At 63.9% G+C, this 48771-nt stretch carries 44 protein-coding genes and 1 pseudogene; 27 read left to right on the forward strand and 18 right to left on the reverse strand.

Going from position 1 to position 48771, the window contains the following annotated elements; all coding sequences use genetic code 11:
- Positions 1-272: 272 nt before the first annotated feature.
- Positions 273-725 (reverse strand): carboxymuconolactone decarboxylase family protein, encoded by a 453-nt coding sequence (locus K7G81_RS17030; protein ID WP_223032033.1) that lies wholly within the window; start codon positions 723-725, stop codon positions 273-275.
- Between the two features lie 183 nt (positions 726-908).
- Here K7G81_RS17030 and K7G81_RS17035 point away from each other — a divergent pair, with 183 nt between their 5' ends.
- On the forward strand, positions 909-1130 hold the full coding sequence (locus K7G81_RS17035; protein ID WP_223032034.1) for a sigma-70 family RNA polymerase sigma factor family protein: 222 nt from the start codon (positions 909-911) through the stop codon (positions 1128-1130).
- Positions 1131-1324: 194 nt separating this feature from the next.
- Here K7G81_RS17035 and K7G81_RS17040 read toward each other — a convergent pair whose 3' ends face one another.
- The 4 genes from K7G81_RS17040 to K7G81_RS17055 all read right to left on the reverse strand — a co-directional run bounded on the left by K7G81_RS17040 (position 1325) and on the right by K7G81_RS17055 (position 6388).
- Positions 1325-2476: an efflux RND transporter periplasmic adaptor subunit gene (locus K7G81_RS17040; RefSeq protein WP_223032035.1), complete on the reverse strand. Its 1152-nt coding sequence runs from the start codon at positions 2474-2476 to the stop codon at positions 1325-1327.
- Positions 2476-4839 carry an ABC transporter permease gene (locus K7G81_RS17045; RefSeq protein ID WP_223032036.1) on the reverse strand — a complete coding sequence of 788 codons (2364 nt, stop codon included), beginning with the start codon at positions 4837-4839 and terminating at the stop codon, positions 2476-2478. Before K7G81_RS17045 ends, K7G81_RS17040 begins: the two co-directional genes overlap by 1 nt.
- The gene (locus K7G81_RS17050; RefSeq protein ID WP_223032037.1) at positions 4836-5573 is read right to left on the reverse strand and encodes an ABC transporter ATP-binding protein; all 738 of its coding nucleotides are present in this window, start codon (positions 5571-5573) and stop codon (positions 4836-4838) included. The genes K7G81_RS17045 and K7G81_RS17050 overlap by 4 nt, the downstream gene beginning before the upstream one ends.
- 428 nt (positions 5574-6001) lie before the next feature.
- Entirely contained in the window at positions 6002-6388 is a 387-nt protein-coding gene (locus K7G81_RS17055; protein ID WP_223032038.1) for a DUF302 domain-containing protein, read from the reverse strand.
- 239 nt (positions 6389-6627) lie between these two features.
- Here K7G81_RS17055 and K7G81_RS17060 point away from each other — a divergent pair, with 239 nt between their 5' ends.
- The 4 genes from K7G81_RS17060 to K7G81_RS17075 all read left to right on the forward strand — a co-directional run bounded on the left by K7G81_RS17060 (position 6628) and on the right by K7G81_RS17075 (position 10115).
- Positions 6628-7215, forward strand: a complete 588-nt coding sequence (locus tag K7G81_RS17060) for a CC0125/CC1285 family lipoprotein (protein WP_223032039.1) — start codon at positions 6628-6630, stop codon at positions 7213-7215.
- 266 nt (positions 7216-7481) lie between these two features.
- The gene (locus K7G81_RS17065; RefSeq protein ID WP_255587261.1) at positions 7482-8855 is read left to right on the forward strand and encodes an MBL fold metallo-hydrolase RNA specificity domain-containing protein; all 1374 of its coding nucleotides are present in this window, start codon (positions 7482-7484) and stop codon (positions 8853-8855) included.
- A 177-nt stretch (positions 8856-9032) separates the two neighbouring features.
- Positions 9033-9371 (forward strand): TraR/DksA family transcriptional regulator, encoded by a 339-nt coding sequence (locus K7G81_RS17070; protein ID WP_223032040.1) that lies wholly within the window; start codon positions 9033-9035, stop codon positions 9369-9371.
- A gap of 12 nt (positions 9372-9383) precedes the next feature.
- Entirely contained in the window at positions 9384-10115 is a 732-nt protein-coding gene (locus tag K7G81_RS17075) for a universal stress protein (RefSeq protein WP_223032041.1), read from the forward strand.
- 7 nt (positions 10116-10122) lie between these two features.
- On the opposite strand, the gene K7G81_RS17080 is transcribed toward K7G81_RS17075, so the two are convergent.
- A complete protein-coding gene (locus tag K7G81_RS17080) occupies positions 10123-11118 on the reverse strand; it encodes a sodium:calcium antiporter (protein WP_255587253.1) in 996 nt (331 codons plus the stop codon).
- 168 nt (positions 11119-11286) lie between these two features.
- On the opposite strand from K7G81_RS17080, the gene K7G81_RS17085 reads away from it, so the two are divergent.
- A complete protein-coding gene (locus tag K7G81_RS17085) occupies positions 11287-12408 on the forward strand; it encodes a site-2 protease family protein (RefSeq protein WP_255587262.1) in 1122 nt (373 codons plus the stop codon).
- Positions 12408-13232: a universal stress protein gene (locus K7G81_RS17090; protein WP_223032044.1), complete on the forward strand. Its 825-nt coding sequence runs from the start codon at positions 12408-12410 to the stop codon at positions 13230-13232. The genes K7G81_RS17085 and K7G81_RS17090 overlap by 1 nt, the downstream gene beginning before the upstream one ends.
- A 22-nt stretch (positions 13233-13254) precedes the next feature.
- On the opposite strand, the gene K7G81_RS17095 is transcribed toward K7G81_RS17090, so the two are convergent.
- The gene (locus K7G81_RS17095) at positions 13255-15066 is read right to left on the reverse strand and encodes a diguanylate cyclase (RefSeq protein ID WP_223032045.1); all 1812 of its coding nucleotides are present in this window, start codon (positions 15064-15066) and stop codon (positions 13255-13257) included.
- 110 nt (positions 15067-15176) lie between these two features.
- Between K7G81_RS17095 and K7G81_RS17100 the strand changes: the two genes are divergently transcribed.
- The gene (locus tag K7G81_RS17100; RefSeq protein ID WP_223032046.1) at positions 15177-15317 is read left to right on the forward strand and encodes a hypothetical protein; all 141 of its coding nucleotides are present in this window, start codon (positions 15177-15179) and stop codon (positions 15315-15317) included.
- A 664-nt stretch (positions 15318-15981) separates the two neighbouring features.
- On the opposite strand, the gene K7G81_RS17915 is transcribed toward K7G81_RS17100, so the two are convergent.
- Entirely contained in the window at positions 15982-16647 is a 666-nt protein-coding gene (locus K7G81_RS17915) for an NmrA family NAD(P)-binding protein (protein ID WP_255587254.1), read from the reverse strand.
- Positions 16648-16731: 84 nt separating this feature from the next.
- Between K7G81_RS17915 and K7G81_RS17110 the strand changes: the two genes are divergently transcribed.
- Entirely contained in the window at positions 16732-17658 is a 927-nt protein-coding gene (locus tag K7G81_RS17110) for a LysR family transcriptional regulator (RefSeq protein WP_255587256.1), read from the forward strand.
- Between the two features lie 208 nt (positions 17659-17866).
- Here the strand turns inward: K7G81_RS17110 and K7G81_RS17115 are convergent, their stop codons facing one another.
- Together K7G81_RS17115 and K7G81_RS17120 are read right to left on the reverse strand one after the other, a co-directional pair.
- The gene (locus K7G81_RS17115) at positions 17867-18343 is read right to left on the reverse strand and encodes a retropepsin-like aspartic protease (protein ID WP_223032047.1); all 477 of its coding nucleotides are present in this window, start codon (positions 18341-18343) and stop codon (positions 17867-17869) included.
- A gap of 195 nt (positions 18344-18538) precedes the next feature.
- Positions 18539-19462, reverse strand: coding sequence for an SDR family oxidoreductase (locus K7G81_RS17120; protein WP_223032048.1), 924 nt, complete (start codon positions 19460-19462; stop codon positions 18539-18541).
- 111 nt (positions 19463-19573) lie between these two features.
- Here K7G81_RS17120 and K7G81_RS17125 point away from each other — a divergent pair, with 111 nt between their 5' ends.
- The gene (locus K7G81_RS17125) at positions 19574-20530 is read left to right on the forward strand and encodes an AraC family transcriptional regulator (RefSeq protein ID WP_255587257.1); all 957 of its coding nucleotides are present in this window, start codon (positions 19574-19576) and stop codon (positions 20528-20530) included.
- A 4-nt stretch (positions 20531-20534) separates the two neighbouring features.
- Here K7G81_RS17125 and K7G81_RS17130 read toward each other — a convergent pair whose 3' ends face one another.
- Positions 20535-21440 carry an alpha/beta fold hydrolase gene (locus K7G81_RS17130; RefSeq protein ID WP_223032049.1) on the reverse strand — a complete coding sequence of 302 codons (906 nt, stop codon included), beginning with the start codon at positions 21438-21440 and terminating at the stop codon, positions 20535-20537.
- A gap of 65 nt (positions 21441-21505) precedes the next feature.
- Positions 21506-22372, reverse strand: a complete 867-nt coding sequence (locus K7G81_RS17135; RefSeq protein WP_223032050.1) for an alpha/beta fold hydrolase — start codon at positions 22370-22372, stop codon at positions 21506-21508.
- A 140-nt stretch (positions 22373-22512) separates the two neighbouring features.
- Here K7G81_RS17135 and K7G81_RS17140 point away from each other — a divergent pair, with 140 nt between their 5' ends.
- Positions 22513-23433: a LysR family transcriptional regulator gene (locus K7G81_RS17140; protein ID WP_223032051.1), complete on the forward strand. Its 921-nt coding sequence runs from the start codon at positions 22513-22515 to the stop codon at positions 23431-23433.
- Between the two features lie 55 nt (positions 23434-23488).
- Here the strand turns inward: K7G81_RS17140 and K7G81_RS17145 are convergent, their stop codons facing one another.
- The gene (locus tag K7G81_RS17145; protein WP_369412143.1) at positions 23489-23863 is read right to left on the reverse strand and encodes a winged helix-turn-helix transcriptional regulator; all 375 of its coding nucleotides are present in this window, start codon (positions 23861-23863) and stop codon (positions 23489-23491) included.
- 159 nt (positions 23864-24022) lie between these two features.
- Between K7G81_RS17145 and K7G81_RS17150 the strand changes: the two genes are divergently transcribed.
- The 6 genes from K7G81_RS17150 to K7G81_RS17175 all read left to right on the forward strand — a co-directional run bounded on the left by K7G81_RS17150 (position 24023) and on the right by K7G81_RS17175 (position 29503).
- Complete coding sequence (locus K7G81_RS17150; RefSeq protein ID WP_223032052.1) at positions 24023-24982, forward strand: hypothetical protein; 960 nt, start codon at positions 24023-24025, stop codon at positions 24980-24982.
- Between the two features lie 248 nt (positions 24983-25230).
- Entirely contained in the window at positions 25231-26121 is an 891-nt protein-coding gene (locus K7G81_RS17155; protein WP_223032053.1) for an alpha/beta fold hydrolase, read from the forward strand.
- A gap of 27 nt (positions 26122-26148) precedes the next feature.
- The gene (locus K7G81_RS17160) at positions 26149-27534 is read left to right on the forward strand and encodes an MFS transporter (protein WP_223032054.1); all 1386 of its coding nucleotides are present in this window, start codon (positions 26149-26151) and stop codon (positions 27532-27534) included.
- A gap of 69 nt (positions 27535-27603) precedes the next feature.
- On the forward strand, positions 27604-28512 hold the full coding sequence (locus tag K7G81_RS17165) for a CPBP family intramembrane glutamic endopeptidase (protein ID WP_223032055.1): 909 nt from the start codon (positions 27604-27606) through the stop codon (positions 28510-28512).
- A gap of 44 nt (positions 28513-28556) precedes the next feature.
- Complete coding sequence (locus tag K7G81_RS17170) at positions 28557-29336, forward strand: pepsin/retropepsin-like aspartic protease family protein (protein ID WP_223032056.1); 780 nt, start codon at positions 28557-28559, stop codon at positions 29334-29336.
- A gap of 2 nt (positions 29337-29338) precedes the next feature.
- Positions 29339-29503, forward strand: a complete 165-nt coding sequence (locus tag K7G81_RS17175) for a hypothetical protein (protein ID WP_223032057.1) — start codon at positions 29339-29341, stop codon at positions 29501-29503.
- On the opposite strand, the pseudogene K7G81_RS17180 reads toward K7G81_RS17175, so the two are convergent.
- Positions 29500-30472, reverse strand: a pseudogene (locus K7G81_RS17180) (IS481 family transposase). The gene K7G81_RS17175 and the pseudogene K7G81_RS17180 sit on opposite strands and share 4 nt — an antisense overlap.
- 187 nt (positions 30473-30659) lie before the next feature.
- Here K7G81_RS17180 and K7G81_RS17185 point away from each other — a divergent pair.
- Positions 30660-33638: a TonB-dependent receptor domain-containing protein gene (locus tag K7G81_RS17185; RefSeq protein WP_223032058.1), complete on the forward strand. Its 2979-nt coding sequence runs from the start codon at positions 30660-30662 to the stop codon at positions 33636-33638.
- Positions 33639-33681: 43 nt separating this feature from the next.
- Here the strand turns inward: K7G81_RS17185 and K7G81_RS17190 are convergent, their stop codons facing one another.
- A complete protein-coding gene (locus tag K7G81_RS17190) occupies positions 33682-34593 on the reverse strand; it encodes a LysR family transcriptional regulator (protein WP_255587259.1) in 912 nt (303 codons plus the stop codon).
- A 198-nt stretch (positions 34594-34791) separates the two neighbouring features.
- On the opposite strand from K7G81_RS17190, the gene K7G81_RS17195 reads away from it, so the two are divergent.
- The 6 genes from K7G81_RS17195 (at position 34792) to K7G81_RS17220 (ending at position 43302) form a co-directional block, all read left to right on the forward strand.
- A complete protein-coding gene (locus K7G81_RS17195) occupies positions 34792-36441 on the forward strand; it encodes a hydantoinase B/oxoprolinase family protein (protein ID WP_223032060.1) in 1650 nt (549 codons plus the stop codon).
- Positions 36438-38525, forward strand: coding sequence for a hydantoinase/oxoprolinase family protein (locus tag K7G81_RS17200; protein ID WP_223032061.1), 2088 nt, complete (start codon positions 36438-36440; stop codon positions 38523-38525). Before K7G81_RS17195 ends, K7G81_RS17200 begins: the two co-directional genes overlap by 4 nt.
- Before the next feature lie 63 nt (positions 38526-38588).
- Positions 38589-39584: a phosphoglycerate dehydrogenase gene (locus tag K7G81_RS17205; RefSeq protein WP_223032062.1), complete on the forward strand. Its 996-nt coding sequence runs from the start codon at positions 38589-38591 to the stop codon at positions 39582-39584.
- Between the two features lie 44 nt (positions 39585-39628).
- On the forward strand, positions 39629-40705 hold the full coding sequence (locus K7G81_RS17210) for a tartrate dehydrogenase (RefSeq protein WP_223032063.1): 1077 nt from the start codon (positions 39629-39631) through the stop codon (positions 40703-40705).
- Between the two features lie 15 nt (positions 40706-40720).
- Complete coding sequence (locus K7G81_RS17215; protein WP_223032064.1) at positions 40721-42007, forward strand: glycerate kinase type-2 family protein; 1287 nt, start codon at positions 40721-40723, stop codon at positions 42005-42007.
- Entirely contained in the window at positions 42004-43302 is a 1299-nt protein-coding gene (locus K7G81_RS17220) for a CitMHS family transporter (RefSeq protein ID WP_223032065.1), read from the forward strand. Before K7G81_RS17215 ends, K7G81_RS17220 begins: the two co-directional genes overlap by 4 nt.
- A 57-nt stretch (positions 43303-43359) precedes the next feature.
- Here K7G81_RS17220 and K7G81_RS17225 read toward each other — a convergent pair whose 3' ends face one another.
- Genes K7G81_RS17225 through K7G81_RS17235 form a run of 3 tightly spaced genes read right to left on the reverse strand, consistent with a single transcriptional unit; the run spans position 43360 to position 46438 of the window.
- Positions 43360-44781 carry an MFS transporter gene (locus K7G81_RS17225; RefSeq protein WP_223032066.1) on the reverse strand — a complete coding sequence of 474 codons (1422 nt, stop codon included), beginning with the start codon at positions 44779-44781 and terminating at the stop codon, positions 43360-43362.
- Positions 44724-45044 (reverse strand): DUF4387 domain-containing protein, encoded by a 321-nt coding sequence (locus K7G81_RS17230; protein WP_255587265.1) that lies wholly within the window; start codon positions 45042-45044, stop codon positions 44724-44726. Before K7G81_RS17230 ends, K7G81_RS17225 begins: the two co-directional genes overlap by 58 nt.
- Positions 45044-46438 (reverse strand): acyclic terpene utilization AtuA family protein, encoded by a 1395-nt coding sequence (locus tag K7G81_RS17235; protein ID WP_223032068.1) that lies wholly within the window; start codon positions 46436-46438, stop codon positions 45044-45046. Before K7G81_RS17235 ends, K7G81_RS17230 begins: the two co-directional genes overlap by 1 nt.
- Before the next feature lie 139 nt (positions 46439-46577).
- Between K7G81_RS17235 and K7G81_RS17240 the strand changes: the two genes are divergently transcribed.
- The 3 genes from K7G81_RS17240 to K7G81_RS18135 all read left to right on the forward strand — a co-directional run.
- Positions 46578-47249, forward strand: a complete 672-nt coding sequence (locus K7G81_RS17240) for a Crp/Fnr family transcriptional regulator (RefSeq protein ID WP_223032069.1) — start codon at positions 46578-46580, stop codon at positions 47247-47249.
- A gap of 247 nt (positions 47250-47496) precedes the next feature.
- Positions 47497-48609, forward strand: coding sequence for a CaiB/BaiF CoA transferase family protein (locus tag K7G81_RS17245; protein WP_223032070.1), 1113 nt, complete (start codon positions 47497-47499; stop codon positions 48607-48609).
- Positions 48610-48642: 33 nt separating this feature from the next.
- A partial coding sequence (locus K7G81_RS18135; RefSeq protein ID WP_500796430.1) for an acyl-CoA dehydrogenase family protein occupies positions 48643-48771 on the forward strand: 129 nt, incomplete at its 3' end.

The raw sequence follows: 48771 nt of genomic DNA on the forward strand, positions 1-48771 counted from the left end.
GACCGATTATGATAACCTGCGACACGGACGCCTCCCTCAGTGGTGTTTCAACACCTCCACTCTGGCACATCGATGCCGTCGGGGGGCGTCCACCCCATCAGCTTTCGAAGCATTATGAGTCAGCCGAACAAGCGACCGCTTTGAGGGATGCAGCGAAACGGGGCAAACGGCCGGATTTAGGGTGCCTTCCTGACGGTCTGCATCGAGCGATCCATAGGCAGCTTCTGCCAGGAACGAATGGATGAGCAAAGGATGCTCCCTCCTTCTTGAGCCTATGGCTTCGCGGCGACGGGCAGGCGGAATGGCGCGCCCAGACGATTGAACGCATTCATTGCCGCGATAATTAGCGTGAGATCGACCAAGTCCTTTTCAGTAAAGGCGGCGGCAGCGGCCGCATACGCTTCGTCCGAAGCATGGGTCGTGCTGATGTTGGTCACTTCCTCCGCCCAGGCCAGCGCTGCTCGATACTGGTCAGAAAACAGATGCGGCACCTCCGCCCAGACGGGGACCAGCGCGACATTGTCGATCGCCATGGTTTTGAGCAGGTCACGAGTATGCATATCGATGCAATGGGCACAGCCGTTGATTTGCGACACACGCAGGAAGACCAGATGGACCAACTCTTCGGGAAAATCTGTCTTCTTGGTCACATAATGATGGACTCCGAACAGGGCCTTGGCGCCTTCAGGGGCAATTTCCGACCAGTTCAAACGCTTCTCGGTCATGCTGCTTTCCTCATCACCCGCGCCGGGAATCGGCGCTCGCTGACGTGACGAGGTAAGCCGGTGCAGTGTGACATCATGGCGCCGATTTTTCGCTCCCGCTGTCGTCCGATGTCACACCGGTGGCGAGCATCTCGTCATGCAGGCAGGCGATTGTGTCGGAGCTGGGTCGAGCGAGCGCTTCGCTTGTTCGCCGGGCTGCGTCGGAAGTACACGTCAGCAAAGACGCTACTGTGCAACGATCTGCCCGGCTATATCAGTATCGATCGTGACAACGTCCTACAGACCACCGCGCTCGACGTGCGCGATGGGCGCATCGCGGCGATTTATATAGTTCTTAACCCCGACAAGCTCCGTCATCTGGTGGCAGCTTTCGGTACAGACGGGCATCCACAGCACGGCCACTGAAGGTCGTGAATTGGTCGGCAGCCGCCGGCTCCGGAAGAAACCAACGCGGCGTCCAAAGCCGCGAACAAAGCGGTCATAGCGCGAGTCAAATCGACGCCGCGATAGCGGCGGTTTATTCATCGCATTCACTGGCAGCCAAATTGACTGATCTTCGGGTAGTTGCCGAACGGTCGCCGGGGATCGCAGCATTAAGTTCAGCGAGGTCGAACTCGATCGCCATCGTTAAGAGCGCGTCCGGGGTTAAGGACGACTCTATCGCCGACGCTGAGCCTGGCGCGGACTTCTGCAAAATCCTCGTTCACATGGCCGATCGCGATCGCCCGTTCTCGCACGCGGCCGCGATTTTCGACGAAGATGCGCCAACCCCCGTCCGTGCCGCGGAACAATGCGCCAATCGGCACGCGAACCGCGTCGGGACTGTGCCAGAGGATGATCGTCACATCGACCTGATAGCCGTGCCCGAGCCGCGCGGCAGCTCGCGCGGCTGCAGGATCGAAACCGATGATCACGTTGACGCGCTGTTCCTCGATCCCGAGCGCGGAGATTTTGAGCCAGCCATACGGCTCGATGCTTTCGACATGGCCAACAAGCGTATCCCCGCCCCATTGCGTTATCTCGGCCCGGCCGCCGGGCTTCACGCGCACCGCCTCGCGCGACAGCAGGTCGACCACGACCTCGATCTGCGTCGGATCGCCGATGGTCATCAGCGTCGCGCCTTCGGCGACCATCCCCTCGCTCTCGCTCGGCACCTGGAGGACGGCGCCGCTGACGGGAGCCGTGACCGCAACTGGCCGGCCTCTCGCCACGCGCCCTGCATCGCCGAGCGACGCCGCGATCCGCCGCGCTTCGGCTCGCGCCTGGGCCAGCGCCGCCCGATCGGTGGCGACACGGGTGCGCGTCGCTTCGAGTTGCGCGCGCGCGATGAAGCCCTGCCGATCAAGCGCCTCGGCGCGCGCGAGATCGCGTTCGGCCTGCGCCAGCGCGGCGGCGGCGCTGGTCGCGGTGGCGTGGGCCGATGCGAGCGCACCTTCGAGTTCTTCCTGCGTGCGCTGATCGAGCGGCGCGGTGGGGCGTGCCGCGATCTTTGTGATGACCTGGCCCTTGTGGATCGAATCCCCGGCGTCAAAGCCGATCCGCGCCGCGAAGCCGGTCACCGGCGCCGTCACGACATACAGCTCCTTTTCGCGCGTGACTCCGTCATCGGTCACGCCGACCGCCATCGGTCCGCGGGTCACCACCCCAAGATCGACCGCCTTGGGTTCCGGCCAGAAGGCATAGCCCAGTCCCAACAGCAGCAGGCCGACAATCGCGATTGCCCACCGCCAGCGCTTGAACGCGCGCGCCATCAATCCCGCGCCTTGAGTACGCGCACCATGTCGAGCGCCCCCACCCGACGCGCGACCACCAGTGCCGTGGAAATCGCGGCAGCGAGGATCACCAGTGCGGCATAACCATAGCTCGCCCGCGTCGCCGCATAGGGCAGACGGAAGAGGTCGGAACTGAACATGGCGATCATCAGATGCGCCAGTCCATATCCCACGACGCAGCCGAGCGGGATGGCGGCGGCGACGAGCAAGGCGATCTCGCCGAGCAACACGACAGCGACCTCGCGCTTCTGATAGCCCAGTACCCGCAGCGTGGCGAGTTCGTGGGCGCGCTCGGAAAAGAGGATGCGCGCGCTGTTATAGACCACGCCGATCGCGATCGCGGAGGCGAACGACACGTAAAAGCCGATCATCGTCAGGATGTTCTGACGAATCAATTGTTGGAACCGCGCCAGCGCCACGGCGCGTTCGGCAACGCCTAGCACCACCGGCATCGCCGACAGTCGCATCAGAATGCGGTCGCGGGCTGCGGGGTCGATCTTGAGCAGCGCTCCGCCGGCAGGACTGGCGTCACGCGAGAGCTTGTCGATCGTCGCGGGTGGAGCATAAGCGCGCGCACCGATGATCTCATCGACAATGCGAACGACTGGCAGCGACAGGCTCGTGCGGTGCCCGCCGAGCAGGTCGACACGAACGAGATCACCGGCATTGGCATGCAACTGATCAGCCAATTGGCGGCTAAGCATCAGCCCGGCGGGCGGCAGGGCAATCTCCTCGCCGCCACTGTCGATGCGGGCGGTGAGGGTTGATGCCGGGTCGACGCCCTCGATTGCCGTCCGCTCGCTGCGATTGCCGCGGCTGAGCCGCACGGCCAGGGCGCGCGTCGCCTCGACCCGCAGCACACCCGGTAGCTGTGCGAGCGCGCGCAGCACGTCGGCGTTGCGCGGCTCGGTGAAAGTGACGGTCAGGTCATCGCGCTGGCTGCGCGCGAAATAGTCATCGACCATCGTCCGGCTAGCTTCGACGAACTGGATCGTCGCGAACAATAGCCCCATCGACAGCGCGACGCCGAAGAGCGTAACGGCCGAGCGCCCCGGCCAGCGCGCAATGTGGCGCACGATCATCTCGCCAATTGCCGTGAACCCGGCAAGCTGGCCAAGCCGTTCTACCAACCCAGTGCGATAGACAGGCGGGGGCGGCGGTGTCATCGCGACGGCGGGATTGAGCCGGATAGCGGTGCTCACGCCCCCCGCTGCGCCCAGCCCCGCCGCGCCGGCAGCGAGCGCGCCGGCGCTGAGGAAGACAGTTGGTGAGAGGCTGTATTGGAGAAAGGGAAAGCGGTAATATTGGGCGTAAAGCCCGGTCATCGCCCGCCCCATCCAGATTCCGGCAAGCGAGCCGGCCACAATAGCAACCAGGGCGATCGCCAGCGCGAACTTCAGGTAATGCCAGCCGATCACCCAGTCGGAATAGCCGAATGCCTTGATCAGGCCGATCTGCTCGCGCTCAGTCCGGATCGTCCGTCCCAGCACCACATAGACAAGAAATCCCGATACGATCAGGAAGATGGGTGGGATCACGGCCGCCATCGCGGCGAGTTGTTTGAGCTCGCTGTCAAGAAACGCATGGGACAACTGGTCTTCACGCCCGTAAGCCCCGGTGCCGCCATAGGGCGCCAGGAGCGCATCGACCTTGCGGATCACCTCACTTTCCGAGGCGCCGCGATCAAGAGTCAAAGCAACAGCGTTGATCGCGCCGCGGCGATTGGTCGCCGCCTCCAGCGCTTCGCGTCCCATCCACAGAATGCCGAAGCGTCGCTCGTCCGGCACGATATCGCCCGGCGCCAGCGCGTAGATATAGTTCGGCGCCAGGCCGACACCGACGATGTGCAGGGCAACCTGGTGGCCATAGATCTGCGCGTCGATGGTGCTGCCGAGGTCAAGGCCATTGGCATCGGCAAAGGATTCGTCGACGACGACATCACCGGCGTGACCCGCGCGCGGCGGCTGCCCGCGCCGCAGCGTGATCGTGTTGAGATGGGTGCGACCGGCCTCGTCGACCGAATTGACCAGCGCACGAACCGGCTCGATCCGTCCGGGAAGGTCCAGCCGCGCATATTGAATGATATTGCCTTCGGCGCGCTGCACGCCGGGGACTGCCGCGATCCGCGCGGCGATATTGCGCGGCGCCCGCGTCACGCCCGCGAAGATCTCGGCAAAATGATTGCGCGCATAATAGGCGTCGCGCGTCCTGAGCAACGAACTATGCACGCCCGCGGCGAGCACATAGGTTGCGGACGCCGCTGCCAGCACCAGTGCGATCGCCAGCGCCTGGCCACGCAGCCGCCAGAGGTCGCGGAGCAACTTGAGGTCGAGCGCGCTCACCAGCGGATATCCCGCGGCGCAACGGGTTTGGAATTGCGCTCGACGCGGGCGATCCGGCCATCGAGAATGTGGAACACGCGCTGCGCCATCGCCGCGATGCCGACATTATGGGTAATGATGATGACCGTGGTGCCAAGTTCCTCGTGAGCGCGCGCCAGCGCCTCGAGCACGCGCATGCCGGTGGCGCTGTCTAGCGCCCCGGTAGGTTCGTCGCACAGAAGCACCCCGGGCCGTTTCGCGATCGCCCGCGCGACGGCGACGCGTTGCTGCTCCCCGCCGGAAAGCTGCGCCGGATAATGCCCGCGTCGCTCGGCCAGGCCGACCAGCGCCAATGCCTCTGCCGGGGACATCGGGTCGGTCGCGATATCGGTGACGAGGCGGACATTCTCTTCCGCGGTCAGGCTGGGAATGAGATTGTAGAACTGGAAAATGAAACCAACCTCGGCCCGCCGAAATCGCGTCAGCGCGCGGTCGTCCAGCGCGGTCAGCTCGGTGTCGCGATAGAATAGCTGGCCGGACGTCGGCCGGTCGAGGCCACCGATGATGTTGAGCAGCGTCGACTTGCCGCCGCCCGACGGACCGAGCAGCACGAGGAGTTCGCCAAGCGGAATGGCGAGATCAACACCGCGCAACGCCTGGACGCTGGTCTCTCCCGTCTCGTAGCTCTTCTCGAGCGCGACACTACGAAATGCGATAGGTCCGTCGGAGCTGGCGTCTGCTGCATCTGTCGCCATCGGCAAACCTTTTGCGGTCGGATCGATCCCAAAACGCGGCATCAATGGGCAGGCCGCGAGTTGCTGTGCATTGCCCTGGTTAGGGAATTTCACGATGGCGCGTCTCTACGGATGATCCCCGATAGGCCGGCGACCGAGAGCTTTCGTCATGCTTCAGATCGTCGGGTATAATCCCCGCGGCCGAAAGGCCCCCGGCGGCGCCAGCGGTGACCAGCAGGCCGACCGCCATGGTGGCACACAGCGATCACGTGACCCCGCGGGCCAAGATCGAGTTCGGCTCCGGCTGACGACGCAGGAGTTGCCAGAGTCATCGGTCAGACCGCCGCTTGGCGAGATCGACTAACCGAAGCTGACAGCGCGACACGATCGTGGAATGACCGTAGGCGCCCGATCGGGCACGCTCATGGTCGCCGCGCCGCCCTGGCACGTCAGAGGCTTTCGATAACGCGCTTGAGCTTGGCACGAACTTTCTCGGCGGCTTGTTTTAGCGCACCATTGTCGATGGCCTGCATGGAGGCGACGGGATCGACAGCGGCGACTTCGCTGCGCCCGGCCTCAGCCTCCTGAACGACAACATTGCAAGGCAGCATGGTACCGACCTTGTCCTCCAGCCGGAGCGCTTCGAAGGCCAGCGCGGGATTGCACGCACCGAGAATCGTATAGGGGTGAAAGTCGACCCCGATCTTCTGCTTCAGGGTCTGGGCGATATCGATCCGGGTCAACACGCCGAACCCTTCCTCCTTCAGCGCCGCCTCCACTTGCTCAAGCGCCTCTGCGATCGGCTTGTCGAGCGTGGTCTGAAGATAATAGCTCATACCGCCTCCTTGTCCTTGCCGCGTGAAACGCGACGCGAGCCGCAATTGCTCCGTTATCGGCGCCCCTCGATCCGAATAGCGCTGGCGTGACGCTTGTAGCTACGTAGATGCCCCATTCGTATCTTCCTCCAATTCGCAGACGGCCCGATCGCGCCAAAAACTGAGAGAGCGTCATGCCAGCGCCAGGAGTGTTCCGACGTCGGCTGAGGTGTCGGACGCTGGTATCGGAGGAGACCGTTATGCTCGGCGCGAAATCTGTCCTGGTGCCCATTCTTGCTGGTGCCGTGCTCGCCTTGGCGGCATGCGCGACCTCCAGCACTCCCTACCAGCCTGTTTCCTCCTCCAATCGGGTAGCGGGCGGCTATTCGGAGGCGAGGCTCGCGCCCGACCGCTATCGGGTGACGTTCGCCGGCAACACCTGGACGTCGCGGGACACGGTTGAAGGATATCTGCTCTACCGCGCCGCGGAACTGACGGTGGAACAGGGCTTCGACTGGTTCGAGATCGTCAATCGCGAGACCGAGCATCGGGTCGACCGCAGCATCTCACCGAGCCCGCTATATCATCCCTGGTATGGTTCTGCGTATCTGTATTGGCAGCCCTATTGGCGATATTATGGCCGGCCTTACGGCTGGCGGACCTGGTATCCCGATCGCGGCGATCCTTTCTGGGCCAATCGGGTCGACATGCAGACGGTGGAGCGGTTCGAGGCGACCGCCGAGATCGTCATGCGGCATGGCGCAAGACCTGCCGATGATAGCCAGAGCTTCGACGCCCGCGACGTGATCGAAAAGCTCGGCCCGCGCATTCAGCGCCCCCGTTCCTGACCAATCGCGACGACGCGACGATGAAGCGATCGAGGCAAAAAACAGACGATGCGCGTGACCCGGTTCTTCAGCGGCGGCGGGGGCAGCCCAACCTGAAGCTAGTTTTTCATGGCGCCGCGTCCACGGTCACCGGGTCATGCACGGAGATCCAGATCGGCGACCGTTCGATCCTGGTCGATTGCGGTCTGTTCCAGGGCACCCGGACGTTGGAACACCGTAATGCGGCTCCTCTGGCATTCGATCCAGCGTAGCTCGCAGGCGTCCTGCTGACCCACGCGCATATCGACCATAGCGGGCTTCTGCCGCGGCTGGTGAGCAAGGGGTATGGCGGCCCGGTCTGGTGCACGGCACAGACGGCCGATTTATTGCGGGTGATGCTGCCGGATGCCGGGCGCATCCAGGAGGCCGAGGCAGCGCGTCGCAATCGCAGGCCAGATCGCGCCGACGATGTCGCCATCGAGCCGCTCTATACCGAATCCGACGCCATCCAGGCAGCGGCGCTGGCACGCCCGGTGGAACTAGGTGTTGAGTTTTCGCCAGCCGAGGGGATCACTGCCCGACTTTGGAACGCGGGCCACATTCTGGGGGCCGCGTCCATTGAACTCGAAGCGGATGGGTGTCGCGTGCTGTTTTCGGGCGATATCGGCCCCGAGGAAAAGAGCTTCCATCCCAACCCGGCCGCCTCTCGCGGATATGATCACGTCATTTGCGAGGGAACCTACGGCAATTGTCGGCGCCCGGATCAAACACCGGAGCAATGGCGCGCGCAACTCCTCGAGGAAGCGACAGGCGCCCTGGCGCGGGGCGGCAATCTCGTGATCCCGACCTTCGCGCTTGAACGGACACAGGAACTTCTGCTCGATTTTGCGCTGCTATTAGACGCGGGGCGCCTCCGCGGCACCCACATCTTCATCGACTCTCCGCTTGCAAGCCGGATCACTCGGGTTTTTGCCGAACACGTTCACGAACTGGAGGATGTCCCCGCATCACTGTTCGAACGGCCGCAATTCCACTTCGTGGAAACGCCGGGGCAATCAATGCGGCTCAATTCGGTATCAGGTGCGATCATCTTGTCGGCATCGGGCATGTGCGAGGCGGGACGCGTTCGTCATCATCTGCGTCACAATCTCCCAAGACGCGAGTCGACCATTCTATTCGTTGGCTATCAGGCGGCAGGCACGCTCGGCCGAACGATAGTCGATGGCGCCCGGCGCGTCCGCATATCGGGGCATGATATCGCGGTTCGAGCGCGCGTCAGCGCGATCGAGGGCTATTCGGCCCACGCTGACCAGCGCGATCTGTTGCGCTGGATCGACGCTCGCCGTCCGATCCATGGCACGCTCTTTCTCAATCACGGCGAGCCGGAGGCGCTTGCGGCTCTCGCCGATGAAATACACTCTATCCATCGCGACTGCTCGATCCGCATCGCGGAACCAGGCGAACGTTATGCGCTCAGCCCGGGGAAGGCGGCGATGCGGGTCAGCACCGGCGATCACGCCTTGGTCGCGACCGCCGGGCGCGATTGGCAGAATGACTACGCCACGTTCGTTACCGGCCTCAAGGCCGATCTCATGACACTGAAAGACGACGCTGCTCGCCGGAAAGCCATTGAACGCATGCACCGTGCGCTTCACCAATAAGCCAAAGGACACACCGCAGGATTTCAGTTGCTGGTGCGTTCAAGTCGTCGATGCTGTTTGGTGCCCTTCCTCCATCCCCGAAGATAGTCGCGCCGACCGGCGCACCAGGAGCAGTCCGGCACCAGATATGCGTCGTCTCGGAATGTCGACACCCCGCCGTCATCCGGACAAACGGTGATGCGATCGGCCAACCTGGAAAGGCGCCTGCTTGCCGAACGGGCGCGCCTGTCGAGACAGGTCACGCGGATCGAGGCCGATTTCGCCGCGCCAATGGAGGACGACCTTGCCGAGCAGGCGATCGAGCGTGCCGACGATGAAGCGCTGGAGGGCGAAGAGAGGGTCGCGGTGGCGCGGTTACGGGCGATCGATGCGGCGCTCGCGCGGCTGCATGCCGGCACCTACGGCATCTGCGTCGAATGCGGCGCGCCAATTTCCGAAAAGCGTCTCGCGGCCATCCCCGAAGCACCGCGATGCGCTCGCTGTGCCGGCGCCGCAGCGCAGCCCGGAACGCCTTGATCGACGCTGGCGATGCGCGTCCTGCTGCTCCCTGTCTTTGGCGATCAAGGCTTCGAGGCTCGGCTCGCTGCGACCGTGCTGCTGGCCCGCGAATTTGCCGCGCACCTTATTTTCTGCGCGCCGGTCGCCGGATCGACGCATGACCTCCGCGCGCTCGCCGAAGCGCAGGTTGGTGCCGCCGGTGTCGCCTCGACCTGGATTGAGATGCCTCGACACGACGCCACTGCTTTCGCCGAACGGGCCCTGCTGACGGATTTGCTGATATTGCCGGCGCGCTGGCGTCCGAGCGAACCACAGGCGCCTGCCCCGGCCGATATAGCGGTCCGCGCAACTGTCCCGGCTTTGGTCGTGCCGCAGACCGGGCTGATCCGGGTGCCCAAGGCGATCCTGGTCGCCTGGAAGGAGCGCACACCGGCGGCGGCGAACGCAGTGCGTGCCGCATTGCCATTTCTGAAGCGCGCCAACGAGGTCGTCGTGGTGACAATTGGGCGCGACAGTGGCCGTGCGCCAGCCGTCGCTCCTGTCGATTATCTCGCGTGGCATGGCATAACTGCCAGTCACCGCGCCTTACCGCGTGCCGGTCCGGTCGCTGACACGGTGCGCGCAGAGGCCGAGCGCATCGGCGCGGACCTGATCGTGATGGGCGCCTATGGGCGCGGTCTATGGACCGAACAGGCATTTGGCGGAGTCGCCCAGCGGCTGATGGACGGCGACGACATTGCATTGCTGCTGTCCCGCGCGTGACGCTTGGTCAATGCCCCAGCAGATAGATCGAATATGAACTCATGACATAGATGGCGAGCAGGAGGATGCTCGCCCAGCCGAAGACACCAAAGAACCGCGTCGCCGGCCGATCCAGGATGGTTATGACGACGATGCCCGACATGATCGTCGCGGCAAAGGCCGATCCGGCATGCGCGGGAGAGGCATGAGCGAACAGCGACCCCTTGGTATAGGCAAGATCGTCGATCGCCAGAATGAGCACATCGAAGAGGTTGCTGCCGAGCAGCCCACCGATCGCCAGATCGATCGCCTTCAGGCGCAACGCCGCGATGGTCACGATCACCTCGGGTAGCGAAGTGGCTGCAGCGATGAACGACGTACCGACGAAGCTCATGCGCCAGCCGGTAAGGTCGGCGAGCCGTGTCGCGATGAACGGCAGCCAGACGCCCGCCGCCCCGACGATCAGCGCGGCGACAAGGTATTGCCGCACTGCGCGTTTGAGCGCCGTTCGGTCGGTGACGTGCGAAGCCGAGCGCGTGTCGGCATGGTTTTCGTGGACGTAGGTCGCTCGCATCGCCACGACGTAAAGCAGGATCAAGACAGGCGTATAGCCACTGACATGTCCGACATACAGGTCGAGCCCCTGACCCGCGACCAGGAGCAGCGCACCGACGCTGCCGATGAGGATGATTCCGAGTGACGCCGTAACGATATGCCGCTGATCGACCTCGCGGAAAACCGGTCCGTCGCGGCTGAGCGGGTCGAGCAGCGCAATCAGCGCGAGATTGAACACACAGCTGCCAAGGACGTCGCCGACCGCGACATTGGGTGCATTGGCGACCGTGACGGAACTCAGCCCGGTGAACAGTTCAGGCAGCGACGTTGCCGCCGCAAGCAGGATCACCCCGACCCAGGAGCGCGACATCCCGGTCAGGCCGGCGATCTGCTCGGCGCGGCGCACCAGGACGGGGCCGGCGGCAGCAATCACCGCGGCGCACAGCGCGAATTCGAGCCAGATGCCCATGAGGACTTTTTCCAAGCGATGATCGGACATGCCATTTTCGGCGATCGGGGCCCGGGGCGCCCTACGTAGAAGGGCGGAGAGTGCAGCGACGGCCTCTGGATAATCCCGGATGCCGCCTCACGGGATCACCCCTTAGGGTCGTCACCCTCGGACGAGGAAGTCGTGACCATGAAATCGAAATGGAGCTTCACGATCGCGAAAGTCGGCGGAACGGTGGTGCGCATCCACCTGACCTTCCTGTTGCTGCTGATCTGGATCGGCGTGGCGAGCTGGACCGGCGCCGGAGCAGCCTCTGCGTGGATCGACGTCACCTTCATCGTCCTGCTGTTCGCCTGCGTGCTGTTACACGAGCTCGGCCATGTCGCAGCGGCCAGGGCGTTCGGCATCCCGACGCGCGACATCACGCTTTATCCGATCGGCGGCCTCGCGCGCATCCAGACCGGCTTCGAGAACCCGCGGCAGGAGCTCGCCATCGCGAGCGCCGGCCCCGCCGTCAGCCTTCTCCTCGCCGGGTTGCTGATGGTGATCGCCGGCACGCTGCCGGAGGCGCTCGTTCTCGACGCCACGACCGACTGGCGCGGGATGGCGGGCATGCTCGCGGCGGCCAATCTCGCGCTGGCGGTCTTCAACCTGCTGCCCATCTTTCCGCTCGATGGCGGGCGCATCGCCCGAGCATTGCTATCCTGGTGGCTCGGACGCCGGGCCGGCACGCATGTCGCCGTCTGGACGGGCCGGATCGCCGGCATCCTGTTCGCCGTCTACGGCCTCACTCACGGCCAGATACTGCTTGCAGTGATTGGCGTGTTCGTCGTTTTTGCCGCTTCGGCTGAGTCAGTCGCCGTCGACCTTGAGGACGTGCTCAGCGGGAAATCGGCACGCGATGTCATGGCATCGAATCTCGTCACTCTGGTCGATGCCGCGACGCTGGCTGACGCCGAACAGGCGGTTATCCGCTCGGATCAGCACGTCTTTCCGGTGCTCGATGCGCTTGCCCGACCGAAGGGCGTGATCACACGCAACGACATCATTGCCGTGTCGCAGCGGGCGCCGGCGGATACGCCCTTGCGCGATCTGATCGCCGACACGCCGCCCGTCGTGACGGGCAATGAGCCGGCCCGCCATGTCCTTTCCCTGATCGAGGGAGGACAGGCGGCGGTACTGGTAGCCGACGCCACGGGTCGTTTCGAGGGGATGGTGACGCTCGAAAATCTCTCCGAGGTCCGGCTGCTCGATCGCAACCATCGCTCGGCGTCACCTCCGGCCTGGCTGCGCCCAGAAGGAGCTGAGTGATGAAACGCCTGCTTGCCGCGGTCAATCCGGCCATGCCGAGAGAGGCAGCGCTCGCGCGCGCATGCCGGCTGGCAGCCGAGCATGGTGCGCATCTTCATCTGCTTGGCGTAATCGCCCGAGATGGCACGACCCGGGACCATGCCGCCGCGCTCCAACGACTACGCATGACCCTTCATCGCAGCGCCATGCCCGATCAAACGGACGCTCAGTGCGACATTCTCGAGGGCGATCCTCCAACCGCGATTGCTCAAACGGCGCACGACATCGGTGCCGACTTGATCGTTCTGGGCGCCCACCGCCATCCTCGATTGTCAGACCGGGTTTTTGGCACGACCGCCGAGGCGCTGCTGCGCGATACACACATACCGCTGCTGATTGCGCGTGGCCTTGCCGATCGGCCCTACCGCAGAGCGATTGCCGCCGCACAAAGCGACAGCAGCATAACCACGGCGATTGCGCTGGCCAGTATGATCGGAATTGAAATGCTCACCGCAGTTCATGCCTATGAGTTGCCGTTCGAGGCGCAGGTTATCGGCGGCTCGGTGACGACCGCCATCATGGCCGAGGAAGCCCAGGCCTTTGCCGAACGAGTGAAGCGCCTTGCCGCCGAGACGACAGCCGATTTGCGTGTCGACGCACTATCGATCGAGGACGAGGTGGTGTTTGCGCTCGAGGAGGGGGGCAGGGCGACGCGCGCGGATTTGCTCATTTTGACGACGCACGCCCGATCGGGCCTTGCCTGGCTGACCCGCGGCAGCGTCACCGATGCGGCAATTGAACGCCTGCCGGGCGACATGCTGATAGGGCGCCTATCGAGGCATTGAGCATGCAGCGCAACGTGCAGCATCACCCCATTCGCTGGTTGATTCGCCCCGACGAATTTTCGCGTGCGGCCATCACGACGCGATTGCGGCCGGTTCGCTTCGCTTCCAGCAACGCGGCATCGGCCGTTTCCACCAGCCGATCGGCGGGGCAATGCTGCGGTGCCGTGGCGATACCGGCCGAAATGGTCAGCGGGCCGAGCTGGCGGCCGCCGAATTGGAGCCTCAGGTCGGCGACACGATGGCGCAACTCCTCGGCACGGTCGAGCGCCTGGCGAGGATCGGCGCCGGACAGCAGCAGCAGGAACTCCTCGCCGCCATAGCGAAAGGCAAGGTCGCCCTGCCGCACCGCCGCACGCAGCGTCGCGCCGATCGCGCGCAGGACGGCATCGCCCGCCTCGTGGCCGTACTCGTCGTTGAAACGCTTGAAGTGATCGACGTCGAGCATAATGCAACTGATCGGGTGGTCGGGCTTCGCGTCGAGATTGCCGAGCACGGCATCAAGATGCCGCCGGTTGGCAAGCGTGGTGAGCGGGTCGGCCATCGCCAATATGCGCAGAGCGTCGCGAAGACGAAGGTTGTCTAGCGCAAGCCCGATATTCTCGGCCAGCATCTTGAGATGGACATCGCCTGCGCCAGTCGTCGAAAAGCCGTCTCGCAGTTCGAAATAGAGCAAGCCCACCACGCCCGCCTGCGCCGCGAGCGGCAGGCAGATCGTTTCGGGTTGTCGATCATCGCCTGGCAGGACGTGGGCGCACGGCACGTCGACGGCGGCACCGGTCGCACGATGCTCGCTGCCGCGCCGTACTGCCCAGCACGCAGTCGGCACGAATTCGGCCCGCGAATAACGGGGATCGAGCCAGCTACATGCCTCGACGAGGACGTTGCGCTCCTGATCGAGCAGATACAGGCGGCCGGCCAAGGCGGGGACGACCTCCGGCACGAATCGCTGCACCACGCGCGACAGGTCGGCGATATCATCGCAGCGCTGCAGGCGCTGCGTCATCCGCGAGAGCAGGTCGCGCAAGCTGCGATCGGCGTCGCGCTCCTGTTCCAGGCGTTGCCGCGCGATGCCGTTGTCGCGGAATATGCGCAACGCCTGTGCCATGTCGCCGATCTCGTCGACCCGTTCATATTCCGGCGGTTCTGCGTCATAATCCTGCGCCGCGAGCCGCGTAACGACGTCGCTCAGCTTCACCACGGGTCGCAGCACGCGGCGCCGGAAGATGAAATAGAGCACGAACAGAAAGAGCAACCCGGTCAGGGCCAGGACGATCTCCGACATGGTCCGCCACAGCCGCGACGCGGCCGTCGCGCCATCGACCGCGGCGGCCGTGCGCTGGTCAATCCGTTCCTGGAAATGATCGACACTGCCCTGGATGCGCTCAAGCTCGCGCTGATATTCGGGAGCGAACAGGATCGTGATCGCCGCCGTTCGGCCGTCGCGATCCCGCGCCGCGATCGCGGCATGTTGCTGTGCCTGCAGGGCATCGGCCCAGTGCATAGCCTGGTGCAGATCGCGGATCTCCTCGACACTGGCGCCGGCATCGCGGATATGCGCGGTCCGCTGCTCGATCGTGGCCAACGTGCCCGCTTCCTGTCGGTAGGCGACGAGATCGGCGGGATTGCCGCTGATCGCATAATGGCGCGCGAGATCGCTCAATGTCGCGATATCCTCGTCGACATGCGCGGTGGCGCTATCCAGCGCGTAACGTTCGGCCACCGCGTCGCGTTCGCGCCGGTCCGCGCCGGATGCGAGCAGCATTGTCGTCGCCGAAGCGAGGGTCAGCACGACGGTCGCGCCATAGGCCCAATTGGTGATCGTGGATAAGCGCATTGCCGACGTCTAGGCTGACTCGCCATACTGAAATGTTAATCCGGGCCGCAAGTCATCAAGACGGCGGCCGCCCTCGCAGACGGCGACCCAGCGCGAAGGGGGCTGCCGGATTGGTCCGTAGCATCGGAGAACCGGACGAAGTCGCGAATATGGTGCGCTTCCTGATGCTTGAGGCCAGCTATTCGACTGGCAGCAAATTCGTCGTCGACGGCGGGGCAGTGACCGGACAGGTGCTTGCCCTGCATGACTGAACCTCATTCTCATGGTTTGGCCGGAACGGCGACTGCCAGCGCACTTTTCCCGCCGGCGCTTGTGGGCTGTATCCGGGACGACCGGCCACCCCGCGAAGAGGAAGTGCGCATCCTGGCGGTAAAGCTGTGGGCGGAAGGACTGTCACGGCGTCCGCGCAGCAGTCGCGGCCACGCCAGCGCTATCGTCAGAAGCTTCCTGTGCGGGTACGATCCCTTGGCCAAGAGTGCCGACGCAACCGACCGGGCTTCCCGCTCGTAGATCCCCCAATGTCGCCAATCGCTACCCGGCTCTAGCGTCGACCGCATGGATCAAACCGGTTCGGAATGGGCCGCGGGATCGCTGATGGACCGTTGCGCTACCGAAATTCGAGGCGGCCCGCCCGCCGATCGTCGACCCGACTATTATTCGTATTCGCGCGCGCGCAGCACGCTGAGCCCTCGCCGTCAAAAGTCGACGAGGACGGACGGAGGAAGCGGCGCGCGCGCAGCGATAGCTGCCTGATTATCGAAATGGCGTCCCCCAAACGATTCCGGACAGCGCGTGCGGGGGGCGCCAGCCTGGCACACGCTCACGATCTGATCCTGAGACCACAACCATCGCGCGTCGTATTGCGCCCTTTTCTTCTAGCCGAGGACGGTAATCCCGGAACGAACGCCCGGGTCTTCAGGAGCGCCGCCGGGAATATACTCGATTTTTGGTACGGGCGGCCGCGTCAGCCGTATCTTCCGGGCGGGTGTTGAAAGCGATGGTCGCATTCGGCGCCGCCTTGTGAACCGCGTTGATCACCATCTCGAACAGCGTGAGGCTCTTCGGCGGAATTCGGAGCCCGCCGCCGATGACGACACAGTCGTAGCGCGCGCTGTTCAACTGCGCTTCTAGCATGGTGCGTCCGGCATCGTCGGGCGTGATCATGCAGGTATAGCCCTGCCAGCCGCGCTCGTGGATTTTCGCAACGGCCACGGCGATCATTCGCTCGACGGTCATCTTGCTGGCGAAATGCGGCACGTCGGCATACGCCTCGCCCTTGAACACCGAGAGGTAGACGATGCCCTTTACGCCGGCCTCGCGGGCGGCATTGAGCGCTAGCATGGCCTGGGTCAGTTCGTCGGGCGCGTTGGGGGCGAGCAGGAACAGGGTGCTGACCCCGTCCAATGCCGCGCGGATGCTGTCGATGTCGGCAAGGTCGCCTTTCACAGCAGTCACGCCCGCCGGGAAGTTTGCTTTCTCGGGCGAGCGGGTGAGCGCGCGAACTTCGACGCCCTGACCGTCGAGGAAGTTCAGAACCTGCGTTCCAACCGTGCCGGTGCTGCCAGTTACCAGAATAGCCATGGTGTATCTCCTTGATCGCTTCGAGCGACTGGATGTCGCTCGAGGCAAGATAGATGTTCCGAATTTTGGCGTAAGATGACATGATTGGAACTTATCGTCTCAATTACGGAACAGAAAATGGACCTGCCGGCGCTTGCAGATTTCAACCTGGTTGCAACACACGGCGGCTTCGGGCGGGCAAGCCGGGCGAGCGGGCGACCGAAAGCGACCCTCTCGCGCAAGGTGTCCGAACTGGAGGCGAGCCTCGGGGTGCGGCTGATCGACCGGGGTTCAAGGACACTAAGGCTGACCGATGAGGGGCGAGCCTTGCACGAGCGCACGCTCGGTCCGCTCGCCGAGATCGTCGAAGCTGAACAGGCTGTGGCGAACGGCGCATCTATACCCCGCGGCAAACTACGCGTGAGCGCCCCGATCGTGCTGGCGCATGTTCTCCTGCCGAAGCTCGCAACCAGCTTTGTGGCCGCCTATCCGCAGGTGGAGCTCGAGATCGTCGCCGAGGACCGCCAGGTCGACCCTGTCGAGGAAAATTACGATCTCGTGATCCGGATCGATCCACGCCCGGACGAACGACTGGTCGGGCGCCGAATCATGGAGGATGAGCGGTTGCTGGTGGCGCCGCCGGTCTTGAAGGTTGTTCTGCAGTCGGAGCACGACGCCACCGATCAGGCGGCTCCGGCGGTCGGGCGTGTGGGAGCGCCAGACGACGTTCGGTGGCAGATCAGGACCAGCGCCGGCATACGCCTCTTGCGGCCACATTTCAGATTACGTTTCTCGTCCTTCCTGATGGTGCGCGACGCCGTGCTCGCCGGTGCGGGCGTTGCGCTCGTGCCGAAATTGATGGTGACGCAAGATATCACAGCCGGACGGCTGGTATCATGGGGAGCGCATGATGGACCAAAAGTTGAAATCTGGGCGCTCCAGAATTCACGCCGCCTGTCCAGCTCCAAGGTGCGAGCATTTCTGGATATGCTCGCTGTATCGTCTCGCAAAGACGGCCCGGGAAGCTCTTAAAATGACTTACGACCGCGCCTCTTCCGGTCGCTATGATGCGGGCGAACGGCACGTCTCGGAGAAAGTTGCCTTTCGGTAGCAGATTCGGGACCGTCCGGTACGGGTCGGGAGCCGCCATCGCCGACAGAGCCGATCAACGTGGCAAGGGCCGCTAACTTAGCCGACGTTCGAGGGCTCGAAACCGCATCCCGAAACTTGATGGGGTCGTCTAATCGCGATGCGCGAAGTCAATCTTGACGACGGCGTTCTTGAAAAACTCGCCACCGATCGCTGTGGTCAGCGGACGGTTCAAAGCCTTCGCCATCGCCGTCATTTCAACCAGTGCGACCTTGTCCGACCTGATGTCGGCGGCGCCGACGGTAACAAGCACGTGCCGAGCCATATCGCTTTTGGCCGAACCGTGCGCCCCATGGCCCATTTCCGTCCCGCTTGCGGCAATGCCAAGCCTAGCGGCATCCGGCGCGTTGACGACGACGACCGATGAGCCGCTGTCGAGAACCGCGGGCACGTCATGCCCGTTTACCTTTGCGATCAGGAAGAGATGTCCATTGTAAAGGTCGAACGGCACCCATCCGCTGTTGTCGCTGCCGCCGGCATTGCTGACGACCGAAGGAACAGGGGCGGCCGGCTCCGACGCACGGGCCGGATCGATCGCGACCGCGGCAATCGACGCGAGCAGGATCAATCTGCGACCAAGCCGGGATCGGTCACTATTCGATGCCGTTCCGTGCATTGGAGCGCGCCCCTTTTTTGCTGTTCTGAGAATTGCGCCCCGAACGGCCTGCTCACTCAACAGACGACGTCGGTAAGACGATACACCGCCGTACAGAATGACTGATTTTGCACGACTTGGTTGCAGAAACTGAAACGATAGAACATCTTAAGCCGATGTGCTGAATTTGCTCAGCCCGCCAGCGAAATAGTTTCCATCGTCGAGATCGGCAATCAAGCCCGGCCCGGTCGGCGTCCAGCCCAGTCGCTCGCGGGTCAGGTCGCTCGTCGCGGGGGCATCTAGGATGAGGAACCGCGCGAGGAAGCCGAAATGCGCTTCGGCGTCACCCTGCGGGATCGATACGGTCGGCAGCCCGAGCCGGCGGCCGATCGCCTCGGCGATCACGCGGACGGGAATGCCGTCGTCGCCGATCGCGTGATAGCGATCGCCTGCCGTCCCGTTTTCGAGCGCCAGGCGGTAAGCGCGGGCGGCATCCGGTCGGTACACCGCCGGCCAGCGATTGGCGCGGTCGCCGATATAGGCCGAGACGCCGGTGGCGCGCGCGATGTCGATGATGCGCGGCACGAAGCCGCGGTCGCCATCGCCGTGAACCGATGGTGGCAAGCGCATCACCGCGGCGCGCACGCCTTGATCGGCCAGCGCGACCGTCGCCTGTTCGGAGGGCACGCGGGGAATCGAGGCGGGCGGCGTGTCGCGCTCGGTGCCGACGCGTCCCGGCGCGGCTATCGCCAGCATCAAACTGCCCGAGGTGGTGATGAACGGCCGCCCCGATCCCGCCAGGACATTGCCGATCGTCTCGATCACCCGCCGGTCGAGATCGGCGTTCTCGATAAACTGCGCGAAATCGTGTTTGAAGGCCGTGTGGATCACTCCGTCGCATTGCGATGCGGCGCTGGTCAGGCTGTCGAAATCGTCGAGCTCGCCGTGAGCCACCGCTGCACCGGCAACGGTCAATGCCTGCGCGCCGGCTTCCGACCGCGCGAGCCCCAAAACGCTATGGCCGGCGTCGATCAACTCGCGAACGACCGCGGAGCCGACCCAGCCCGTTGCTCCGGTGACAAATACCCGCATTCACTCTTCTCCCGATCCTGCTCCCACAAGCCGTGGGCGGGGCAGGGATAGGCGGACGAGCCGATACGATATATGCGCGGGCTTGCACATTATCTTCGCGATCGTCCGAAAATGCCGATGGATCCCCTTTCCGACGTCCTCTCGCTGCTCAAGCCGCATACCTATGTCGCGGGTGGCTTCGATCTCGGTGGAGACTGGTCGATCGGGTTCGGTCCGCATGACGGCATCAAATGCTATGCGCTCGTATCGGGGGCCTGCTGGCTGAGCGTCGATGGTATCCCGGACCCGGTCCGACTGGTGGCGGGCGACTGCATTCTGTTGCCAAGCGGCCGCCCGTTTCGCCTGACCCGCGACCCGGCGCTCGAGCCCACCCCATTCCTCGCGCTGCGCGCCGGCGAATGGCGGCGCGGCGTGGCGATCGTGAACGGCGGTGGTGAGACGATGATTCTCGGCGGCCATTTCGTCTTCGCCGGCGCGCATGCCGAAATGCTGCTCGATGCCATGCCGCCGATCGTTCATCTGCGCGAGGACAATGACAGGATCGGCCTGCGCTGGGCGCTGGAGCGGTTACGCCAAGAACTGGTCGAAGCCCTTCCGGGTGGCGACCTCGTCGCCCGCCATCTCGCGCAGATGATGCTCGTACAGGCCTTGCGGCTCCATCTTGCCGAGGTGGGCGGTCGCAACGTTGGGTGGCTGTTCGCGCTCGCCGATCCCCGGATGGCAGCGGCGATCGGGGCGGTCCATGCCGCGCCGGGGGCACGCTGGACCTTGCAGGCCCTGGCCTCCCGGGCGGGCATGTCGCGGTCGACTTTCGCGCAGACGTTCAAGGCCTCGGTCGGCACGTCGCCGATGGACTATGTAACCCGCTGGCGTATGCTGCTGGCCGGCGACCGGCTGACAAACGGCAGCGATCCGATATCGGTGATCGCGCTGGCGCTGGGGTATGAATCGGAAAGTGCGTTCAGCACGGCCTTCAAGCGCGTCATGGGCTGCGCTCCGCGTCGCTATGGTCGACGACCGGCCAACGCCAACACAAGGCCCGCGCAGACGCCCGGGTCATCAGTGTGACGCATCAAGCGGCCTCTCGGGCGCCGAAGAAGTCGAGGAAGATCCGAGCCAGCGCCTCGGGCTGCTCTTCGGGAATGAAATGGCCGCAAGAATCGATCGTCTCGCCACGAATTGTTTCGGCGAACGGCTCCAGAGGCCCGGCCATGTCGGGGATCGATCCCTGGTCGGCATCGATCGCGAGCAGCGGCATGGAGAGCTTGCCCTTGGCGACCAACGCGCGGTTCTGCTCGGCCGACCGGCCGGCGGCGCGATAATAAGCGAGGCCGGCGCGCAAGGCTCCCGGCATAGAGAAGAGGCGGACATATTCATCGAGATCGGCATCGTGAAAACTGTGCGGATCGGCGGCTTTCCGGCGCAGGAACCAGTCGAGATAGATGCGCTCGCGCCCGGCGATCAATGCCTCGGGCAAATCCGGCACCGCATGAAAGGCGAAGTGCCAGGTCCGCCATGCGCGATCTGGCGCCGTCGGCAGCATCTCCGGCAGCGTGACGCCGGGTATACCGGCATCGAGCAGCGCGAGGTGGCTGACCTCGTCGGGAAACATCAAAGCGTAGGGCAGCGCCACCCACGAGCCGATATCGTGAGCGGCCAGCGCATAGCGCGAATGGCCCAGCCGCTCGATCAGCCCATGCACCCGGCGCGCCACCGTCTCGGTGTCGTAGCCATCAAGAGGCTTGTCGGACTCCCCCTGACCGGGGAGGTCGACGGCAATGAGGTGGAAGTGTGGCGCCAAAATCGGCATCACCCTGCGCCAGGCGAACCAGCTTTCCGGATAGCCCGCGAGCAGGACCAAGGGCGGAGCGGTCTCGACGCCCGCCGTCACATAATGGAGCCGCAATCCATCGATCACCTGAAAGCCGTGCCGAAAAGCCGCGGCATCCGGAGATGGTCTGTCGGTGGGGCTGTTCATAACGTCGTTCCTTGCGCGGCAGTGACTGGCGGCGGCGGCCGAAGGTCGGGATTGCGACGGTCGGTTCACCGCGCGAGCGTGCGGGCAAGAAAGTCCCGCATGCCGGCGGCAATCTCCCGGTGGTGCGTCTCCAGCGCGAAATGTCCGGTGTCGAGCAGGTGGATTTCAGCGTCCGGCAGGTCCTTCCTGAACGCCTCGGCGCCGGCCGGGATGAACGCCGGGTCATGGCGCCCCCACATTGCCAGCAACGGCGGTCGATGCGCGCGAAAATAGGCCTGGAAATCGGGATAGAGCGCGACGTTGCTGCGATAGTCGAGGATCAGGTCGAGCTGGATTTCCTCCGCTCCCGGCCGCGCCATGTAGGCGATATCGAGTTCGTATCCGTCGGGCGGCAAGAGGCTGCGATCGGTGCCCGTGCCATATTGCCAGTTGCGTATCGTGTCGGCGGCGAGCGACGGGCGGCAGGCTTCCCGGTTCGCCTCGCTCGGATCGCGCCAATAGGCTTCCCACGGCCCCCATTCGTCGCTGAAGCCGTCGACATAGGCGTTGCCGTTTTGCGAAACGATCGCCGACACCCGCTCGGGATGCTTCATCGCCAGCCGCAGGCCGACGGGCGCGCCGTAATCGAAGATGTAAAGCGCATAGCGGCCGAGCGACAGCGCTTCGGTAAAGCCGTCGATGACATCGGCCAGCGCATCGAACGTATAGTCGAAGGTGCTCCGCGGCGGCGCCTTGGTCTGCCCGAAGCCCGGCAGATCGGGCGCAATCAAGCGGTAACGATCGGCCAGAAGCGGGATGAGATCGCGGAACATGTGGCTGGCCGACGGAAAGCCGTGCAGCAGCAGGATGACGGGCGCGTCGCGCGGACCGGCCTCGCGATAGAACAACTCGACATTTCCGACCTGCTGCCTGCGATAGCGCACAGTGGACATCGCTTCCTCCTTCAAATTTGCACCCGATGCCGGGTCGCTCACTCAAGAGGATTCGATCTAGGCAGTGCATTTTCGAGCGGAATGGTTGAACTTCGTACGACTGGATTGCAGAAATTGAAACGATGGACCGACTGGATGCGATGACGCTCTTCGCCGCCGCCGTCGAGCACGGCTCGCTGGCCGCGGCCGCGCGCCGGCACGGGCGCTCACCCGCTGCGATCACGCGGGCTGTGGCGATGCTCGAGCGATATGCTGGCGAAACGCTGTTGCTGCGCTCGACCCGCAAACTCAGCCTCACGCCTGCGGGGGAACGCCATCTCGGTGTGTGGCGCGAGGTGCTGGCAAGGTTGGAGGAAGCCGGACCGCCTCATCCCGAGGCACCGATCAAAGGCAGCATCGTCGTGACCGCGCCCGAATTGTTCGGCCGCCTCGAGGTGATGCCGATGATGGAGGATTTCCTCGGGCTTTATCCGGATGTTTCTGCACGCGTGCTGCTGGTCAATTGCGTTGTCGATCTGATCGGCGAAGGCGTGGATCTCGCGGTACGCGTCGCGCCGCTGCGGGATTCTACACTGACGGTCATCAAGGTCGGTGAAATGCGCACCTTGGTATGTGCGTCACCTGAGTATCTCGACCGTAAGGGCGTGCCGGCCAGCCCGCAGGATCTGGCGCATCACGATTGCATCGGCCTCAATACCGGGGGCGATGCAGAGCTCTGGCCATTCAAGGCGGCCATCGACAACGGTGCGCGTATTCGGTCCGTTCGGGTTCACACCCGGCTGACCGTCAACAATGCGGGGGCGTCGATCGACGCGGCACGGCGCGGACAGGGGATCATCCGGCCCCGCGCTTACCAGGTGGCGGATGACATCGCCGCCGGCCGCCTCGTTCGCCTCATGCCGATGTTCGAGCCGTCGGCGCTACCGGTCAATATCGTCTTTCATCCCGATCGCGGCCGGGCACGCGTTGTGCGGTCCTTCATCGACCATGCCGTTCCCGCGATGAAACGCGAACTCCTGCGCATCGACGCCATCATTCCCGCCCCCGGCCGCGAGCAATAGGCGAACGGGTGATGAAGCGGATCAGATTGTCCGGCGGCCGAAGGAAAGCTGCCGTCTACCCAATTGCGCGCTCGTCATAGGCGAGCTGTTCGCGCTCGATATCCCGCAAGTGAGCGATCGACCAATCGAACACCGCGCCCAGCGGCGCCTGAAGGCTGCTCCCAAGTTGGGTGATGGAATATTGCACCGACACCGGCGAGGTTGCCAGCACCTCGCGACCGATGAGACCGTTACGCTCCAGCCGTCTCAAGGCTTGCGTCAGGGCCTTGTGGGTAACGCCCTCAAGCCTTCGTTGCAGCTCATTGAAGCGCATCGGCTGCATATCAAGTAAAATAAGGATCATCGCCGACCATTTATTGGCAACCTGATCGAAAAATGCCCGTGCGGCACAGTCCTTGAAGAACACGGTGTCTGGTTGGCAGGTCGCCACGGTATACTCCTGTATATCTGCGCACTCCGAAGTGCGTCATTGATCTTGGTCCATCGGTCTATAGTTTCCCGACGAAGCGAGCAACCTGCTCGCCAATCTCTCGGTTAGCGGAGGGTCGTCCTCCGCGACAGTCGTCCGACTGTGCGAGGAGCACAAATCGTGAGCGACCGGCACGCACCGCGAGTCGTCGATTTACACGGCGCGCACAGGAGAAACTTGCCGACCATGGTGACAAAATCGAACGCACAGCCAACCTTGACCGGCAAAACGTGGGGCATTCTGATTGTCGCGGCGTGCATCACCGCATTCTTGGCTTTGGGGTCGCACGATCTTGCCATCGCACATCTCGGCATTCCCTTCCCTTATCTCCAACCGACGCCCGGTTGGGCGCGCTGTCTTGGGCAAGTTACGCGGATCGGTGCGATGGTCTGTGTCTGCCATCTCGCCCGATGGTATCTCGACAGGCGTAGCCTCCCGGTCGCGGCGATCATCTTCAGCTTGTTGATCCTGATGATCCAGGAAACGCTGCGGGCGGTCATCGTCGATAATGTCGTCACCGATGGCCTGGTTCACCTGCGCTGGCTCTATTCGCTGATGATGCGGGCTCCCGACATTGCGATGTCCATTTTTACGGCGACCGCCGCCGTCATCATCGCCCGTAGGCTCCGCCATGCCGGCCTCATCTGGATTTCGATCGCGGTAGTGCTCGCCGCCGCGCTCGATGAATTCGCGCTGATGCCGCTGGTCGATTTCCTTTCCAGCTGGGTCGACACCAGCCTGCACCTGACCCAGCCGCCGGCCGTCTACACGATGCCCTACGGCTTCTACGTGTACAAATATATCTACGCGACCTTCATCGAGCCCACGATTGCATCGTTCGTCCTGGTCTACCTGATGTGGCCCGCGCTACCAGGTTCGAAAAGCCGCCGCGTCGCGTCCTTCGTGCTGATCATGTTGTTGATGCGCGGGCGCGTCGCAGGCATCGCCCTGTTCAGTTTCTGGGTTGACGGTTCGCGGATCATGGCGATCGCCGCGGAAGGGCAGTTTTTCATCGAAACGCTGATCCTGACGACGCTGACCGCGTTGACGTGGGCAGCGCTGACACCGAAAGACCGCTGACAGCGGCGAGACGCCGATCGTCCAACATTCTTGAGCGGTCGACAACCGCGGTCGCAACGACAGGCCTCCCGCCGTACCGCAACACGACATGGTATACGCGCGTATATCTGCGCACTTCGAGGTGCGTAATTGATCTGAGGTTTCCGGCATTTACCTTTCAACAGGCCGGCTCTCGGCTCGCGGTCCTTCGTCCGCCGTCCGTCGAACGCCGTCATGATCACGGACCGCACGATTGTGGAGACCTGTCGATGGATGTGAATTACTCTGGTTGGTCCAGACGCGATACGCTGATGCTCGGCGGCGTGGCGGCGGCGGTCACGATGACGAAGGGCACAGCGTCTGCGAAAGCCGCTGTCCGGCGGCCGGTAGCGAAGCTGTTCATGACCGATGTCGGGCGGGGAAGGAACGTCCTGCTCATCCATGGCTGGGTGTGCGATTCCAACGACTGGAGCTGGCAGCTGCCGACCTTCGAGGGGAAATATCGTACGGTCGCCGTTGACCTGCGCGGCCATGGGCGGTCGGAAGTGAAGCCGTCGGGTTCGTATATGCCGACCGATTATGTCGCGGATATCGAAGCCCTGATGGTGGAAAAGGCACGCGGCGAGAAATTCGTGGTGATGGGGCATTCGATGGGCGGCCAGATCGCGGCACGCGTTGCGGCAAAGCGGCCGGACCTGGTCGCTGGGGTCGTGTCGGTCGACGGCGCGCTCGGCTTCGATGGCCCCGCGGTCGATCTGTTCGCAAAGACCAATCATAATCTGATGGCCGAGAACCCCGCCGCGGCGGCGGAAGCGCTGTTCAAACTCGCTTACGCGCCGACCACCGATCCGGCGCTCGAGCGGTGGCACGGACGACGCGTCGAAGGGATGCCGCCCGACGTCGTGCGCGAATCGTTCGGGCCATTGTTCTTCGGCCCCGGCCAGGTCGGCGTCGGCGCGGCGAGCGCCGCTTTCTGCAAGAGCCTGACGGTGCCGGTCTATCATCTGTGCCGCGATCCGGCGCAGGCCGACCGCATGCGGCCGTGGTTCACGCATCCGAAATCGCAGGTCGACCTGTGGCCGCACTCCGGACACTGGATCATGCAGGACCGCGCCGAGGCGATGACGCTCGCCGCGAGCGACTGGATCGATGCGCTCTAGGGTGGGGTCGGCGGCGGGCGCGCTGTCGTGAACCAACGATCCCGAGAACGCACGCAGCACACCGCGTTCGGCGGCAGGGGGATGACGCTGACCGTGCTGTGCATGGCGGTGCTGATCGTCCAGCTCGACACCACCGTCGTCAACCTTGCGGTCGATCCGATCGGTTCGGCGTTTCATGCCGATGTCGCGACGATGCAATGGGTCGTCGACATCTACAATCTCGTCTACGCCGTATTGCTGCTGACCGGCGGCCTGCTCGCCGATGTGTACGGCCGCCGGCGCGTCTTCATGGGCGGCGCGATCGTGTTCTCGGCGGCGTCTTTGCTGTGCGCGCTGTCGCCGGCGGTGTGGCTGTTGATCGCGGGGCGAGCGCTGGCCGGTCTGGGCGCGGCGCTGCTGATGCCCGCCTCGCTGGCGATCCTGCGCGTGACCTGGCCGGACGTGCACGAGCGCGGCCGGGCGCTGGGGATTTGGGCAGGCTGCAACGGGCTGGCGCTGGCGATCGGCCCCAGCGCCGGCGGGTTCCTGATTGCGCAATTCGGCTGGTCGGCGATCTTCTGGGCGGTTATGCCGCTCGGCCTCGCAGCGCTGGCTTTGTCGCCGATCGCTGTCCCCGAATCCGCCGATCCCGAGGGTCGCCGGATGGACGGGCGGGGTCAGGTGCTGGGTGCGATCGCGCTGGGTGCGCTGTCGCTCGCTGCGATCGAGGCGCATGGGACGATCTGGCTGGCCGCCCTGGCGCTGATCGTCGCGGGCGTCGCCTCCGGCCTGTTTCTCGGGGCCGAGCGCGCGCTGGGCGATCACGCCTTGGTGCCGCTGGGCATGTTTCGATCGTTGACCTTTCTCGGCGCGATGATCGCCACGACGGGCATGACCTTCGGCATGTATGGCGTGATGTTCCTGCTGCCGCAGACGTGGCAGGCGACCGGCCGGCTCGGGCCGATCGGTGCCGGCGTCGCGCTGCTCCCTGAGGCGGTGTTCTTCGTGCTGGTCTCGCCATTTTCTGGCTGGATCAGCGATCGGCTGGGGCGGCGGATGGCGACGGCCGGCGGGGTCGGCATCATCGGTTGCGGGCTCGCCCTGATCGCGATGTTCGCCGGTGCGCGGTCGCTGGTCGTGACCGAAATCGGCCTTGCGCTGACCGGCTTCGGCATGGGGTTGGCTACCGGTCCGTTGATGGGCGCGGCGGTCGGCGCGGTCGAATCGGCACGATCTGGCACAGCGGCGGCGCTCATCAACGTCGCGCGCATCGCCGGCGCGACGATCGGCGTCGCAATTCTCGGCACCGTTTTCGCCATCGGCGGCAAAGGCGTGAGCGGCTTGCGGGCGGCGATGCTGACCGGGGCTGCCGTGCAGATCGCCAGCGCCGCCGTCGCGTGGCGGACGACGAGGAGACGCGGCACCGATACGTGACCGGCCATGTCCGGACCGGTGCTCTTTACTGGCCACAACAACCGCCTTCTCGAAACAGGAGTCGAGGCATTGACGACGACATCAGACAACAAATCACCGATCGTGCTTTTCCTGATCCTCACCTGTGTGTTCTCGGGCCCGTTCTGGGCGCTGGGGATCGCGACCGGGGATACCTCTGGCGGGCAGGGCGCTTATGCCATCGGCATGATGTGGGGGCCGGCGCTTGCCGCGCTCGCCACCTGCTGGATCGCCAGGCTGCCGCTCGGGTCGCTCGGCTGGCGGTGGGGAGAGCCGCGCTGGCAACTTCTCTCGTATTTCTGGCCCTTGGCGGTATGCATCGTTACCTACGGCATCGTCTATGCCGTCGGCCTCGGCGGATTTCCCAACGCGGACACCGTCGCGACCTTTCGCAAGAGCCTGCACTGGACCGGCGCCGGCACCGCGCTGGTGGTGATCGGCTGGTTCGTGCTGTTCGCGACCACCAGCCTTCCCATGGCGCTGTCGTCCGCGCTCGGCGAGGAGATCGGCTGGCGCGGGTTCCTGTCGCCAAGACTGGATGCGAAGTTCGGGTTCACGGGCGGTGCCTTGCTGACCGGCGCGATCTGGGCGGTTTGGCATTTCCCGATCCTGTTCTTCTCCGATTATGACAGTGCGACCCCTTTGTGGTTCTCGACACCGTGTTTCGTGGTCGAGGTGATGAGCCTCGCGATCATCATGGCCTGGGTGCGCCGGCGCTCGGGCAGTCTGTGGACCGGCGCGATGGCGCATGCCAGCATCAACATGTTCAACCAGGGGTTCTTCGTGCCGCTGACCGCGGCGCGCGGAAGCGTGACCGCCTACGCCATCGACGAATCGGGCGCGGTCCTGCCGGTTGTCCTGCTGGCAGCGGCGATTTTCGTCTGGACCCGCCGCGGGGCGCTGGATGGCATCGATCCCGTTACCGGTGTTTCGGAGCAAGGCGCCGCCTGGGCGCATTGACCTTAGTCCGTAGCATTTGTCACGCTTACGCAGGGAGGAATCAGATGTCCCTTGGATTCGCCGCCGCGCTTCTTGCATCGACGCTCGCCGCGACCGGCCAGACCGCGGTCAAGCTTCCCGCCGACGAAGCGGCGCCGGGGGTGCGGCTGACCGGCGATGAGGTCACCGTCCCGCTCGTCCTGATCAAGGGCTATCCGTTCATCGAAGGCGAGGTGAACGGGGTGAAGGGCAAGTTCATGTTCGACATCGGCTCGGACGCCGCGATCACTCTCAACCACCATTATGTACCGCTCAAGAACGGCATCGCCATGCCGGGCAGCAAGGTTGGCAGCGGGCAGACCATGCCGGCGCAACTCAACAAGACGATCGCGTCGGTGCGCTTCGGGCAGTTTTCTTATACCAACGTCCACAACGTCCAGAGCAACGACGCGTCGCAGATCGAGCAGCACATCACGCCGGATTATCTCGGCTGGGTCGGTTTCGAATTCTTCCGCGGCTATGCGGTCAAGATCGATTACCGCAAGGACACCGCCACCTTCTACAAGGCCGGTCCGGCGGCGGTGACGCACTTTCTCAGCGGTGAGACTGTTGTCGCCGTCATCCCGTTCCAGCGCCCCAAGCTTGCGCGGATACCCGTGGTGCCGGTCACGATCGGCAAGATGAGGTTCGACGGCGCGTTCGACACCGGCGCCTTGAAATGTGGATCGACAAGGCGACGCGCCAGAAGCTCGCCGCCGAAGGCGTGCTCGCCAAAGCGGAGGATGGTGGTGACGATCAGGTCGACATTTCCGGGGTCGACATCGCCAACGGTGCCGCCGACCTGACATTGCGATTCAACGTCGTGCCGCCGCCCGCGCCCTTCGCCGAGGCCACCAACCAGCGCCCCGACGATAATGTCACATTCGCCTATAATCTCCTGAGCAAATACAAGACGGTGATCGATTACCCCAACCGGACGATCTATTTGCTGAAATATGACGATGCCCATTAGGCGAAGGCGGCCTGCAGGCTAGGTGTTTGTCCCGGCATTTGATGGTGCGGGTCGAGTATAAACCGATCAGGTTCGGCTGACCAGATTTTGCGGATGTATTCGTAGGGGGTGAGTCCGCGCAGGGTCTTGAGCCTACGGCCATAGTTGTAGGCGTCGATGAAGGTGTGCAGGTGGGCGGTCAGTTGGTCATGGCTGTCGTAATGATAGCGCTTGACGGTTGCTTCTTTGATCGTCCGGTTCATGCGTTCGACCTGACCATTGGTCCAAGGGCGCTTCACCTTGGTGAGGCGATGGTCGATGCCATGCTCGTCGCAAACGCGATCGACGATGTGGTGAAAGGCGTATTTGTGGCGGGCCTGATTGGTGAACTGGATGCCGTTATCGGTGAGCACGGTGTGGATGGCATAGGGCACGGCCGCGATCAGGTTCCGCAGGAACTGGGCAGCGATCATCTTGCCGGCTTGCTCGTGCAACTCGACATAGGCGAACTTGCTGGTGCGGTCGATCGCCACGAACAGCCGTAGTTTGCCTTCGGCCGTCTGCACTTCGGCAATGTCGATGTTGAAGTAACCAATCGGATAGGTCTTGAACTTTCTCTTCGGCTCCTTGTCACCTGTCACTTCGGGCAAACGACTGATCCCGTGCCGCTGCAGACACCGATGCAAGGATGAGCGCGTCAGGTGCGCGATCGTCGCCTGTAGCGCATAGAGGCAGTCATCGAGCGGCAGCAGCGTGTGCTTGCGGAAGGCGACGACGATCGCCTCTTCCTCGATCGACAGCACCGTCGAATGGACATCCCGCGGGCCGGTCGGCAGATCCTTGACCGCCGTGCGCCTCTTCCACTTGGCAACGGTCTTCTGGTTGATGCCCGTAGCGCTTCGCCAGAACCCTCAGGCTCTCTTCACTATGCTGTATCGCTCGACGGACCGCCTCTGTCGTGCGGGCGCTTCCATGTAGAATCTGTCCCATAGCGCATCCTTCCAAGCTCGCGAGGATGATGCACCATCAAATGCCGGGACCAAACACCTAAGCCCTTCAGCCTCATTCGCGACGTGCATGAATTGTTGCGCGTAGCGCCGTTGATGCAGTCAACCCATCATCGCATTCTCCGCGGGTCACGCATCCGGGAAAGCTGGAGCGGCATGGGGAGAGGGACATGAAAAGGCAGACGGCATGTGCGGTCTTGGCTCTTGTGGCTGCCGGTGCGGGCGCGTCCGGGGCATATGCGCAAACGACACCTGCTCCGACCGCCGATAGCGATCGGAATGTGTCAGTCGCCACGGCATCCGAACCCACATCGCAAACGGGCGAGATCGTCGTGACGGGGTCCCGCATCTCGCGACGCGACTATACGTCGAGCAGCCCGATAGCGACCGTCTCCAGCGATTATATTGCGAAGTCGGCGTCTCCCACCCTTGAGTCGTCGTTGAACCAGCTGCCGCAGATTACCTCGTCGGCCAGTTCTTCAACGAACACGCAGGCCCGAGGCGGACAGGCGAGCCTCGACCTTCGTGGCCTCGGCCAGCAACGCACGCTGATCCTCGTTGACGGCCGACGTGTCCAGCCGTCGGCTTCGGACGGATCAGTGGACCTCAACACGATTCCAGCCGACCTCGTCCAGAGCGTCGAGATCATCACCGGTGGCGCGTCGGCAGTCTATGGCTCCGACGCTGTCACGGGCGTGGTCAATCTCAAGCTCCGTCAGGATGTGACGGGCGTCGAACTGAGCGCCAAGACTGGTGTCACCGAACGGGGCGATGGATCCACCTACGACCTCAACCTTCTTGCAGGCGGTAAGTTCGCCAACGGGCGCGGGTCCGCTCTCCTTTCGATCGGCTATTCCCGTCGCGACATCGCTCCGTTCACCAATCGCGACTATTTGCGCGGTCAAGTCCTGACCGCGTCTAACCCGCGCACGCTGCTGAACGTTTCGGCCGCAAATCTTCCGAGTCAGGCGGCGGTCGATTCAATCTTCTCAGCCTATGGGTACGCGCCGGGAACGGTCTCCCGTTCCTTGCAGCTGTCGTTCAACCGGGACGGAACCCTGTATTCGCCGACGAACATCGTAAACTACCGGGATGGAGCAGATCCCGCCACGGTCAACTATAACGGCGCGCAATATTATGCGGTAAGCGAGACCTACGTCGCGCAGACGCCGCTGACCCGCTATAACGTCTTCGGCCGGGTGAATTACGATTTCAGCGACAACATCAAGCTCTTCGTCGAAGGTTTCTATACCAACTACAATGTGACGACGGGCGGGGCCTTTGCAAACGCGGGCTCGACCTCTTCATCCGTCCCCATAACGATACCGGTCACAAATCCGTTCATTCCTGCCGACCTGCGCACTTATCTGCTGTCGCGGCCAAACCCGACAGCACCGCTTACCGCCACTCGTTTCACAACAGAAGCCGGCCCTCGGCACGAGCGCAACGATTATGACGTCTTCCAACTGACGACCGGCTTGTCGGGCCGCTTCAGTGGAACCGATATCGACTGGAGCATCGTAGGATCCTACGGACAGACGCACCAGTTGCAGACGGAGACGGGCTATCCAAGTATTCTGGCGATCAATCAGTTGCTGGCGGCGCCTGACGGCGGCGCGAGCCTGTGCTCCGGCGGCTATAACATCTTCGGTTTGCAGCCGGTCTCTGCGGCGTGCTCGGCGTTCATCTCCCGCACGGAAAGGAACGTCACGCGCCTTTCCCAGACCAACGTTGAGGCCAATGTCACCGGCACTCTGTTCAGTTTGCCGGCTGGCGCTCTCAAGTTCGCGGCGGGCGCAGACTATCGCCAGAACGACTATTCCTTCGACCCGGACTCGCAGATCACGACCGGGCAGATCGCCAATTTCCTGCCTATTTTTGCGTCGAGCGGGACGACCAAGGCGGCCGAAGCCTATGCGGAACTCCTGATCCCGGTGATCAAGAACGGACCGCTCATCAAGGAATTCAACCTTGACGCGTCCTATCGTTATTCGCACTACAACACCGTCGGTGGCATCTCGACCTATACGGTAGACGCGGACTGGATCGTGATCGACGGTCTAAGGTTCCGAGGCGGGTATTCGAGGGCGACGCGTGCGCCGAGTGCCGGCGAGCTATTCGGCGCTACCAGCTTCGGGCAGGCGTCGATCGGAGCGCCCGGCGTCTTGGGTTCCGGCGATCCGTGCGACGTGCGCGGAGCCTACCGCGCCGCCGGTGCGGCCAACGCCGATCAGGTTCGTGCCCTTTGCCTGGCGCAAGGCGTGCCCGCCAGCCTGATCGACACGTTCCAGAATACGAACCCGCGGACGCCCTTCCAATCCGGCGGCAACACGGCCCTTCAGCCGGAAACGGCCGACACCTACTCGGCCGGCGTGGTGCTCAGTCCCAAGTTTTCATCACCGCTGCTGGAGCACCTCAGCCTGTCGGTCGACTATTACAATATCAAGATCACCAAAGCGATCGGCCAGATCTCGAGCACAGTTGCCTTGTCCCAATGTTTCAGCACGGTGGCGAATCCCGGTCTGAGCAACGCGAGCAGCTACTGCCAGCTGCTGCAGCGCAATCCGGGCGACGGCCAGTTGTCTCTGATCCTGAACCCGCAGTTCAACCTGGCCAACTATTCGACGAGCGGGATCGACGCGCAGCTCGACTGGCGGTTGAACCTCGCCGATGTGGGCGGGCCGGGCAGCAGCTACTTTGCCATCAGCTCGGTCGCGACCTATCTGGACACGTTCAAGATTCAGAACTTCGCCGGCGCGCCAACGCTTGATTATGCAGGCACGATCGGAAACACGCAGATCGACCTGTTCGCGGACGCGCATCCGCGGTGGAAGGCGACCTCGACCGCTACGCTGGGCGTTGGCGACGTATCGGCCAGCCTGCGCTGGCGATATATCGGTAAGATGGCGAATGCCGCGAACGTTGGCACGAATGGAACGGCGCCGGACGTTTCCGCGGTCAGCTATTTCGACCTAAGCTTGAACTTCGATGTTTCCCACCGCTTTCAGCTTGGGCTCGGGGCGACCAACATCTTCGACAAAAAGCCGCCGGTGGTCAACACGAGCATCGTTGGCAACCTGGCGACAGACGCATACACGTACGACGTCCTCGGACGGCGCTTCTACGCATCTATAAAGGCTAAGTTCTAAAACGCGGCAGGCCGATCGTCTGCATGGGCAGCGGTAGTCGACCTCAGGGGGCGGTGAAGTCGACAGCGGCTCCGCCGCCTTCCCCTTTCAATAGTCGCGACCATAGTGCTTCTGCCGCCGGCGTTTGGCGGGCACGCGGGCGCCATATTCGTATCTCGATTTGCACATCGCGTGACGGATCGGCAGCGCGCACCAGACGCCCGGTCTTCAGGTCCTCGCGAACGATGCTCAACGCGGTCCAAGCGACACCGCGCCCCTCCCGCGCCATCGTCGTAAGCACGCTGGCGAGGTGAGACGTGAAAACGGGATTGAGTGGCGCGTCGATGCCCGCCGCCGCCCAGGCAGCTGAAAGGATTCGCCCCATTCCGGACTCGGCGCTGAAAGACAATTGCGGCGCCGTCTCCAGATCCACCGCGGCGAGGCTGGGGGCCGCTACGGGGAGCAATATATCGGAACCGAGGGGTATCGAACGGAAATCGGAACCGAGACGGACCTGCGCCGCATTGTGGTGATGGCACAGCAGGAATTGCGCGCGGCCCTCGATCATGATGCGCTCGCACGCGGTCATGTTGTCTGCAGTCAGCTCGATCCTCGCCGTCATCGGGACGCGCTCCTCGAGCTTTCGCAGAAGAGCGGGAAAATGTGTGAGGGAGAGGACATGGGTCGATGCAAAGCGCAACGATTCCGACGTCGACCTGGCGACCTCTCGAGCCTCCTCCCGTCCCAGCTTCAGCCTCCGAAGCGTCTCCTCGGCAACGAAGCGGAATGCATCGCCTGCGGGTGTCAGACGCGCCGTGTGCGTGCTTCGGTCGATGAGCGTGGCGCCGACCCAATCCTCAAGCGCCTTGATCCGCCGGCTGAAGCTGGGTTGGCTGACAGCCCGATGCTCGGCCGCTCGCGAGAATCCGCCATGCTCGATGAGGGCGAGGAAGTCCTCAAGCCAGTCGCAATCCATGCTTCTTCCTAGCGCCATCTGGGACGTAGCTCTAGTGCGCCTTGAGACATGGTTCCGCCGACACCGTAGGCCCGTGACCGCATGTGATCACGTCGGCTCGCCGGATGAAATCATGCGAACAGCGAATTGGATACCGGTTGAGCGTATTGCTACGCCATCCTCAGACAGTGCCCCCAGGCACGGGCGACGGGCGAGCGGATGACCGGGAAATACGACGCAATCACGCTGGAAATATTTTGGAGCAGGCTGATCGCGGTCGCGGACGAGGCGGCAACCACGCTGCTTCGCACGGCCTTCTCGCCCATCGTGCGTGAGTCAAACGACTTCGCTACCTGCCTCTTGGACGTCCACGGTGGGACGCTGGCCGAATGCAGCGGCGGGATTCCGGCCTTTGCCGGCCTGCTCGGCCGCACCGCCCGACATTTTTTGCGCACCTTTCCGATCGATTCCTGGTCGGAGGGCGATTGCGTGATCACGAACGATCCGTGGATCGGGACGGGGCATTTGCCGGACGTGGCGATGATCGCGCCGATCTTCCATCGTGGCAGACTGGTCGCCTTTTCCGGCAGCGCCGCGCATACGCCCGACATCGGCGGTTCGCTCGGCGCCCAAAACAAGGAAATATACGAAGAGGGCATCTGCATCCCCCCGATGCACTTCTATCGTGGGGGCGTGCGCAATGACGACCTGCTGCGATTGTTCCTGAACAACGTGCGGTTTCCCGACCTGATGCTTGGGGACCTGGAGGCGCAGGCTACGGCAAACGAAGTTTGTCGGCGTCGCACCGTGGATTTCCTTGACGATACGGGGCTCGACGATTTGGGCGATCTGGCCGCCGCGATACAGGGCATGTCGGAGCGAGCGATGCGCGACGCCATCCGGGCATTGCCTGATGGGGTCTACCGGGCAGCGGTCGACGCCGACGGTTTCGACGACCATCCCACCCATATTGCCTGCGCCGTCACCATCGCCGGGGACGGCATGACGGTCGATTACGCGGGCAGCTCGAAGCAGAACGGGCGCGCGACGAACTGCACGATGAATTATACGCAGGCCTATTCGATTTACCCGATCAAGTGCGTGCTCGATCCGCATACCAGGCGTAACGAGGGATCTTACCGGCCCGTCAGCATCGTCGCGCCCGAAGGCGCCGTGATGAACGCCGTCCGGCCGTCGGCGGTTGCCGCGCGGCATCTCACCGGCCATCTCCTGAGCTGCGCGATCTACCAGGCGCTGGCGCAAGTTGTGCCCGATCGCATCCTCGCGGACAGTGGCGGAGCACCTGCGCTGCGCGCGCGGATCGGGGGCGTCAATAGCGAGGGCGAACGCTTCTCCGCGATCCTTTTTGCAAGTGCGGGCATGGGGGCGTCGTCGCGGTTCGATGGGCTGTCCACCACTGCCTTCCCGACCAATTCAGGCGCCGGCAGCCTGGAGGCGCTCGAGGCCGTCGGCCCCATCCTGTTCACCCGCAAGGAATACCGCCAGGATTCCGGGGGCGCCGGTGAATTCCGCGGTGGTCTCGGGCAGGTCGTCGAGATCGAAAATCTCACCACTCAGCCGATGCAGGTCATGATTATCGGCGACCGCGAACGGCATCCCGCGCTCGGCGTGGCCGGGGGGAAGCCGGGCGCCTGCGCCTACGCCCGGATCGACGGGGTCACGCCGGTTAGGCTCAAGTCCCGCACTGCGCTCGCGCCGGGTTCGCGCATCGCCATCAATTTCGCCGGCGGCGGCGGCTACGGCGATCCATGCAAGCGGTCGGCGCTTGCGCTCGCCGACGATGTCCGAAACGGCATGGTCAGCGAACGAGCCGCCCGGGAAGACTATCGTGGGGGCACGGCCGCATGAATACGCGTCGGACCGCGCGCATTGGCGTCGACATCGGCGGAACCTTCACTGACTTCGTGTTCCATGACGAGGCGCGCGGCATCACTCGGACGGGCAAACGTCTGACGACGCCGTCGGAACCCAGCCGGGCGATCATCGAAGGGATCGAGCGCCTCCTTTCGGAAACCGGGAGCGAGGCCGCGCAGATCCACAGCATCGTGCACGGCACCACGCTGATCACCAACACTGTCCTCGAGCGAACCGGCGGCAAGGTCGGGCTCATCGCCAATGCCGGGCTGACCGATACGCTCGAAATGGGGCGCGAAACCCGTTACGACGTGGACGATCTGTTCCAGCGCGCGGTGCCCGTGATCGTGCCGCGCTATCTGCGCCGGGGCGTCGCCGGCCGTATGTTGGCGGATGGCAGTGAACGGGAGCCGCTCGACGAGGAAGCGCTGCTCAAGGAGGTTGCGTTTCTGGTCGACGAGGGGATCGAAGCTCTCGCGATCTGCTTCATGAACGCTTATCGCAATCCGTCTCACGAGCGGCGGGCGGAGCAGCTCGTTCGCGAACGGTTTCCCGAGCTCCTCCTATCGGTCTCGTCGTCGGTAGCGCCCGAACTGCGCGAGTATGAGCGGACCAACACCGCATGCGTCAACGCCTACGTCCAGCCGCGCGTCCATGGCTATCTCGACAGGCTGACAGCGGATCTTGAAAGCCTCGGCTTCGTGGGCGACCTTTCGATCATGCTGTCGGGTGGTGGCCTGACGACCATCGAGGAGGCCAAAAATTTTCCGGTTCGACTGATCGAGTCGGGGCCGGCCGCGGGCGCGATGGCGGCGGCGCATATCGCTCGCCAGATCGGCGAGGACCACCTGATATCGTTCGACATGGGGGGAACGACCGCCAAGATGTGCCTGATCGAGCATGGTCAGCCACACGTAAAGCACGATTTCGAGGCCGGCCGGCTTGAAAGGTTCAAGCAGGGCTCCGGCCTACCGCTGAAAGTGACGGTCATCGACATGATCGAGATCGGGGCGGGCGGCGGCTCGATCGCGAACGTGGATGCGCTCGGCCTGATGAAGGTCGGCCCTCGCAGCGCCAGCTCGGTGCCCGGCCCGGTATGCTATGGCCGCGGCGGGCAGGAGCCGACGGTTACAGATGCCGATTTGCTGCTCGGTTACCTGAATCCCGCGTTCTTCCTCGGCGGGGAAATGACGCTCCAGCTGGATGCGGTGCGCGATGCCTTCGAACGCAAGCTTGTCGCGCCGCTTTCCATTGATGTCGAGACCGCCGCGCGCGGCGTTCAGGAAATCGTCAACGAGAGCATGGCCGCTGCGACGCGGATGCATCTTGCCGAGAAGGGCAAGGATCCGCGCGACTATGCCATGTTGGCTTTTGGCGGCGCTGGTCCCGTCCATGCGTACGGCCTCGCGCGGCTGCTCAAGGTTCGCAAGCTGATCGTCCCGATGGGCGCCGGCGTCATTTCCGCCTTCGGGTTCCTCGTGGCCGCGCCTGCGGTCGATGATGCGCGCGGCTACCTGGCGCCGATCGGGCGTGTCGACTGGGATCAGGTCGAAGCGCTGTTTCGGGAGATGGAGGAAAAGGCCACGGCGCTGCTCTCGAGCGTGGGCGCGGGCGACGGCGCGATCCGCTTCGAGCGACAGGCCGACATGCGCTATGTCGGGCAGGGTTTCGAGATCACGGTTCCTCTGCCGAACGGCTCGCTTTCCGTCGACATGGCGCCGCAGATCCAGTCCGCGTTCGACGAGGAATATCGCAGACTTTTCGATCGGGTTGTCAGAGGCGTCCCGATAGAAGCTGTGAACTGGCGGCTGGCGGCGTCGGTCCCGGCGCAATCGATCAGCCTCGTGCACGCGCCGATCGACGCGCCGGCAGAGCGACCGGCGCGCGAGGTTTACTTCCCCGGCGCGGGGCGTGTGCTCGCGCGCGTATTCGACCGCTATGCGTTGCGCCCGGGCGACGTCATCGCCGGTCCCGCCGTGTTCGAGGAGCGCGAATCTTCCTTCGCGGTTGGCCCTGAGGGGAGCGTCACCGTCGACGATCAGTCAAATCTCGTTGTTTCGATTAGTTATCCAAACTGACCGGTGCTGCCGGCAAAGCGCGAAGGTTCTGTGGAAATGGGAGCAACAACCCGGCGAGTGGTGGTGACGCAACGCTTTTTCGACGATGGCACGATTGCCTATCTCGAACAGAATGGCTGCACCGTCGTCCAGGCCGACCTTCCTGAAGGCCAAGCGGATGGGAACTTGTCGCACGACGAGTTGACGGGCGCGCTCGCCGGCGCGGCCGGATGGATTGTGGGACACGCGCGCGTCACCCGTGAATTGATGGCGGCGTTGCCCGCTCTCGAGGTGATCTCACGGCGCGGTGTGGGCTACGATCGCGTGGATCTGCAGGCCGCTGCCGATCTGGGCAAGGTCGTCTGCATCGCCGCCGGCGGCAACGATGCGTCGGTTGCAGACCACACGATCGCCCTGATGCTGGCCGTCGGCCACCGCTTTCGGGAAACGCAAGCCAACATGGTGGCCGGGAACTGGGCGATCCTGATAGGGCGCGACCTGTTTCGCCAGACGGTGGGTATCGTCGGATTGGGACGCATCGGTCGTAGCCTCGTCCAACGACTCAGCGGTTTCGACGTCGATATCCTCGTCGTCGACAACAAGCGCGACGAGACATTCGCTGCGGCGAACGGTGTGGCCTATGTCGATCTCGAAACCCTGCTGCGCGAAAGCGATTATGTCTCGATCCACGCGCCTTTGACGGCCGAGACCCGCTTCATGTTCAACGCCGAGACCATTGCGAAGATGAAGAAGGGCGCGGTTTTGATCAACGCGGCCCGCGGCGGTCTGGTCGACGACCGCGCCCTGCTCGACGCGCTCAAATCCGGCCATCTGGCCGGCGCCGGTCTCGACACGTTCCTGAGCGAAAGTGATCCGCAGACCAAGGCGGTGACAGAAGAGCTGATCCGCCTTCCCAATGTCATCGCGACTCCCCACGCGGCAGCCTCGACCCGCGAGGGCTTGGACCGAACCAACCTGGTGGCGGCGCAATGCGTGGTCGCCGTTCTCGACGGCCTCACTCCTCCGGCGGCCTGCGTCGTCGCCGATGGGCGGAAATCCGCCGCGTTGGAGCGGAATTGACCCCCTAACCTCCCGGACCAGCCCATAGCAGAGCGAGCGAATATATGACTCGATCCGATGGCCATCGAATAGCGGTGATCCCCGGTGACGGCATCGGCAAGGAAGTCGTGCCGTCGGGATTGAAAGTGCTCGACGCGGTGTCGGCGCGTTTTGGCGTTCGTTTCGAATTCGATCACTTCGACTTTGCGTCGTGTGATTATTACCAAGCCCATGGCAAGATGATGCCGGATAACTGGAAGGCGTTGATCGGCGGGCATGATGCGATCTTCTTCGGAGCCGTGGGCTGGCCCGACGCCGTTCCGGACCATGTTTCCTTGTGGGGTTCGCTGATCCAGTTCCGGCGGGAGTTCGATCAGTACGTCAACCTCAGGCCGGTCAAACTGATGCCCGGCGTGCCGAGCCCGCTTGCCGGTCGAAGGCCCGGCGACATCGATTTTTACGTCGTGCGCGAGAACACCGAAGGGGAATATTCCTCGATCGGGGGAACGATATTTCCGGGGACCGAGCGGGAGGTGGTTATCCAGGAAACGGTCATGACCCGGGTGGGGGTGGACCGTATCCTCAAGTTCGCGTTCGAACTGGCCGAGCGGCGTGAGGAGAAGCACGTCACCTCGGCGACCAAGTCGAACGGTATCTCGATAACGATGCCGTATTGGGACGAGCGCGTTGAGCAAATGGCAGCCGATTTCCCGGGAGTGTCCTGGGACAAATACCATATCGACATTCTGGCCGCTCACTTCGTGCAGCACCCTGACTGGTTCGACGTCGTCGTCGCGTCGAACCTTTTCGGCGACATCCTGTCGGATCTGGGACCGGCATGTACCGGGACGATCGGAATCGCTCCCGCGGGCAACATCAATCCCGAACGTCGCTTTCCGTCTTTGTTCGAGCCGGTCCATGGATCGGCGCCAGACATTGCCGGCAAGGGGATCGCAAACCCGATCGGCCAGATCTGGTCGGCGTCGTTGATGCTCGATCATCTCGGTGAATGGGAGGCGGCGGCGGCCGTGATAACCGCGATAGAAGAGGTGCTGGCCAAACCGGAATTCCGCACGCGCGATCTCGGCGGCACGGCGTCGACGGAGACGTGTACCACCGCGGTCCTCGACGCTCTGCGATAGCGCCCGGCTTCACGCATGCGAAGCGCTTCGCCATCCCCAGAAGACATTCTGCGCCAATTGTTCGACGCCGCCGTCGGAAGCGCCCTGCCGACCGAGTGCATTCCGCGCCATCTCCCACCGCCGCCGGACGGACGCACGATCGTCGTAGGCGCCGGAAAGGCCGCTGCGGCCATGGCGCAAGCCGTAGAGGACAATTGGAACGGGCCGTTGTCGGGCTTGGTGATCACCCGCTACGGTCACGCGCTGCCATGCCGGCGGATAGAAGTGGCGGAGGCCGGACATCCGGTGCCCGATCAAGCAGGGGCAGACGCGACGCGGCGCCTGTTGCGTCTGGTGGACGACGCGGACGAGGACGATCTGGTGATCTGCCTGATCTCGGGGGGCGGGTCTGCGTTGCTTGCTGCCCCGCCGCCCGGCGTGTCGCTCGCCGATGAGCAGCAGGTGGTGCGCTCGCTCCTGCGGTGCGGGGCGACGATCGCGGAGCTAAACTGTGTCCGCAAGCACCTTTCGCTGGTCAAAGGGGGGCGCCTGGCAACGGTAGCCTCTCCGGCACGCTTGGTGACTCTCGTCATCTCCGATGTTCCCGGCGACGATGTTTCGACGATCGCGTCCGGGCCTACCGTCCCGGACCCGACGACGAGCGCGCAGGCGATCGCGATTCTCTCGAAATACGACCTCGCCGTGCCGCACTCGGTGCTCAGCTGGTTGGGAGCGCCTGCCAGCGAGACGCCGAAGCCGCGCGATCTGCCATCAGGTGACGTGCGAATGATCGCCACGCCGCAGCTGGCCATCGAGGCCGCAGCGCGCCTAGCAGCGGAGCTTGGCTATATGCCCGTCATCCTCGGCAGCGCGATCGAGGGTGAGGCGAGAGAGGTTGCGACGATGCATGCAGGCATCGCCCGCCAGATCCGCGCCTTCGGTCAGCCGGCGGCGCCGCCGTGCGTCCTCCTTTCGGGGGGCGAGACCAGCGTCACCGTTCGGGGCGCGGGGCGGGGCGGGCGTAACGCGGAGTTCCTGCTGTCGCTCGCGATCGGCCTTGACGGCATGGCGGGCGTCTTCGCGCTCGCGGCCGACACCGACGGGATCGACGGCACGGAGGACAATGCCGGTGCGATCATCGGCCCGGACATCCTGTCGAGGGTCTCTCCGCCATCGACGGCGGCCCGCTGTCTCGCGCAGAACGACGGATATGGTTACTTCGAACGCGCCGGCGCGCTGCTCTTCACGGGCCCCACCTTCACGAACGTAAACGACTTTCGCGCGATCCTCATCGACCCTCCGGCCGAGGTCGGGGGTCGATGATCATGCTGATGTGGCTCGGCTATCTCATGGTCGCCACGTTCATGATCGCGATCATGACGAGGCGGCTGTCCGCGCTCGTCGCCCTGGTCCTCGTGCCGATTGTGTTCGGCATGCTCGCGGGCCATGGCGTCGATCTCGGGCCGATGGTGGTTTCAGGTATCTCCAAGCTGGCGCCGACAGCGACGTTGCTGCTGTTCGCTGTGCTGTACTTTGCCGTGATGATCGACGTGGGGCTGTTTGATCCGCTGGTGAATCGCGTGCTCAAGGTGGCGGGCGACGATCCTGCCCGCCTCGCGGTCGGGACGGCGCTTGTGGCCATGATCGTGTCGCTGGACGGCGACGGAGCGACGACCGCGCTCATCACGGTGACCGCGTTCCTGCCGGTCTACAGGCGGATCGGGATGAACCCGCTCATCCTCGCGACGCTTCTCGGTCTATCGGTGTGCGTCGTGAATCTGACTCCCTGGGGAGGGCCGACCGGACGGGTGGCCGCAGCATTGCAATTGAATCCCGCGGACGTCTTCGTGCCGCTTTTGCCGACCATGCTGGCCGGCATGGTCGCGACGCTGCTGATCGCATGGCACCTCGGTCGGGCCGAACGGCGCCGGCTGAACACGGGTGCCGGCCAGGGCGCAAGTGGCGAACCCGAACGGGCAATGGCATTCGATCGCGACGCTTCGCTACTTCGGCCCCGCCTGATTTGGGTCAATTTGCTGCTCACGCTGGCCCTGTTCGGCTTGGCGCTCGGTCGGCTCGCACCCCTCTCGCTCGTTTTCATGGGCGGATTCGCGCTTGCCCTGCTGATCAACTTCCCGGGCGTGACCGATCAGCGTGCGCGCCTGCAGGCTTATGCCGCCAACGCATTGCCGATTGTTCTTCTGATCCTCGCTGCCGGCCTGTTCACGGGCGTCATGGCCGGCACCGGCATGATCGATGCGATGGCGAAGGGCGCGATGGCGATCGTCCCCGCGTCGCTCGGGCCGTCGCTAGGGGCGGTAACGGCGTTCCTCAGCGCGCCGCTCATGTTCACCTTGTCGAACGACGCGCTGTTTTTCGGCGTCGTTCCGGTCATCGCGCAGGCCGCCGCGGGCCACGGCGTAGCGCCGGCGGCGATTGCGCGCGCATCGCTGCTGGGAACCGCCGTGCACGGTCTCAGCCCGCTGGTTGCCGCGGTCTACCTCGTCACCGGCCTGGTCGGCTGCGAACTCAGTGCGTTGCAGCGATTTGCGCTTAAATGGGCGGTGGTCGTGACGCTGGTGATGATCGGCACGGCAATGCTCACCGGTGCTATCTGAAACAGTTGAGGCGCGCGCGCGAAGTAGCGCTACGGCGTCGACCAGTTCCTGATCGCATCACCGCGCATCGATGGCGTCGCGCAGCGCTGGAAGGCATCGCCTCAAGCACAATATCGTAACCGGGATCATCACGGTCATCACCAGCGAGAGCGACCAGCCGACCTTGGTTTCATCATGGAATACGAAATCGGTGATTCCACCGACAACCAAAGGGCCAAGACTGCCGACAAGCGCGATCGGAATGCTGGTCGTCGCGGTGACGCGCCCGCGCAATTGAGGAGGGGTCACCATCTGCACGGCGACCGTCATGTAGGCGACGAACGGGATCGTGACGATCGCGACGATGGCGTAGACGATGAAGAACGCTATTGCGTTGCGTAGCAGGAAGACGCCTGCGGCCAGCGGAAACGTCCAGATCAGCAACCAGGTATAGAAGCGGATATGGATGTCGCGAATGCCCTTTGCGAACAGCCGGTCCATGATCACGCCCTTGAATACCAGGGTAAGCGCACCCGCCATGCTGATCGCGCCGAGCATCGGCCCGTATGCGGCGGCGGACAGATTGAACTGCCGGTCGACAAATGCCGGTACCCAGGCAATCAGGCTCTGACCGCAAATCGTGATAGCGCAGAAGCCGAGGATGAACGGGATCATCAGCCGGCGCGAGGCGAGCATGAACGCGAGTGCGCTCTGATCGTCCCGCTGCCTCTCCTTCCGGCCACCGCCAGGCTCCGAAAACGTGAGCGCGAGGAGGCCGACCAGGATGGTGGGAATGGCCGCCACGCCAAGCGTCAGGCGCCATGGTTCCGCCAAATGCCACGACGGAAACGAGCGCTCCAGTGCCGCGGCCGCGACGAGGGCGACGCCCCCCACCGCGTAGGCCGCCGACGATCCGACTTTTGGCCCCATCGAGAAGATCGACACGGCCGTGGTCAGCCGTTCTCGAGGAATTTTGGCCGCGATCAGCGACATCGCGGCCGGCGTCAGCGACGCCTCGCCGATACCGACCATGATCCGCAGCACGAGGAGTGCGCCGAAGGTGGTCGCGAAGCCCGAGCTCCCGGTCGCCACGCCGAACACCAGCGCGCCGAGCAAGATCACCCACCGCCGCGAATATCGATCGGCCGCCCAGCCGAGCGGAATCCCGAACACAGCGAACACCACGGCGAATGCCGGGCCCAGGATGACGCCGATCTGGAAGTCGCTGAGGTGCAGGCTCGCCTTCACGTTCGGCACCAGCATCGTCAGGATGAACCGATCGAGATAGGAAAGGACATAGAGCGCCGAAACGATCGTGACCGTCCACCATCCGTCGAACCCCGCGCTCGTCGGCGCGCCTGGGCGCGCGCTGGAAGGCGGTGGCGCACTTGCCATCGCCCCCCCGAGCGGGTTTGGTTCGGCCACCGGCTGAATGTCGGCCTTCATGACGCTGCAGAAGCGAGTTCGACGTCCAGCAGCCTGACGAATTGCTGGCCGCAATGCAGGTCGCGTTCGACCACGCCGCCCTGCGGCGTCGCGCGGGGGTAGGACACCTTGACCATGTCGAGGCTGTCAACGCGGTATCGCTTGACCAGATTGGGGTCCGCGCCGAACAGCCGCGCGAAGGCTTCCGGGCCGATCGCAGGGTCATCGGCGTAGCGCCGGAAACTTTCCGGGCCATCGAAGAACAGATCGATGGTGACCCAAAAGGGGCCGGCGTTCTTGCTGCGTACCTTGCGGCAAACGTCTTTGACGAGAGCCATCACGCGGCCTTTCCAAGAGCAAGGTCGATCCATTCGGTACGAACGAGCTCACCCGGCTCGTCACATTCGACAACGTGGTTGAGGCGGAACTCGTATACCGGTCCGCGCTCGATATAGGCCGGCGTGAACGGAAAGCCGTAGCTCGGCATCTCGTTATGCGCCGGCATGGGCATGTGGAAGAATGCCGGGTTGCAGGCCTTCGCGATCTGGGTGGCCATCGCCTGGGTCGCCGCGGTTGCGACGAACAGGACGCCGACCTCACGCGGGATCGGCGTGCTCGCGTCCGGCCGGTCCCCGGATACGGCGTTCCAGCCATAGATGCGCAGCGAAATATCGAAGTCGCCTGCCTCGTCGCCGATGGTCGCGCGCACGCGCTCGGTGCAGATCGCCAGCATGCGATCGTGGAAGTCGTTGAGGTCGGCCAGCACGATCGGGTCCTGGATGCCGACCAGCATGATCGTCTGGAATTGTCCGCTCGATGCCCCCTCGAGCTTCATCGTGTAGGGTTGCGGCTCCCAAACCGAGCCGGTGACACGCACGCGGCGCTGGTCGAGTTGTTCATAGCGCGCATGCGTCACGTCGAGAACGCCGCCCGGCTCGTAAAGCCTGAACGGGTCGCTGTTTTCGTAGAGCATATGCCCGGAAACGCTTTGCGTCGTGCAAATGTTGACGGTGCTCAGCGGCTCGATTTCGAACCCGTCCGGGTCGATCGTGATCATGACGCCGGAACCCGGCACCTTTCGGACCGTACAAACGGCGCCGCATTCGGCGATCTTGCCGGCATGCCAGCTCGGGCCCGCCGGCGCGCCTTTCATCAGCGGGAAACACGCGATCACCGCGGTGTCGGTCGTCCTGCCCCCGAGCACGATATCGGCGCCTGCTTCGAGCGCAGCGATATAGGGTTCCGGGCCCATCGCCGCGACGATGTGATCGCAATCGTCCACCGTCGCGTCGTCGAGTTCGCCGAGCGGGGCAAGCGGCCTCACGCGTCCTTCCGCGTTCCTCGCCTTGATGATTTCCTTGCTTTGCTCGGAATAGAGCAGCGCGATCCGGGGCGTCGTCCCCAACTCGCGGGCGAGCTCGAGCACGATGTCCCGCGTCCAATCCAGGTTACGGTCGCCGCCGGCCTGACCGCACGTTCCGATCACCAGGGGAATTCCGGCATCCCGGGCGGCCCGCATCATGATCTTGAGATCGCGCGCGACCGCGCCCTTGTTGTTCTTCGAGGTCCCGAGCGCCAGATAGGCCGCGCCGCTGTCGGTCGATCCCGCGTCGGTCGCGATCACCTGGGCGCCCATCGCGATTCCCCGTTGCACCTCCTCTTCCCGCGCACCGGCGCCGAGCGATCCGGTGGGGACAAGAACCTTCACAGTGCCGGTGAAACTGGCTGTCATTGGCTGCTCTCCCAAGGTGACGCAGCCTCACCGGGGTGAACTGCGGTTGTTGCGGGACGCAATTAAGTCGCGAAGCGAGCTGGCGCGTGTCACTAATGTTGCATCGCGCACGGATTTTAGCGGCGGAAGGCAACGAGGCATGAGTGGGATTGTGGTGGCGGACGATTGGATCGGGCGGTTGCCGCCGCCGTTGCGGCAGGAGGTCGACTCACGCGTCACGATCCGCTCGATTTCTGCAGGTGACGAGTTCGCCCGGGCGGGTTCGGCAGCGCGAGCCGTCTTTCGCGTCCGATCGGGTTTCCTGAAGCAAACCGGGTTGCAGGAGAATGGTGAGCGCACGCTCCTGACGATCTATGCCGCCGGGGCCTGCTTTGCTGAAACCGCGGTTGTCGCGGGCTTGCCGCTCAACCACACGACGATCGCTCTTACCGATTCGGTGGTCGAATGTCTGGCGTCGAGCGATTTCTGGGACTTGTATGACACACACCGCGACTTTCCGGATGCGCTGTGTCTCAAATTTGCGCAATCCATTCGTCGTCAGGTCGCCGATCGCGAACATCGTGCCTCGTCACGGCTCGGTGCGAGAATTGCGGTGCTGTTCGCTGATTTGGCCCGCACAACTGGCGTCGCCGAGCCTGATGGACGCCACTTCGTCACGCTGCCGATCACTCAGAGCGATGTTGCGCAGCATCTGGGGGTGACGCGGCAGAGTGTTCAACGCGAGATGGCGACATTCAAGCGAGACGGATCGATTGTCGGTCGCTCCGGCGGCTGGCTGATCAATCTGGGGCGACTGCCGACCACGCAATGAGTTCTAACCGGCTCGCGGGCATTCCCGACTGCACGATGGTTATGCGGCTTCTGCATCATACGTTGCGGCTAACGATATTGATGCCCGTCCTTCCCTTCCACCATATCGCCCGAAAATGGACAGAGGAGAGAGCTATGAGCGCGAAGTCGGAAAGAATGATGGTGTGCGCACGGCGCGGGGCCGGCGCTGCCACGTCTTCCTCGATCTGTCGTAGGCATCCGCCGCGCCGTCCGGCGCCCGTCAGACCATGAAAAAGCCGCTGGAAGGAGTTCGGGTTCTCGAGCTTGCTCGCATATTGGCCGGGCCCTGGTGCGGGCAATTACTCGCCGACCTCGGTGCAGAGGTAACGAAGGTCGAGCGCCCTGTGGTTGGTGACGATACCCGGCATTGGGGACCGCCCTTCGTGACGGGCCCTGCGGGCGAGCACCTCGACGCGGCGTATTTTCATGGCGCGAACAGAGGAAAGAAATCGATCGCGATCGACATCGCCAGCGAGGCCGGGCAGCGGGAAATCCGACAGCTCGTGCGTGAGGCCGATGTCGTGATCGAGAACTACAAGGTCGGCTCGCTCGCGAAATATGGACTGGATTATGCCAGCCTCGCCGAGGAGAAACCGGATCTGGTTTATTGCTCGATCACCGGCTTCGGGCAGTCGGGACCCTATTCCGGGCGCGCCGGCTATGACTTCATCATCCAGGGCATGGGAGGGTTCATGTCCGTCACTGGAGAGCCCAACAGGCCACCGCAAAAGGCCGGGGTCGCCTATGCCGACATCGCGACGGGCCTGTATTCGGCGGTGGCGATCCTCGCCGCACTCCGACGCAGGGACGGCGGCGGGGGAGGGGCTCACATCGATATGGCGCTGCTGGATACGCAGCTGGCCGTGATGGGGTTGCAAGGGGTTTCGTGGATGGTTTCCGGCGAGGTGCCTCGTCGCTCGGGAAACGGCCATTTCGTCCTGGTGCCGTATCAGGCGTTCGATACTGTCGACGGCGAGTTGATCATCGCGGTGGGAAACGACGCGCAGTTTGCGCGGCTGTGCGAGGTGCTGGGGCTGGACTTGGCAGATGATGCCCGTTTCACAAACAATGCCAGCCGGGTCGCGCATCGCGACGCGTTGCTCGACACCCTGGCCGACGCGATCCGGGGTTGGACCAAACAGAAGCTGGCGGATCGGCTGGAGCAATGTGGTGTTCCCGCCGGCCCCATTAACCGTGTGGACGATGCTTTCGCGGATCCGCAGGTAATCCATCGGGGTCTGCGCGTTGCGCCCGGCGGAATACCGGGTGTCGCGAGCCCAATTGTGATCGACGGGGAGCGCATGGTTTCCGATCTTCCGCCTCCGGCGCGACCGGCCTGACCTTCTCGAATTTGCCAAGCAGGAACGATCGGAATGCTGGACCCCGAGACATTTGCTGCGCTGATCGAGGCGGTGCGGCGCTTCGTTGCCGAACGGCTCCGTCCGCTCGAGGCCGAGGTCGAGGCGGAGGACGCGATTCCGCAAGCGGTGATCGCCGAGATG

Origin of the sequence: Hephaestia mangrovi (assembly GCF_019880555.1) — a bacterium.
In the GTDB taxonomy this organism is placed as follows: domain Bacteria; phylum Pseudomonadota; class Alphaproteobacteria; order Sphingomonadales; family Sphingomonadaceae; genus Sphingomonas; species Sphingomonas mangrovi.

What these genes read in the sequence shown, in the direction of transcription:
- K7G81_RS17030 (WP_223032033.1), bottom strand. Translation starts at nt 725, where the DNA reads ATGACCGAGAAGCGTTTGAACTGGTCGGAAATTGCCCCTGAAGGCGCC.
- K7G81_RS17040 (WP_223032035.1), bottom strand. Translation starts at nt 2,476, where the DNA reads ATGGCGCGCGCGTTCAAGCGCTGGCGGTGGGCAATCGCGATTGTCGGC.
- K7G81_RS17050 (WP_223032037.1), bottom strand. Translation starts at nt 5,573, where the DNA reads ATGGCGACAGATGCAGCAGACGCCAGCTCCGACGGACCTATCGCATTT.
- K7G81_RS17055 (WP_223032038.1), bottom strand. Translation starts at nt 6,388, where the DNA reads ATGAGCTATTATCTTCAGACCACGCTCGACAAGCCGATCGCAGAGGCG.
- K7G81_RS17060 (WP_223032039.1), top strand. Translation starts at nt 6,628, where the DNA reads ATGCTCGGCGCGAAATCTGTCCTGGTGCCCATTCTTGCTGGTGCCGTG.
- K7G81_RS17070 (WP_223032040.1), top strand. Translation starts at nt 9,033, where the DNA reads ATGCGATCGGCCAACCTGGAAAGGCGCCTGCTTGCCGAACGGGCGCGC.
- K7G81_RS17075 (WP_223032041.1), top strand. Translation starts at nt 9,384, where the DNA reads ATGCGCGTCCTGCTGCTCCCTGTCTTTGGCGATCAAGGCTTCGAGGCT.
- K7G81_RS17080 (WP_255587253.1), bottom strand. Translation starts at nt 11,118, where the DNA reads ATGGGCATCTGGCTCGAATTCGCGCTGTGCGCCGCGGTGATTGCTGCC.
- K7G81_RS17085 (WP_255587262.1), top strand. Translation starts at nt 11,287, where the DNA reads ATGAAATCGAAATGGAGCTTCACGATCGCGAAAGTCGGCGGAACGGTG.
- K7G81_RS17090 (WP_223032044.1), top strand. Translation starts at nt 12,408, where the DNA reads ATGAAACGCCTGCTTGCCGCGGTCAATCCGGCCATGCCGAGAGAGGCA.
- K7G81_RS17095 (WP_223032045.1), bottom strand. Translation starts at nt 15,066, where the DNA reads ATGCGCTTATCCACGATCACCAATTGGGCCTATGGCGCGACCGTCGTG.
- K7G81_RS17915 (WP_255587254.1), bottom strand. Translation starts at nt 16,647, where the DNA reads ATGGCTATTCTGGTAACTGGCAGCACCGGCACGGTTGGAACGCAGGTT.
- K7G81_RS17120 (WP_223032048.1), bottom strand. Translation starts at nt 19,462, where the DNA reads ATGCGGGTATTTGTCACCGGAGCAACGGGCTGGGTCGGCTCCGCGGTC.
- K7G81_RS17125 (WP_255587257.1), top strand. Translation starts at nt 19,574, where the DNA reads ATGCCGATGGATCCCCTTTCCGACGTCCTCTCGCTGCTCAAGCCGCAT.
- K7G81_RS17130 (WP_223032049.1), bottom strand. Translation starts at nt 21,440, where the DNA reads ATGAACAGCCCCACCGACAGACCATCTCCGGATGCCGCGGCTTTTCGG.
- K7G81_RS17135 (WP_223032050.1), bottom strand. Translation starts at nt 22,372, where the DNA reads ATGTCCACTGTGCGCTATCGCAGGCAGCAGGTCGGAAATGTCGAGTTG.
- K7G81_RS17140 (WP_223032051.1), top strand. Translation starts at nt 22,513, where the DNA reads ATGACGCTCTTCGCCGCCGCCGTCGAGCACGGCTCGCTGGCCGCGGCC.
- K7G81_RS17155 (WP_223032053.1), top strand. Translation starts at nt 25,231, where the DNA reads ATGGATGTGAATTACTCTGGTTGGTCCAGACGCGATACGCTGATGCTC.
- K7G81_RS17170 (WP_223032056.1), top strand. Translation starts at nt 28,557, where the DNA reads ATGTCCCTTGGATTCGCCGCCGCGCTTCTTGCATCGACGCTCGCCGCG.
- K7G81_RS17185 (WP_223032058.1), top strand. Translation starts at nt 30,660, where the DNA reads ATGAAAAGGCAGACGGCATGTGCGGTCTTGGCTCTTGTGGCTGCCGGT.
- K7G81_RS17190 (WP_255587259.1), bottom strand. Translation starts at nt 34,593, where the DNA reads ATGGATTGCGACTGGCTTGAGGACTTCCTCGCCCTCATCGAGCATGGC.
- K7G81_RS17195 (WP_223032060.1), top strand. Translation starts at nt 34,792, where the DNA reads ATGACCGGGAAATACGACGCAATCACGCTGGAAATATTTTGGAGCAGG.
- K7G81_RS17200 (WP_223032061.1), top strand. Translation starts at nt 36,438, where the DNA reads ATGAATACGCGTCGGACCGCGCGCATTGGCGTCGACATCGGCGGAACC.
- K7G81_RS17210 (WP_223032063.1), top strand. Translation starts at nt 39,629, where the DNA reads ATGACTCGATCCGATGGCCATCGAATAGCGGTGATCCCCGGTGACGGC.
- K7G81_RS17215 (WP_223032064.1), top strand. Translation starts at nt 40,721, where the DNA reads ATGCGAAGCGCTTCGCCATCCCCAGAAGACATTCTGCGCCAATTGTTC.
- K7G81_RS17220 (WP_223032065.1), top strand. Translation starts at nt 42,004, where the DNA reads ATGATCATGCTGATGTGGCTCGGCTATCTCATGGTCGCCACGTTCATG.
- K7G81_RS17230 (WP_255587265.1), bottom strand. Translation starts at nt 45,044, where the DNA reads ATGGCTCTCGTCAAAGACGTTTGCCGCAAGGTACGCAGCAAGAACGCC.
- K7G81_RS17235 (WP_223032068.1), bottom strand. Translation starts at nt 46,438, where the DNA reads ATGACAGCCAGTTTCACCGGCACTGTGAAGGTTCTTGTCCCCACCGGA.
- K7G81_RS17240 (WP_223032069.1), top strand. Translation starts at nt 46,578, where the DNA reads ATGAGTGGGATTGTGGTGGCGGACGATTGGATCGGGCGGTTGCCGCCG.
- K7G81_RS17245 (WP_223032070.1), top strand. Translation starts at nt 47,497, where the DNA reads ATGAAAAAGCCGCTGGAAGGAGTTCGGGTTCTCGAGCTTGCTCGCATA.